Origin of the sequence: Paenibacillus sp. NRS-1760 (assembly GCF_050467785.1) — a bacterium.
Lineage (GTDB): Bacteria > Bacillota > Bacilli > Paenibacillales > Paenibacillaceae > Pristimantibacillus.
Map to the genome: position 1 here is coordinate 1 of NZ_JBITPK010000028.1, position 45,429 is coordinate 45,429.

General features: G+C 44.3%; 36 protein-coding genes. 35 read left to right on the plus strand and 1 reads right to left on the minus strand.

Going from position 1 to position 45,429, the window contains the following annotated elements; all coding sequences use genetic code 11:
* Nucleotides 1-142 precede the first annotated feature (142 nt).
* The 34 genes from ACIFSR_RS33705 (at nucleotide 143) to ACIFSR_RS33870 (ending at nucleotide 43,569) form a co-directional block, all read left to right on the plus strand.
* Nucleotides 143-7,453 (plus strand): endo-alpha-N-acetylgalactosaminidase family protein, encoded by a 7,311-nt coding sequence (locus ACIFSR_RS33705; RefSeq protein ID WP_430063572.1) that lies wholly within the window; start codon nucleotides 143-145, stop codon nucleotides 7,451-7,453.
* 1,513 nt (nucleotides 7,454-8,966) lie between these two features.
* Nucleotides 8,967-10,172 carry a DUF4367 domain-containing protein gene (locus ACIFSR_RS33710; RefSeq protein WP_430063574.1) on the plus strand — a complete coding sequence of 402 codons (1,206 nt, stop codon included), beginning with the start codon at nucleotides 8,967-8,969 and terminating at the stop codon, nucleotides 10,170-10,172.
* Between the two features lie 148 nt (nucleotides 10,173-10,320).
* Nucleotides 10,321-11,505 carry an alanine racemase gene (alr, locus tag ACIFSR_RS33715; RefSeq protein WP_339209523.1) on the plus strand — a complete coding sequence of 395 codons (1,185 nt, stop codon included), beginning with the start codon at nucleotides 10,321-10,323 and terminating at the stop codon, nucleotides 11,503-11,505.
* A 227-nt stretch (nucleotides 11,506-11,732) separates the two neighbouring features.
* Nucleotides 11,733-12,014: a CopG family ribbon-helix-helix protein gene (locus ACIFSR_RS33720; RefSeq protein WP_028609437.1), complete on the plus strand. Its 282-nt coding sequence runs from the start codon at nucleotides 11,733-11,735 to the stop codon at nucleotides 12,012-12,014.
* Between the two features lie 3 nt (nucleotides 12,015-12,017).
* A complete protein-coding gene (locus tag ACIFSR_RS33725) occupies nucleotides 12,018-12,368 on the plus strand; it encodes a type II toxin-antitoxin system PemK/MazF family toxin (protein WP_028609438.1) in 351 nt (116 codons plus the stop codon).
* 247 nt (nucleotides 12,369-12,615) lie between these two features.
* On the plus strand, nucleotides 12,616-13,335 hold the full coding sequence (locus ACIFSR_RS33730; protein WP_339207425.1) for an SAF domain-containing protein: 720 nt from the start codon (nucleotides 12,616-12,618) through the stop codon (nucleotides 13,333-13,335).
* Nucleotides 13,336-13,337: 2 nt separating this feature from the next.
* Nucleotides 13,338-14,186: a hypothetical protein gene (locus tag ACIFSR_RS33735; protein WP_339207426.1), complete on the plus strand. Its 849-nt coding sequence runs from the start codon at nucleotides 13,338-13,340 to the stop codon at nucleotides 14,184-14,186.
* The gene (locus ACIFSR_RS33740) at nucleotides 14,183-15,553 is read left to right on the plus strand and encodes an ATPase, T2SS/T4P/T4SS family (protein WP_430063577.1); all 1,371 of its coding nucleotides are present in this window, start codon (nucleotides 14,183-14,185) and stop codon (nucleotides 15,551-15,553) included. The genes ACIFSR_RS33735 and ACIFSR_RS33740 overlap by 4 nt, the downstream gene beginning before the upstream one ends.
* Entirely contained in the window at nucleotides 15,550-16,485 is a 936-nt protein-coding gene (locus tag ACIFSR_RS33745; RefSeq protein WP_339207428.1) for a type II secretion system F family protein, read from the plus strand. The genes ACIFSR_RS33740 and ACIFSR_RS33745 overlap by 4 nt, the downstream gene beginning before the upstream one ends.
* A 13-nt stretch (nucleotides 16,486-16,498) precedes the next feature.
* Nucleotides 16,499-17,389, plus strand: a complete 891-nt coding sequence (locus ACIFSR_RS33750; protein ID WP_339207429.1) for a hypothetical protein — start codon at nucleotides 16,499-16,501, stop codon at nucleotides 17,387-17,389.
* Between the two features lie 35 nt (nucleotides 17,390-17,424).
* A complete protein-coding gene (locus tag ACIFSR_RS33755) occupies nucleotides 17,425-17,574 on the plus strand; it encodes a hypothetical protein (protein ID WP_430063580.1) in 150 nt (49 codons plus the stop codon).
* A gap of 45 nt (nucleotides 17,575-17,619) precedes the next feature.
* On the plus strand, nucleotides 17,620-17,766 hold the full coding sequence (locus ACIFSR_RS33760) for a hypothetical protein (RefSeq protein ID WP_179089949.1): 147 nt from the start codon (nucleotides 17,620-17,622) through the stop codon (nucleotides 17,764-17,766).
* Complete coding sequence (locus tag ACIFSR_RS33765) at nucleotides 17,763-18,188, plus strand: hypothetical protein (protein ID WP_339207430.1); 426 nt, start codon at nucleotides 17,763-17,765, stop codon at nucleotides 18,186-18,188. The genes ACIFSR_RS33760 and ACIFSR_RS33765 overlap by 4 nt, the downstream gene beginning before the upstream one ends.
* A 21-nt stretch (nucleotides 18,189-18,209) precedes the next feature.
* Entirely contained in the window at nucleotides 18,210-18,695 is a 486-nt protein-coding gene (locus ACIFSR_RS33770; RefSeq protein WP_430063582.1) for a hypothetical protein, read from the plus strand.
* Nucleotides 18,696-18,758: 63 nt separating this feature from the next.
* Nucleotides 18,759-19,979 (plus strand): M24 family metallopeptidase, encoded by a 1,221-nt coding sequence (locus ACIFSR_RS33775; RefSeq protein ID WP_339209524.1) that lies wholly within the window; start codon nucleotides 18,759-18,761, stop codon nucleotides 19,977-19,979.
* Between the two features lie 24 nt (nucleotides 19,980-20,003).
* The gene (locus ACIFSR_RS33780; RefSeq protein ID WP_339207432.1) at nucleotides 20,004-20,483 is read left to right on the plus strand and encodes a PH domain-containing protein; all 480 of its coding nucleotides are present in this window, start codon (nucleotides 20,004-20,006) and stop codon (nucleotides 20,481-20,483) included.
* Nucleotides 20,476-22,008: a PH domain-containing protein gene (locus ACIFSR_RS33785; protein WP_339207433.1), complete on the plus strand. Its 1,533-nt coding sequence runs from the start codon at nucleotides 20,476-20,478 to the stop codon at nucleotides 22,006-22,008. The genes ACIFSR_RS33780 and ACIFSR_RS33785 overlap by 8 nt, the downstream gene beginning before the upstream one ends.
* A 147-nt stretch (nucleotides 22,009-22,155) precedes the next feature.
* Nucleotides 22,156-22,689, plus strand: coding sequence for an RNA polymerase sigma factor SigY (gene sigY / locus ACIFSR_RS33790; RefSeq protein ID WP_076271743.1), 534 nt, complete (start codon nucleotides 22,156-22,158; stop codon nucleotides 22,687-22,689).
* Nucleotides 22,676-23,014, plus strand: a complete 339-nt coding sequence (locus ACIFSR_RS33795) for a YxlC family protein (protein ID WP_339207434.1) — start codon at nucleotides 22,676-22,678, stop codon at nucleotides 23,012-23,014. Before sigY ends, ACIFSR_RS33795 begins: the two co-directional genes overlap by 14 nt.
* On the plus strand, nucleotides 23,002-23,223 hold the full coding sequence (locus ACIFSR_RS33800; RefSeq protein WP_430063585.1) for a sigmaY antisigma factor component: 222 nt from the start codon (nucleotides 23,002-23,004) through the stop codon (nucleotides 23,221-23,223). Before ACIFSR_RS33795 ends, ACIFSR_RS33800 begins: the two co-directional genes overlap by 13 nt.
* A gap of 37 nt (nucleotides 23,224-23,260) precedes the next feature.
* A complete protein-coding gene (locus tag ACIFSR_RS33805) occupies nucleotides 23,261-23,470 on the plus strand; it encodes a PLD nuclease N-terminal domain-containing protein (RefSeq protein ID WP_339207436.1) in 210 nt (69 codons plus the stop codon).
* Nucleotides 23,467-24,417, plus strand: coding sequence for an ABC transporter ATP-binding protein (locus ACIFSR_RS33810; RefSeq protein ID WP_339207437.1), 951 nt, complete (start codon nucleotides 23,467-23,469; stop codon nucleotides 24,415-24,417). Before ACIFSR_RS33805 ends, ACIFSR_RS33810 begins: the two co-directional genes overlap by 4 nt.
* Nucleotides 24,414-25,259 carry an ABC transporter permease gene (locus ACIFSR_RS33815; protein ID WP_430063588.1) on the plus strand — a complete coding sequence of 282 codons (846 nt, stop codon included), beginning with the start codon at nucleotides 24,414-24,416 and terminating at the stop codon, nucleotides 25,257-25,259. Before ACIFSR_RS33810 ends, ACIFSR_RS33815 begins: the two co-directional genes overlap by 4 nt.
* A 104-nt stretch (nucleotides 25,260-25,363) precedes the next feature.
* Nucleotides 25,364-25,747, plus strand: a complete 384-nt coding sequence (locus ACIFSR_RS33820) for an ATPase (protein ID WP_339207439.1) — start codon at nucleotides 25,364-25,366, stop codon at nucleotides 25,745-25,747.
* 172 nt (nucleotides 25,748-25,919) lie between these two features.
* The gene (locus tag ACIFSR_RS33825) at nucleotides 25,920-28,979 is read left to right on the plus strand and encodes an ATP-binding protein (protein ID WP_430063590.1); all 3,060 of its coding nucleotides are present in this window, start codon (nucleotides 25,920-25,922) and stop codon (nucleotides 28,977-28,979) included.
* Between the two features lie 59 nt (nucleotides 28,980-29,038).
* A complete protein-coding gene (locus tag ACIFSR_RS33830; RefSeq protein WP_430063592.1) occupies nucleotides 29,039-30,145 on the plus strand; it encodes a response regulator in 1,107 nt (368 codons plus the stop codon).
* Nucleotides 30,146-30,349: 204 nt separating this feature from the next.
* Nucleotides 30,350-34,927 (plus strand): Ig-like domain-containing protein, encoded by a 4,578-nt coding sequence (locus ACIFSR_RS33835; protein WP_430063593.1) that lies wholly within the window; start codon nucleotides 30,350-30,352, stop codon nucleotides 34,925-34,927.
* A 265-nt stretch (nucleotides 34,928-35,192) separates the two neighbouring features.
* Nucleotides 35,193-35,480 carry an Asp-tRNA(Asn)/Glu-tRNA(Gln) amidotransferase subunit GatC gene (gatC, locus tag ACIFSR_RS33840; RefSeq protein WP_076271888.1) on the plus strand — a complete coding sequence of 96 codons (288 nt, stop codon included), beginning with the start codon at nucleotides 35,193-35,195 and terminating at the stop codon, nucleotides 35,478-35,480.
* Between the two features lie 35 nt (nucleotides 35,481-35,515).
* Entirely contained in the window at nucleotides 35,516-36,973 is a 1,458-nt protein-coding gene (gene gatA / locus ACIFSR_RS33845; RefSeq protein ID WP_430063595.1) for an Asp-tRNA(Asn)/Glu-tRNA(Gln) amidotransferase subunit GatA, read from the plus strand.
* Nucleotides 36,974-37,009: 36 nt separating this feature from the next.
* Nucleotides 37,010-38,449, plus strand: a complete 1,440-nt coding sequence (gene gatB / locus ACIFSR_RS33850; RefSeq protein WP_339207443.1) for an Asp-tRNA(Asn)/Glu-tRNA(Gln) amidotransferase subunit GatB — start codon at nucleotides 37,010-37,012, stop codon at nucleotides 38,447-38,449.
* A 148-nt stretch (nucleotides 38,450-38,597) separates the two neighbouring features.
* A complete protein-coding gene (locus tag ACIFSR_RS33855; protein WP_076271891.1) occupies nucleotides 38,598-39,308 on the plus strand; it encodes an MgtC/SapB family protein in 711 nt (236 codons plus the stop codon).
* A complete protein-coding gene (locus ACIFSR_RS33860; RefSeq protein ID WP_430063597.1) occupies nucleotides 39,290-41,215 on the plus strand; it encodes a DUF4097 family beta strand repeat-containing protein in 1,926 nt (641 codons plus the stop codon). Before ACIFSR_RS33855 ends, ACIFSR_RS33860 begins: the two co-directional genes overlap by 19 nt.
* Nucleotides 41,216-41,292: 77 nt before the next feature.
* Complete coding sequence (gene perR / locus ACIFSR_RS33865) at nucleotides 41,293-41,727, plus strand: peroxide-responsive transcriptional repressor PerR (RefSeq protein WP_076271893.1); 435 nt, start codon at nucleotides 41,293-41,295, stop codon at nucleotides 41,725-41,727.
* 117 nt (nucleotides 41,728-41,844) lie between these two features.
* Entirely contained in the window at nucleotides 41,845-43,569 is a 1,725-nt protein-coding gene (locus ACIFSR_RS33870) for a glycosyl hydrolase family 18 protein (protein WP_430063601.1), read from the plus strand.
* Nucleotides 43,570-43,739: 170 nt separating this feature from the next.
* On the opposite strand, the gene ACIFSR_RS33875 is transcribed toward ACIFSR_RS33870, so the two are convergent.
* Nucleotides 43,740-44,099 (minus strand): YgzB family protein, encoded by a 360-nt coding sequence (locus ACIFSR_RS33875; protein WP_339207446.1) that lies wholly within the window; start codon nucleotides 44,097-44,099, stop codon nucleotides 43,740-43,742.
* 153 nt (nucleotides 44,100-44,252) lie between these two features.
* On the opposite strand from ACIFSR_RS33875, the gene ACIFSR_RS33880 reads away from it, so the two are divergent.
* Nucleotides 44,253-45,137, plus strand: a complete 885-nt coding sequence (locus ACIFSR_RS33880; RefSeq protein ID WP_076271896.1) for a nucleotidyltransferase-like protein — start codon at nucleotides 44,253-44,255, stop codon at nucleotides 45,135-45,137.
* Nucleotides 45,138-45,429 lie beyond the last annotated feature (292 nt).

Genomic DNA, 45,429 nt, shown 5'->3' on the forward strand with positions numbered 1-45,429 from the left:
ACCCCACCCCACCCCACCCCATACAGACTTTTTTCAAAAAAGATCAGACTTCTAACAAAAATGATCATTCTTAAGCGCTTTCATCTGTTCTATGCTAATAAAATCCGATTAGGATCAGATTACCATGGAGGATGGGTGAAAGATGATTAAGAGGAAAAAAAGCACGGTTTTCAAATTGTATGTTTGGATGATTTGTTTCGCAATTTTGAGTCAACTGGCTGTATGGCCAAGTGCGGTATCCTATGCAGAGGAAGTCGTTGAAGTAAAAACGATAGCGAGCATTCCCTCTATCGAGATGAACACAACAATAGGGAACCCGCCGATTCTTCCGCTGGAGGTACAAGCTGTATTTAGCGATGAATCCGTTGGACAAGTTCAGGTAAGCTGGGACGAAATTGATCCCTCGCAATATGCTGAGGCGGGAGCTTTTAAAGTAGAAGGCACCGTTCAAGGCACTCCCCTCAAGGCTTCCGCAGAAATTACAGTGAGGGAGAACGATTTTACAGTATTTCTGAATGAGATCACGAGCAATGTGCCAGATGGACAAAGCGTCGTTTCCTACAGCAACAACTATCAGTCCATGCAGCCCGAATTGATGACTTTTATGAAAGGAAACGGGACTACATCGGTTAACAATGGGCTTACAGTAGATATGAATTCGTTAGAAAAAAATATCGCTATTGCTGCTTGGGATAAAGGACCATGGCTGTCCGCCGGCACAATCGATGCAATGCTGCGTTACACCAGCGGGACGCAAGGCAATATCGGGTTTGTAATCGGTGCCTATAATTCTACCCAAGGATTGTCTATTCGTTATGATGCGGGTACGACTTGGGTCATTCAAAGCCCTGATGGTTCTGGCGCGTGGGAATCTTTTGAAGGACCTGAGTTGAAAATGGATACCGATTACCGGATCAAGATTGGTTATAACGGAAACAAGCTATTGGTTATCGTTGATGGCGTTACCTATTACAACAAGGAAACAAATTTATTAAATCTGAAGGCAGCAATAGGTCAGGTGGCCTTGTATAAACGTTTTGCGACAGGACAAGTCGTTTTGAAGGATATTAACATTCAAGGCGTTGGCCAAATCGAAAAACCGTCAGATATCATCAACTATGTACAAAATTACGAAGACCCGGCGTACACACCGCGTTGGTCCGGACTTAACGCTCAAGTGGTAACAGACATTACAGGCAACAAGGTATTATCGCTAAAAAAAGGCGCTAAAGAACGCGGAGCAGATTTGGATTCCCCGCAGCTACAATCGGGTACGCTTTCATTGGACTTTAAGCTAGTCAATCCTGTTAAGCTTTCTAGCGGCCAAGGTTTTGCATTTGGCTTCAGAATGAATGAGACAGCAAGCATCTTTAGCGAAATCGGAGTCGATCCAAATCGCTGGTTGCCTGAATCCAGCTCAGGTTGGGGCAGCAATTTAAATATTCCTTATCCGATTCAGGGGAAATGGAACAATCTATTGTTCAATTTTAATGGAAAAACAATTACGGTCTATATGAACAAAAAGCTAGTTGGCGATATTACATTTGCTGAATTTACAGATGCGGCTGGCTTGTTTGGACTTCGAATCAGAAGCACAGTAGAGCTGTACATCGACAACCTGCAGTATACGAATCAAATGATTACTCCAAAGGAATTGGTGCAATACAGCAACAACTTTCAGGATGGCATTACGGGAGGGTGGAGCAGCGGCTCTTCATCCATCATCAAAGAAGGCAGCAATCGCTTTTTGAAGTTGTCCGGCATCACGGGCACCGTATTGAATAACGACGCACCTCTCCTGCAGAGTGCAACTTATATGCTGGATGTAAAACCTACGACTGATGCGATTGGTTTTGCTATAGGCAGCAGCTATTTGGTGAAATTTGCGAATGAACACTGGATTTTGGAGAAGGATGGCAGCACTATTCCTTTTGTAGCAAGTGACGCTATTTCATCGAGTCCATTACTTATGAGTTGGAATAAGGTCGGATTACAATATAGCGACTCTTCGGTCACACTAAGTATAAATGGAGCTAAGTTGACTGCGAATTTACCGTCCGGACAACAATTCGGAGAAGGTTCATTCGGGGTATACGGGCAAGGCGACTTGTATGTGGACAACATTTTGTTCACGGAGGAATTTATCCAAATGGATACTTCCCCTGTCGCAGGCAAGATGTATTATGAACAATATTATGAAACAGCTTCAAGTATGAACTGGACAGGATTCGGCGGCAGTCAAGTCGTTGATGGTTATTTGAAGGGCAGTATCGCTTCGGGATCGGTTGCGATAAATGAAGATATCGTACCTGTGAAAAACGGCGTATACCAGGTCAAGATGAGGACAAATGCTTCGTCCGCAGGAGTTAAAATCGGCAATGCAGCCATTTATTACGATGGTCAAGGAAAATGGTTGTATCAACCTAACGGTGGAGAGAAAATAGCTATCGGAGACAACGTTGAAATTGTTCCTGGCAAAGATTTTATTTTGCGGGTGCGGTTGATCGAAAATGAGTTGAATCTTTATGTGAATGGCATTTTGGCGGGCACTGTCCAAACGAAAAACTTCACCCCGGGAGCATTTGGAATTTATAATTCCGGAAATGAAGTGATGCAAGTTGAGATGGATGCGATGACCGCAGAAGAAATCAGAATTTATGAGCCTGACTTCGCAACGCCTAACTGGAGCGCGATGGATTCGAGCAGTCCGGCCGTGCTGGAAAGCGGCGAAGGAAGCGTTAAATTAAGGCTGCCCGGCGTATCTCTCGTTACCGATAATAACAGTCCAGACGTTGTCGATCAGAAAGTGACCTTTGATTTCAAGACGAGTGTAGGCGCTGGGACAGACGGAGGGCGCTATGGATTTATTTTGAGAGGATATGACGATAACCGCTACGTATCTATCGTTCATGACATCAATGGAACTTGGAAGCTTTCTGCAAACGGCAACGATTCCAACTTCCCTACTGCGTATTCCATGGCGGCGGATACTGTGTATAAAATCGAATTGAATCTGATCGGTAACACAGTTACTTTCGCTATTACTGATGCTGATGGCAACAGAACGGATATGGGCGCGGTTACGGATAATACGGTGACCTCAGGGGCTGGGAAATTTGGAGTGCGTTCCTGGTATAGCGCCAAAGAAATGACGATTGCCAATCTCAAAGTGGTTGAACAGGAATCCATGCCAAGGCTCCAACTTGCGGCGGAGCTTTATTCGATCACCAAAGACGATTTGACTGTGACGCTGAATAAGGGTTTTCCGAGTATTTTTTCTTATCAGGTCGGCAATAAGACGATGAAAGCAGCAGACGAGCAAACCAATACATTACAAATTAACAATACGGAGTATACAGCTCAGACGGTTTCGGAAAAGGTTGGCGAAAGCAAATATGCCTATACGATGGCTTTTGACGAAATTGGCGTGGTGATTAAGGCTTTCATAGAAGCAAAAGAAAATAACGTTGTTCGATTCGAAGTGAGCGAAATTCAAGAAAAAAGTGATTTTGTTGTCAGATCTCTCGAGTTGAACAGTTCACTCTTCTATGTGGATAGCTCAATGAAAGGCGCGACGTATGCTTGGAACAAGTCTGACGGCAAGTGGCACGGGATTTCGGAAGAGCTGGTTGATGACATGTCCAAAATGAATCAAACCGGTTCATTCGGCGCAACGATGACGATGGTGAGCGTAGAAGGATTGGGCGCGTCTATGGAAAATAACGTGATGAGCGGCGGAAATAAGATACTCGTTAACGCCGAGAAAAAGTCCCTTGTAAACAAGCTTACCGTAAAACCAGGATCGTGGACTTATCGTCATACCCAGAGCAATGAAAAGGAAGCACTGCCGTGGTATAACGTTGTTCTTACCGAGGATCGCAATTCCGATGGGAAGGTAGACTGGCAGGATGCGGCTGTGGCTTATCGTAAAGAAATATACGTGCAGCCGTTCGGCGCCGAAGACATGAAAAACAATATGATGTACATTGCGTTCAACTTCGCTAGTCAGGCAAATGATCCGTTCCTGAACGCTTTGGACACCGGTAAAGTGCTGTACAATTATTCCGACGGCTTTGGTCAAATGATTTTGGAAAAAGGTTATCAGGCGGAAGGGCATGACGATGATATTCCTTCTTACTCCAACATTGGGGTGAGACAGGGCGGATTAGCCGATTTTAACTACTTGATTGACGAAGGGGCCAAATATAATCTTCGCGTCGGCGTTCATTTAAACGCCACAGAATACCATCTTGATGCAAACGAGCTGAACTATTCCAATCTGACAGGCGCTACGCCAAACGGATATAAACAGGATCGGCTAGCAAAAGGTTGGGATTGGATCGATACGAGCTACTATGTAGATCAGACAAAGGATGTTTTGAGTGGTGATCTGAAGTCACGATTTACAAACTTGTACAATCTCACCAAAGATCCAGCAAACCCGAATGACCCAGCTTTGGATTTTTATTATATCGATGTATACACAGGCAACGATTACAACGCTTATAAATTGCTGCAGTATGCAAATGGCTTGGGGTTGAAAGTAGGAACTGAATTTGCGGGGCCGATTGAGCCAGGATCGGTATTTGTCCATTGGGGAACGGATTTGGGTTATCCGAACCAAGGGAACAAAAGCATTCTTTACCGATTGGTTAAAAATGACCTCGATATTTTCGTCGGCAACGCGCTGTTTAAAGGCCAGAAAATCCCGGTCGTAGCGACTTGGGGGGATTCGAAGCCAGATATTCAACAGGGTGTAACCGTGTTTTTCAATGAAGTGCTTCCGACAAAATTTATGCAGCATTATGGCGTCATGAAATATGAGACGGATCAAGTGACCTTTGAACAAAATGTTGTATCCAAACGAAATAAAGCAAGCAACAAGATTGAGCTTTCCAAAGACGGGAAAGTCATCTCTTCTTGGAAAGATACCGGAACAACGACGGATACAGCCGAGCGTCATACGAGCGAAGCAGACTCCTTGATCCCGTGGCTGTGGGATGTGAAGACCAACCAGCCTCTAGGCATAAACGAAGGAGCTAAATTGTACCACTGGAATACGACCGGTAATACGACGACTTGGCAACTGACAAATGATTTTAAAGACGTTGCATCGTTTAACATGTATGAATTAACGCAGCAAGGCAAGGTACTTGTAGATACGATTGCTGCGGTGGATGGATCGCTAACGATTGCGAAGGCAAGCAAAAATACGCCTTATGTTCTTTACCCTGCAACAGCAGATGCTTTAAACCTGATTCCTTCTGCGGGTGAATGGGGAGAAGGCAGCCTGATTAAGGACTTTGCTTTCAATTCGGAGAAATTTAATGTTGAAGGATCATGGTCTGTTAATGATACGGCCAATGCTTCCATTAAGGTCGTTCAAGGCGATGTTGGATACGACACGACAAAAGAGATGGTAAGGTCCAACTGGAACCGCTATGCGGAAATTGGAAGCCGTGCTGGTGAGTTGTCTCAGCAAATCACTGGATTGATTCCGGGAGGAGAGTATACGGTTGGTGTATGGACTCAAACCGCTAAAGGAAGAAAATCCTCTTTACAGGTAACCATGAACGGCAAAACGTACAGCAATTATGTAACAGGCTTGGACGGTTCACATCAAAGCTCATTTAAATATGTGGACACAACTTGGCAGAGAATGAATGTGAAATTTAAGGTGCCAGAAGGCACGACAACGGCAACAATCAAGTTAATCGCAGATGCTGGAGCTGGCACTGTGCTATTCGATGATGTCCGAATTTGGAAGCATCTGACGTCGGGAAGCGGTGCTGAACAAGCTGGTTATGTCGTGAAGGAAGATTTTGAGAATGTGTATGAGGGCTGGGGGCCTTTCGAGTATGGAGGCGGCAGTCGAATGATTCATATTGCATCGGATCAGAGCAACCCGCATGACAACAATCCGATTGTTCAGGCAGCTGACCAAAAAATCGGTCCTGTCATGACTTGGGTATTGAATGGTCAGAATTCATTAAAGCTGAATGAAACTGACGTGGGCAGACTGATCAAATCAAATGAGTCCGACATTAAATTAAAAGCGAATAAGACGTATGAGCTGGGCTTTGCTTATACGATGGAAAATGGAGTTACCTACGAGGTCAGCGTGTTGTCTCGTTCGAACGGCGCTGCGGTGTTGAAGGAAACGCTGCAAAACAAGCCTAATTCGGGGATTAAGGCAGAGGATGGCTACATCCGCTATAGCCAAACCTTCACCACTGGAGCACAAGACGATTATCAGGTCGTGTTTAAAATGATTGCCAAAGGCGCAGGTAACGCGACTTCCGATTATGCTTTCATATTGGATGATTTCTATATCAAAACTACAGGCGTTGATTACGCCAAGGAGCTCCTGCTGCAAGCAATTAAAGATGCACAAGCGCTTAAAGAAGCGGAGTATACTCCTGTGACATGGGCGACTGTTGCGGCGGCTCTACAAAGCGCTATTGAAGTGAGCAGCAATGCTGAAGCAACAATAGAAAAGATTGAATCGGCGAGGACAGCTTTGGAGAAGGCTGTGAGTGAGCTGGAGACTCATGTCATCGCTATTGTAAGCTTGCAGGCAGTTTCGGTAACCACGACGGTTGGAACGGCGCCAGTGCTGCCTCAGACTGTGAGAGCTGTTTACAGTGACAAATCGGTTAAAGATCTTTTGGTCGTCTGGAATGCGATCAAAGCTTCCGATTATGCGCAAACTGGTACTTTTCAGGTAGAAGGCACGGTTGCAGGTACGACGCTTAAAGCGATCGCTACGGTGCAAGTGCAGGCGGACAACAGCGGGCCGGGTACAGATCCAGGAACAGGGACGAATCCTGGAACAGGAACAAATCCGGGAACGGGCACTGGTCCAGGCACAGGCACAGATCCGGGAGCGGGAACTAAAGTGACTTTCCAGGATACAGCCAGCCATTGGGCTAGAAAAGAGATTGAAGCTCTTGCAGCCAAAGGCATTCTAACAGGCGTATCAGAGAACAAGTTTAACCCTAATGCGTCCATTACTCGCGCTGAAATCGCGGCTATGTTCACTCGGGGATTCAATCTCCAAGCAAGCACTCCTCAATCGTTTGAAGATGTGCGTGGGGACAAGTGGTACAACAATGTGATATCGGCTGCATCGGAAGCCGGATTGCTGCAAGGAACAGGAGGCAAACGATTCGAGCCCGACCGTTCCCTTACCCGTGAGGAAATGGCTGTCATTATCACGCGAGTGCTGCAAATGAAAGGTAAGCTGCCGACTCTTGCGACTTCTGAAGAAGCCATTTTAGCGAGCTTTAAAGACGAAAATCAAGCAGCCGCTTGGTCCAGAAATGCGCTGGCTATTTGTATCCAAGCAGGCTTGTTGAAAGGCATGCCGGATCAAACGCTCAAAGCCAACAAAGAGCTGACTAGAGCGGAAGCAGCGATTGTATTGAGCAGATTGTTCGACTATTTGAAATAGATTTAAAGTTTTTAGAGGACTAGTGGAGTTCTCTGCATTACAGATCAGGCTATCCTAAGAAGTAGTATTTGAATTTGAAAAAATAGCGATATAGGGAGTTATTCCTGTATCGCTATTTTTCTATTCTGATGCATGGCTGCTTGTTTAAGTAGTTGACGTGTAAACAAACGCCGCTCGACCCGTTAGATGAGATTCTGGCAGCCGATAAGCAAGAGACGGAATCAGGGAACCCAGGGATTCTGTAGCCCCTGTAGCAGCCCCTCAAAGCCCTCAAAGCCCTCAAAGCCCTCAAAGCCCTCAAAGCCCTCAAAGCCCTCAAAGCCCTCAGAACACCCCGAACCCCCGAACCCCCGAAACCACAAAAAAACCGGAACCTTCGGAACCTTCGGAACCTTCGGAACCTTCGGAACCCCTGGAACCCCTCTACTATACTTTAGCTGTCTAAATACGCTTTCGAAAAGCGTGTTGGAGTGCGAATGAACTGTATATGAATTGTGAAGGTCGTGTGATTAGAGTGTGCGTGAACCAATCGTGGAGTGTAAATAAGCGCAGAAGTGCACTTGTTTTTAACAAAAGAGCTGGAAATGACGAGAATAGGTGCACAAGTGCATCTATTTGAGCAGTTATGAAAAGTAGCTGGTGGAATAAGTGTATTTATGCACTTAGACGCTTAGATACCGCGATGCTGTTGCTAATCGGAGTGTTTTCACTAAACTAGTTAGTTTTGAATCCTTGGATCTAGTAGGGTGTGGCGACTGCATGTGTGGGCGCGCATTTGTGAAGTGTGTAAGGAGTGCGATTGGACTGTATGTGAATTGTATAGGCAGAGTGTGTTGGTATTGTGATTAGAGTGTGCGTGAACCGATCGTGGAGTGTAAATAAGCGCAGAAGTGCACTTGTTTTAATAAATGAGGTGGAAATTACACAAATAGGTGCAGAAGTGCATCTATTTGAGCAGTTTTGAAAAGTAGTTGGCTGATTAGGTGTATTTATGCGCTTAGATGTCGCGATGCTGTTGCTAACAGGTGTGTGGTCACTAAACTAGCCAATGTTACATTCTTGAAATTTGTTGGAAACGGCGGCCAGTTACGTGAGAGAGCGTGCTTTTGTGAAGTGTGTGTAAGGAGTGCGATTGGACCGTATGTAAATTGTATAGGCAGAGTGTTGGTAGTGTGATTAGAATGTGCGTGAACCGATCATGGAGTGTAAATAAGCGCAGAAGTGCACCTGTTTACAATAAATATGATGGAAATGAAGTATATAGGTGCAGAAGTGCATCTATTTGAGCAGTTTTGAAAAGCAGTTGGCGGACTAAGTGTATTTATGCGCTTAGATGCCGCGATGCCGCTGCTAATCGGGATGTGCTCACTAAACTATCGCGTCAAAATGAGCTGAGATAGCCATATATTTTGATCCAAGCCCCTGCTTGTCAAACTAGTCCGCATAATTGGTCAAGTCCCCTCATAGACATGTTATCAGCCAGTAAAAAACAATGTGCAGAGGGGATGATTACATGCGTCGCATGACATGGACCGCGGCAATATTATTAATTTTTTCATTAGTATTAGCGGCTTGCGGAACGAAGGACGCCGAGTCCGTGGTTAAGGAGCTCGACAAGGTAGTAAACAGTATGGAGAGCTATCAAGGAAGCGGGACGATGACGCTGCGAACGGGACAGCAGCCACTCGAATACAAGGTGGAGGTTTCCTATCAAAAGCCGCAATTTTATCGGATCAAGCTGACAAATGAAGAGAAGGACATTACACAAATCGTGCTTCGCAATGACGACGGCGTATTCGTTCTCACACCGAAGCTGAATAAAGTATTCCGCTTCCAAAGCGATTGGCCGCAAAACCAAGGGCAAGTATATTTATATCAAACGCTCATTCAAAGCATCCTAGTTGATAACTCGCGGCAATTTGTAATTGATCAAGATGCTTATGTGTTTGATGTCATGGCTAATTACAACAATGGTTCATTGTCTCGTCAAAAGATTTGGCTTAATAAAGCAGACTACAAGCCGGTTCAGGTTGAGGTCAGCGATACGAATGCAACGGTAATGGTTGAAGTGAAATTTGACAAATTTGATTTTGGTCCAAAATTTGATAAAGCTGTATTTGAGACAGAAGCAAACATGAATGCTGCTCCTACTAATCAAGCGACGGAAGAGCCAACGATGACTACGCCGGAGCAACCCAGCAACAAGGGAACAAATACGAATACTGAAGTAGAAGCAGGAACCCCAGGCAATAAAGTGGACAAAGACGGGAATAAGTCAGGAACTGACAGTGCAGTAGACGGTAATAATGAAACGAATAATAGCGGCAATGCTGCGGAAAATGAAGATGATGGAGCTGCAACGGGTACTACTCCTGAAGCCACTAATTTCACAGCAATGGAACCTTCGTACATTCCAGATGGTGTGGGCGAGCCAGAATTAGTCGATATTAAGTTTGGCGGTAATCCTGGTCTGATGCTTCGTTACACTGGCGATTATAGCTATACGTTGATTCAGACGGAGCCAAAAGATCAAGCAGCCTCCCTAGTAGATGGGGTGATGGTCGATCTAGGCTTTACGTGGGGTCAGCTCAGCGGTGATGAACAACAGACGCTCACCTGGACTTACCAGGGTCATCAGTTCCGGCTTACCAGTGCAAATCTGCCTGAGTCGGAAATGCTTAAGGTCGCACAGTCGGTACAGGGAGAAATCGGGAAATAAAGCGGGGAAAAGAGCGAATTTCCAAGACGTACTAGCCAATTCCGAGGTTCGTTTCATTGACAGTCTTAGCAGCAAGGTTTAACATTATTGCTATTGATGTTTGCTGCTCGGACTGTTGTGGCTGAAAGATGAGGAGAAGGTGAAAGACTTGGATTCGTTTTATCGCCCGACTAGGGTTGAATTATCACTTGATGCATTACGACATAATTTACAAGCTTTTCGCAATGCCATGCCACAGGACTGCAAGCTAATGGCCTCCGTTAAGGCTAACGCTTACGGACATGGTGCGGTAGAAATAGCAAGGGAAGCAGAGCGCTTTGGCGTGGACTATTTAGGAGTCGCTTTTCTTGATGAAGCATTGCAATTGCGCAAGGCAGGCATCCTAACCCCGATTCTTGTACTTGGATTCGTGGCTGCGGATGCCTTGTCTGTCGCTAGAAGCAATGATATTACAATAAGCCTGTTCAGGGATGACATCATGGAAGCATCTGCAAAGCTGCCGCCTGACATAAGTGGACGAAAGCTTAAAGTTCACATCAAGATCGATTCCGGAATGGGACGGCTCGGCATAATCGGGAAAGACGCTGCGATATCTTTTATTGAAAAGGCGTTGCAGATACCTCAAGTTGAAGTTGAAGGGTTGTTTACGCATTATGCGCGTGCGGATGAAGCGGATAAGAGCTATACGATCATGCAATACGAGCGATTTCGAGAAGTGGCAGATTATGTCCAGCAGAATGGATTGCCTATACCGATTATTCATGCGGCAAACAGCGCTGCAGGCATTGACACTCCGCAATTTGCGGATGGTATGCTAAGATTAGGAATTAGTATGTTTGGTCTTTATCCTTCTGAAGAAGTTAATCAGCAGCGAGTGGAGCTGAAGCCGGTCTTGACGCTGAAAACAGAAGTGGTTATGGTCAAAAAAGTACCTGCCGGCTGGGGAATCAGCTATGGCACTCGTTATTTTTCAAAAAGCGAAGAAATCATCGGAACACTTCCGATTGGATATGCAGACGGCTTTAGTCGCATGCTAACGGGTAAAGCCCACGGACTTGTACGAGGTGTAAAAGTACCAATCCGAGGTACGATATGTATGGATCAATGTATGATAGCGCTTGATGCAGCTTCTGATGCGGGAGCGTTGCCAATTGAGCCAGGTGAAGAGGTTGTGCTCATTGGACGCCAGGGCAATGAGGCTATTACAGTGGAGGAAGTAGCTGAGCAGCTAGGAACGTTAAATTATGAATTAATCTGCATGCTTGCTACACGAGTACCTCGCGTATATGTCAGAGGTAACCAAATAATAGCTGTGCAAAACCCCCTAACTTAGACATCATTCGAATTGGTAATTGTTTCATCTTACAATTTTTCGTAAATGAAGAGGATTTTCGCCAAATATCTCGAATGTAGTAAGGCAGATCATCTATAATGGCTATACATGAAAACATACAGCATATTTGATATACGGCTATCATAGATATGTTGAAGTATAGCGACGGCAATATATTGTCATAATGTGTATTAAGGTTATGGAAAAGTTTTGGGGGTGCGAGTTCGGTGGCCAATGTACAAAATACCAAAAGAATCATGATTAGCCTGCCAGATCACTTGCTGGAGGAGGTTGACGGGATTGTAGCCAAGGAAAACTCCAACCGCAGCGAATTTATTCGGCAAGCCATGAAACTGTATTTGGTGGAGCGCAAAAAACGTCAAATTCGAGAATCCATGCAGCGCGGGTATATGGAAATGGCGAAAATAAACCTGAACATGGCCTCGGAAGCTTTTCAAGCGGAGGAAGAAGCAGATCATACGTTAGGCCGTCTCGTTAGCGGGGTGTAGAGGTTGATTGTAAAACGTGGAGATGTCTTTTTTGCGGATTTATCGCCTGTCGTCGGATCGGAACAGGGTGGTGTTCGCCCCGTCTTGGTCATTCAAAATGATATTGGAAACCGTTTTAGTCCAACGGTAATTGTGGCTGCAATCACAGCTCAAATTCAAAAGGCAAAGCTGCCTACCCATGTTGAAATGGATGCAGCCGCTCATGGGTTTGATCGTGATTCCGTCGTATTGCTTGAACAAATTCGGACGATCGACAAGCAAAGATTAACGGATAAGATTACGCATTTGGATGACGAAACGATGCGTAAAGTTGATGATGCTTTGTTAATCAGCGTTGGATTAATTGATTTTTAATGAGTGAGAGGGCTATTTGGCATAGGAAGGGGATTTCCCTTCTGCTGAATGGCTTTTTTTGTCGACTTTTACTGAATGTTGTTGAACTTGGAAAAATAATGATAGACAAATGAAAGTTCAATTTGCTATTATGAATTCAATTACTTATTGCAAACCTATATATGAGCTTTATTATGCGAAGAACGCACGTAGTACGCCTTAGTTGGCTGCTGCTGCGTTCTTTTTTTGTGCTCAGAGAGGAATGGGGATGAAAAAGAGACGAAATGCAATCATTAGTTTAACAGCTGCGGTGTTGTCGGCAAGCCTCGTGTATGGCATGTATGAGCTGCAACGAATTCAAATCCAGGGGGAGGAGACGGTAGCTGTTCTCGTACCCAAACGATTTATTGGGGCTGGCGAGCGGCTTAAGGAAAGTGATTTAGAGTATAAACTGGTTCCGCAATCCGCATATGTCTCCGACATGGTATTGAAGCTGGAGCAGGCTGCTGGGAAGGAAACGATGATCCCCCTTGGCAAAGGGGAGCCGCTCTTGATCTGGAAGGTCGATGATTATTATTTGCAGCCTAGAAGAAGCGAGTCGACATTTCAAATTCCGAAGGAGTATATACGCTCGATTTCGAATGGGATCAGAGCAGGTGATAAGGTGCTTCTATACGCATCAGGTGATGCGTCTCCATCGATGAGGATTTTCTCTGAGGCAGTTACTGTAGCCTCGGTCAAGACATCTGGCAACGTCGAAATAGATAATATTGAGAACCCGAATTTATTTTCGCTGGCTGAGGGAAATAAAGAGCAAATGTATGCGTCTAGGCGGGAAGCTAACGGAATGATTGATTATTTGAATTTAAATTTGTCGGAGGAACAATGGCTTAAGCTCGACAGCTTATGCAAGGGAGGCTCTTTGAAGCTAGTTGTCGCTTATAGTCCGACATCGCTTGATATGGTTGCTGGAGAGGAGGCTGAGTAATTGTGAATGGAACGCCAGCGCCTCTTGCAGTATTTATTGGCACGACTCCCAATATCGGAACGACAACCGCGGCGTTTGCAACCGCATATCGTATGGCGGAAGCATGCGGCAAGCCAATCGGCTACTTATGCCTTAATCTCAAAAGTGCGAAGATTCATCGGTATATCGGTGTAGACGAGCCGCTTGTAACGCTGGATAAGCTTCGTCCAGAGCTTCGTTCCTATACGTTGACGCCGGATAAGCTTCGCAGGGCTGTATATTCAGTGCCAGGTCAGCCGAATTTGCAGGTGCTGTTCGGCAATCTCATGAGAGATCAGGCCGAATATTTCACCCCAGAAGAAGCGGAGCATTTGCTTTCGATTGCGGAACAAACCTTTGCATTTGTCATTATGGATGTGGGTGCCTATTGGGACAACGCAGCGACTATTTGCTCTATCCGCAGCGCGGGCTCGCGCATACTCGTTACAACTCCTGCATTATCGCATTTTCAAGAGGATGGAAGACGCTGGATAGGACAAGTATCGCCTTTATTTGAAGTCACACCTGAACAATACGATTCGGTCATTATCAACGGTCCATGGAGAAACGGAGGTTATCAGATGAAGCATATTTGCAAAGAGCTGGGAACAAAGGCACTTGGCCAGCTTCAATTAAGCGAGCCAGTTTTTAGTCAGTTGGATAGTGGAACGTATGCACAGTGGCTAAAGGTAGATACGGAGGGCAAGCAGGTTATGCTGGAGCCCGCCAAAGCGATGATGAAGAGGCATAATATACGCAGTATGAGCACTTCTGTTACAGTACAGCCTTGGTATCGCAAACTGTTAGCGCATCGCAATGGTACGAGTTCGTGACAGCGGGGCAAAATCGATTTTCGCCTTCCCAATTCGCAGCTCAAATGCAATCAGAGAAAGAAAAACGTGAGCATGATGCAGTTGGTTCTTATTTACCATCGGACGCACAAGAGGAAATGGGCAAGCTTGCCGATGATATTCGAACTTATTTAAGCGCCCCGCACGGGCTTGGCGAGGAAGAGCGCAGGCAATACAGCGAGACATTGAATCGTGCAGTGCTTGGCTATGCGCAGGAGCGTGAGCAAATTCTTGCGGTTATCACGGATCGTTTAATTAGGCTTCGAATACATGGAGCAGCTAATATGCAGCATTCGTTTCAATCGCTCGCAGAGGCGTTATTTGCGGAAGTGATAGGATTGAATGTTTTGGAGCTGGTGCTTGCTGACAAGGAAGGCTTGGAGGAAATACAAGTCGTTGGCGAGAGGATTTTTACGGTAAAGAATGGGGTTACAAATGCATCATGCTACCGCTTTAACGACATTCGAGAGGTGGAGCGCATCCAGCAAAATTTAGTGCTCTACAATAATGACCGCATCAATCCGCGTAAACGATGGGCAGAGGTGATGCTGCGAGATGGATCGCGTGTTACGATGACAGGTTTTGGCTTCACGGCAAACCCGACCTTAACAATTCGATTCTACACGGTACGAAGCTTCAGCCTTGAGACATTAAGTAAACAGGAATACCAGACGATTAATGCGCGAGTAGAGAGCTTGCTTAAAGCCATCTTAGCTGCACGATTCAATATGGTCATTATTGGACCAACGAACTCAGGAAAAACCAATTTAATGAAAGCTTTAATTGCTGAGCTGCCTGATGAAGAACGAATCATTACGATTGAGAGTCGATTTGAGATGATGCTGGGGCGTGATTTTCCAAATAAAAACGTTGTGGAATATATGACGGATGAAGAGGATTCCTATCATCGCTCTGATCAAGCTTTTAAGCTCGCGCTCAGGCAATCGCCGCAGCGCATTATCCACGCCGAAATTCGCGACATGGATGCGAATATTTATGTCCGTGCTTGCACACGTGGACATACCGGAAGCATGACGACCGTTCATGCGAACAGGCTGGAGGATGTGCCAGAGGCGATAACCGATATGTGCATGCTCGATGGAAGAGGCATGAACGCTGAACGGCTCGCAAAACGAATTACACAGTATGTAACCGAAATCGGCATTGAAATGAGTTACTTGGGCGGACGGCGAGTCGTTAGTCGGATAGGAGAGCTATGCTGGGAGAATGGGCAGACAATCGTTCGAGACTGGGCAAGATTTGATGAGCTACTGAATGATTGGCGATTTCCAATGGAGCCAACTGTGAGGTCGGCTAGCAGGCTAATCACAGGGGGGGCACAACGATGAATAAACTTTCCACAGCAGCAGCGGCATGTTTGTTATTTTGCTTAATGTTTATCGCTTTGTATCACCTGTTCAAGCTGTGGTCGGCTGAGCAGCAGCTCAGAAGCAAGCTGGCTTACCGGGCAAATAACGGCTGGCGCAAGAAGCTGGCTGAAGGGTTCAGACGATATAGCTGGCTGCATGATCATTTGAATGAACTGATCGAGACGCTCCGATTGAAAATAACGCCTGCTTCCTTTGCTTGTGGATCAGGATTGCTGCTGCTTGCGGGGATTGCTTCTGGGGGCATATTTTTTCAAAGCGTCAAAGGAACCTTGTTGTTCGGCGCGTTGCTAGGGTTTTTCCCTTATACAATATTAAGAGCACTGCTGGTACACCGTAGAATGCAGACGCAGATGGATTTTTTACCTGCGGTGGAGCTTTTTTATCAATGTTATCTCGTAACAGGTGAGCGGCATGTCAGGGTTGCCCTGCAGCGCACGGTGGAGGAGAGAAGGCTGCTTGGACCGATGCAGCTTGTTTTTGAACAGCTGTATCGTAATTTATCGGTTCGAGGCGATGATGAAGCGAGCCTGAGGCTGCTCTCCGTTTCACTCGGCCATTTGTGGGCGGATTATTTCGTTCATATTTTGCGAGTGGCGCTTGTTGAGGGAGCTCCTATAACAGATAGCTTAAAAGAGCTTTTAACCGATATGCGCAAGGCAAGAAGAGCGGGCGAGCAGGAACGAAATCGATTGCTAGAGATTCGTGTAGCTAACTTCACGCCAATATTGTTCCTAGCTTTATTTGTAGGCATTAATCTCAGATACAACAAAGATAACTCTTATTATTACTACATCGTTGACCCGATGGGAAGAGATATGCTGCTAAATGCAATGGTGCTCATCTTTGCATCGTTCCTTATGGGTTTGTGGCTTTCACGCAAAAAGATGTGAAAGGAGGCAGTAAATGCCTGAATGGACAGGAGTATCAATACGGTTAGCGCTGTTAATAAGTCAGTGCATAGGCGGCGCGGCTGCGATTTATATGCTTTTGCAGTTGTGGCCGGAGCGGCCATCGAGATGGAAGCACCTCGCTGTATTCGGGTGGCGAACGAGGCAAGCACCTGATAAGTGGCTGCGGCTTTTGCTTATTTCAAGACAGCACCAATCGTTTATAGAGCGTGAGCTGCTGCTCGCAGGCTGTGGTGTAACCATCGATACAGCTTGGTATGTTTTTGCAAGGCGATCGTTATTAATTGGTGTAAGCGGGATGATTATTTTGGCTGCTGCATGGTATGAGCGTATAAACGCCTATATCCCCATGTCGTATGCGGGTCCAGGCTTACTCATTGTGATGCTTGTTTTATATGTCGACCTAATATGGCTGCGTTCTATTCGCAAGGTGCGCACCCTGCAAATTACGAAAGAAATATTCATTATTAGCAGGCAGCTTCTTTATTTATCCGATTCCTCTCTGCATGTCCATGCGAAGCTTCTAAGATGTGTACCATTTACGAGAGCGATGCGCTACGATCTTGAACGGCTTCTGGCTGAATGGTATCACGATGCGGGCGGCGCGCTTCAACGGTTTAAGCAAAGGCTCGGAACGGAAGAAGCTTTGAGCTTTGTAGAAACGATTGATGCGCTTCGACTCCATGAGAGTCCGCAATATTACGAATTGCTGCGTGTACGTATAGAGGATTATAAAGAGAAGCTGGAGCTGGCTAAAGAAAGCCGTAAGGAATCAACCTCTTATTTTTTGTTTGTCATCGCGGGAATCCCCATCTTGTATACCTTTCAAGTGTTTATATATCCATGGGTGAGAGAAGGACAGAAGCTGTTTGAATCGCTAGGCTAATCATTAATCGTTTATTTTGGAAAGGAGGTGGTAGCATGCGTAATATTTTGATGACAGTCATGATGCTTGTTGTTGTTATCGTTTTGTTTAACTCAATCATAGCTGAGGACAAGACTGGAACTAGCAGTCAGATCGAATCGCAAGGAACAGCAGCCAATACAAAAATTGACGCTCTGCTTCCTTAAGCTCAGCTGCATAAATTTATAAAGTAGAGCGGAGGTGTTCCATTATTGCGCTCAATACTTGTATCAATGCTGCTGCTTGTTGCCGTAATTATTTGCTATCAAGCAGTTGCTGATGGTGATAAGGGAATGAAGAAGCAAATCGACGGGGCAGGCAGCTCGATAAGCAGCCATATTAGGGAAATGAGCCCATGAAGCAAATATTGGTTTTCGTTTTGTTTGCGGGGCTTTTATGCTGGCTTATGTTTTCACCCATTTATAAGCATGTTCTCATTGTTAGACAAGCTGTTTTGCAGCAGGAGGTTGATTATTTACTGGAAATAGGGGCGAGCGGTACCTACGGCTACATTAGCGAGGAAATGCAAGAGCAGTCTAGGCAGCGTATGGCTCGCTTTGGCATGCAGGCTGACAAGATCGAATATAAACTAGCCACAACGAGCGGTGTCGCAGCTTCAAACCCTAGCGCCCCTGTTGTAAGAGGGACCGGCATTTCGTTGACACTTAGCTACCCGTATGAGGATTTATTTGAAATAGATCGATTAATTGGTCTGGCACCTCCGCTGCCAGGCGAGCGAATGCGGGCATTTGGAATGAAAATGAGTGAATATTTGCCATAAGGGAAAGAGGTGAATGAATCGATGTACAAGCTATTGCTTATCGTGTTGATGATGACGGTCTGGATATCGATTCATTTGCTTCAGGTTGAAGAGGAGCTTGCGATGCGCACCTTGTTCCAAAGCAAGCGAGCGATTAATCGAGCTGCGCATGCAGCTGCACAACAGATTGATCCAGCGGCGCTTGGCAATGGCGTGCTTCGATTATCTCCGGGTGAAGCGGCAGCGGCAGCTACTTTATATTTACGGGAAAATTTAAGGCTGGATGAACAAGGCATGCCGCTGCCGGAATCATTTCTGAAAGAGCGAGTTGAGGTGCTCGTATTTGAGATCGTAAATGATGAAAAAACCTTTCCATACCTTTATCGAAATGAAACCTTTGATTATGAGGTAACGCTTAATCGTCCAGGAGTTGTGTTGATTATACATATCGTATATCCGCGAGCGTTTCAAGTGATGGATGCTATTGAATGGGATATTAAGGGGGCGGCGGAGCTGGTAGCAGGTTGACGAAAATTTGGAAAATTGGTGTAATAAGAGGAGGGAAATAAATAGGAGTTGATTAACGAAGTGATGGATATTAAAGCAGATGTTCCTGCTGAGCTTATCAAACAACGAATAGAGCGATTGCAGGACGTTATGAAAGCAGAAAGTATTAATGGTTTTCTTATTACTCAAAATGTAGATCTATATTATTTTTGCGGATCTATGCAAACGGGTTATTTATTTATTCCAAGCATTGGGGAACCTACCTTTTATGTACGTCGCAGCGTTCAACGCGCTAAGCTGGAGACGGTCATTCAGGTAGAGGAGCTCGGTGCTTTTCGTGTTTTTGGAGAAACGCTGGCAAAGAATTATGCGTATTTGTTTAACAAAGGAGAGGAGCTGCGGATAGCCGCCGATCTAGATGTGCTCCCAGCGCAGCTTTACATCAAGCTGACGGAGCTGCTTGGCACATCGGGACGTTGCGAGCTGATGGATGGCTCAGCTCACATTCGGAGATTGCGAATGATTAAATCTCCATGGGAAGTAAGCCGAATCGAGGCAGCTGCCGAAGTAGTGGCACAAGCATTAAGCGAGGCGCTGAATGACCTTAAGGAAGGAATCAGCGAGCTTGAATGGATGGCGCGTGTTGAATATGAGCTTCGCATTCGCGGACATATTGGTTTGATGCGCATGCGCGGCTATAACCAAGAGATAACGACCGGTATGGTTATTTCGGGAGCTGCAGCAGCGGTACCATCGTATTTTGACGGACCTGCGGGCGGACTTGGTCTTGGCGGGGCATCGCCGCAAAGCGTAAGCAGATCGATCATCAAACGCAATGAACCTATTTTAATTGATATTGGCTGCTGTGTAGATGGATATGTTATCGATCAGACACGTACAGCCGTAATAGGGAAGCTTTCAGAAACCCTTCACCATGCCTACAAGGTGTCGGAGTCAGTAATTGCTGATTCTGAGAAACTTATGATTCCTGGCACGCCTTGCGCAAGGCTTTACGAGGCTGCGCTTGAGAGCTGTGCAGCGGCTAAGCTAACGGATCATTTTATGGGTTATGGTGCGGATCAAGCCAAGTTTCTAGGGCATGGCATTGGGCTTGAAATCGATGAGTGGCCTGTACTGGCAAAAGGTTTTCAAATGCCTCTGCAGCCCGGCATGGTTATCGCAGTTGAACCGAAATTCACGTTTCCGGGAGAAGGCGTGGTCGGTATTGAGAATAGCTATTTAATTACGGAGCAAGGCGCTAGGGCGCTGACTCGTTCCAAGGCGGAGCTCATAATTTTGCCTTAACAAATAGAGGGGGAAACGATAGAAATGAATCGAAAGTTAACGAATCGGCTTCATCGTGATTATATTACGGTTTATCGCATTAGTGAGCTAATTACGAACGGTATTTTTCTCGCTTTAATCATCGCCTATTTTTCTTGTGCAACGATTTGGGATTGGACGCTAATACCAGGATGGATCGCATTATCCATTTTTGCCATCTCTTTTATTATGTTCACTTGGGTTATTCCAGAAATGAAGTATACGCGATTTTCATATGAGCTATTTGACGATGAGCTTGAAATTCAATCAGGTCTTATCTTTTTGAGCAATGTTCTTGTTCCGATGGTACGCGTACAGCATGTCGAGCTTGAGAGCGGTCCTCTGATGCGGAAGTATGATCTGGCAAGCGTATCGATAGTTACAGCTGCTACAACCCACCGAATTAGTGGTTTGAAGCAATCGGAAGCAGAGCAGTTGAAACGTAAAATTGGAATTTTGGCTAAGGTGGATGATCAGGATGAATGATCGCCGTACGCTTCATCCAATTTATATATTGTTCGGACTGCTGAACACGATTAAAGGTTTTATTCCTGTTATTTTGATCGGCGTATTGAAAGGCACCAGTTGGACTAATTTGAATTGGTACTGGTATACCGGGGCAGCCGTGTTATCTGTCGTATTATTAGTCTTTAGTTTTTTTGAATGGAAGCGTTTCGGTTTCTGGCTGGAAGAGGATCGTATTATCATTCGAAAAGGCTTGCTGTTCAGGGATGAGAAAACGATCTACTATACACGTATCCACTCCGTTAACGTCGAACAGCCGCTTATACAGCGGATACTCGGGGTTGCTCAAGTGAAGATCGAGACGCCTGGCGGCAATAAGAAGGCAGATGGGATATTGCCGGCACTCTCTATAAAAGAAGCAAATGACATCCAGTATATGCTTAGAAAACAAGCATCGTCGATCGTTGTACCGACTGATCTGGCTGCTGAACATATCGCGGTCAATGAACAGGCTGATGAGCAGGTTGTTGTAAAAATAAACAATAAGCCGCTTACACCGCAAGCTCCGACTGTCGAGGCCAGCACCAAAAAATCGGAGATAACGTTATCGGCTGCGCAGCTTCTTCAAGCAGCTGCGACATCGACTAATTTTGGTCTCGTAGCGGCGTTTTTGGCGGGTTTGTTTTCTTTTGCAGATGATATTATCAATCAGCTTCTCCCGGATCACTTTTTTGAAACGGTTGTCGAAGATTCAACTAGTTTAATGCCAAGCTACATACTCATCGTAATTGTTGTCGTTATTGGAATTGTGCTGGCATGGCTTCTGTCTATTGTTTTGTACGTGCTGAAGTATAGCGGCTTCTCCATTAAAAGAGATGGCAGGCAAATTGCAGTTTCTTATGGTTTACTTGAGAAAAAATCGTTTGTTTTTGACCCGAAGAAGGTTCAGGCGGTTATCGTCAACGAAGGACCGCTCCGGCAGGCGATTGGTTATGCGGAAATCCAGCTTCAAATCGTATCATCTGACAAAAAGGAACAGCTTATGCTGCATCCTTTTCTGAAGTTTTCCGATATTCAAAAAGTACTCGATGAATTTGTTCCTCAAATGAACATTCCTTCGAGAGCTAAGCTGATCGGTGCGCCAAAACGTGCTTTCATTTATTACGTTAGAATCGAATTATTGATTACTCTGCTTTTATGTACCGCATTGATCGTATTATTTAAAGCAGATGGGTTATGGTCGCTAATACTGTTGCCGCTAGTTATTTTGTGGAGAAAAAGCTGCTATAACGCTGCGGGGGTTCATTTGGGAGAAGGCCAGTTAACGCTTCGCAATCGTTTTTTATCACGATCTACTTATATGGTTAGGCGCCCGCAAATTGTAACGATGAGAGTAAGCCGCTCCATTTGGCAGCAGAAAAAAAATCTGTTTGCAATAGCGGTTCGGGTTCTGGGCAGCCCTTACGAATATCGTGTGAAATCACTCGATCGTGCGGACTTGCAGCCTGTATGGAATTGGTACAGCCGCAGTCATAACAAACAATAGAATATGGTTTCCATTCAACAGCTGCGGAAGAGCTAGTATTTCCGCAGTTGTTTTATTTTAAAAAAATAAATTTAAAAGCAAATGAACGAAATGTGATAGTGAACCGTCTAAGCTACAAGTGAATGAAAAAGAGGAGGTTGCGCGCTCGTGCATGACGAGACGAAGCTAATTAAGCAAGCAGTTCGCGGCGATTCGCGAGCGCTCTCGGAACTGCTGCGACAAAATTATTCATTTCTGTATCAATACGCACTTAAAGTAACGATGAACAAAACACGTGCGGAGGATGTCACACAGGAAACGATGCTGAAAGCGATTGAAAAAATAGCGACCTTTCAGAATAAAGCCAAATTTTCTACTTGGCTTATAACGATAGCATCGAGGCTCGTTGTTGATCGAATTCGGCGAAACGAGCTTGAAAAGCATTGGGTGCAAGAGGAGCAGTCGCTCAGGTCCATTCGCTACAATACTTTGCAGCGAGGAGATGAATGGCCCGAGGCGCTTCAAGCATTAGGTGATCTGAATAGCGATACTCGAATACCGGTATTGTTAAAATATTATTACGGCTACTCACAAGAGGAAATCTCCTCGATGCTGGATATCCCAGTAGGGACAGTAAAATCAAGGCTGCATAATGGGTTAAAGCAGCTGCGGAAGGAGCTAACGGAGCATGAAGAAGCTTAAAGAGGAAACAGAGGATCAGAAGTGGTTCGATGATCAACTGCAAGAGACATTAAATCGATTTGATGCTATTCATGCACCGCATGTTCCAGAGCTGCAAAGATTCGAGGACATGGTGGATGCGCATAAGCAGCAAATGAAAAGAAAGCTATGGAAGGATCTTTTGATTTTTTGGCTGTTAGCTTGTTTAATTTTTGGAATGATGATGTGGATGTTGGATCGTAACTTGGTATGGTTCGCTGTGCTTCAAGTGGTCATTGCCGTTGGAAGCATAGGTTTTGTTGGCATAACGTTTGGTCGAAGGAAGGTGCGAACATGGAAGAGCTGAAGATCATACCGATTTGGGGATGGATTTTGCTTATCTTTGTCTTGATCGCACAATCAACGTGGCTATTCATCGATGCTCGTAAAAGGGACAGTATGCCTTGGTTTTGGGGGTTATGGGGTTTGATTCAGGCGCCGATGCCGCTTCTCTTTTATTTTATTTTTGTGCGGAGCGGATGGTTTCCACGTCGCCGTGGAAAAGGAAAAGAATAGCTTGATCATTTTTAAATCGAACTAGGGGGGCTTTATAATGAATAATCAAATCGAATTATCGGATATATTACCTATCATTGCACCAATAATCGTTATTCAATTGATCTTAATGGTGATTGCATTGGTATTGTGCGCTAAGGCGGAGAGTACACGCGGTCCTAAGCTGATGTGGGTTTTAATTATTATATTTGTAAATATTTTTGGCCCGATCGCCTTCTTTATTGCTGGAAGGAGGAATGAAAGATGAGCGCATTGCTTCAGGTGAAGGGACTCACAAAAACGTTCGGTACAGTTGATGCAGTAGCTGGAATCGATTTTTCGATTGCTACAGGCCACTGTGTTGCCCTTCTAGGACCGAACGGAGCAGGGAAAACGACAACAATTAAGATGATTACAGGGCTGCTTAAGCAGACGGCAGGACAAATGGATTTTATGGGATCTGCTCAAGCAGGCAATCATCGTGAATTGATTGGATACTTGCCGCAATCACCGTCGTTCTATAATTGGATGACTGGAATGGAATATGTGATATATGCAGGTAGATTATGCGGTCTCAGCGCTGCAGAGGCCAAAAAACGAGCCAAAGAGTTGCTCGAGCGTGTCGGGATTTCCTCTGCTGCGAAGCGGAGAATAGGCTCCTATTCCGGAGGGATGAAGCAGCGCTTAGGTCTGGCTCAAGCGCTTGTCCATCAGCCTAAGCTGCTTGTTATGGATGAGCCGGTTTCAGCGCTTGATCCGATTGGACGCAGAGAGGTGCTTGAATTGCTGCGTGAGCTGAAGCGGGAGACGACGGTGCTTTTCTCGACTCATGTTCTGCATGATGCCGAGGAACTGTGTGATGATGTCATTATTATTCGGAATGGGAAAGTTGCGCTGCAAGGAGCGATTGAGAAGATTCGCAATGAGCATCGCAAACCGATCATTGAGCTTCAGATTGAACGTGATGAAAATTCAGAACGCTGGTTATCTTCTTATGTAGAGCGTATCCACCCAGCCCTTACGAATAGCAGCAAAACTAGTCTCTTTCAAGATGTTCAATTGCACAATGGAATTGCACGATTTACTGTAAACGAAGTGGATGCAGCTAGACGGAGTTTGCTTGAAGAATTGACGAGAGAACAAGTTAAGGTAAGCAAATTGGAGATTGGTCATTCATCATTGGAGGATTTATTTATGAGGGTGGTGACTGCATGAGTACAAAAGAAATGAGTCGTTTACAGACAGTTACTGTTCCATCAGCTGGAACTTCAAGCTTTACTCGATACATGGTTATGGTTCAAAAGGAGCTTCTCGAACTTATGCGAAGCTTTAAGCTTCTATGGGTGCCATTAGTATTTATATTGCTCGGTATTATGCAGCCGGTATCAACCTATTTCATGCCGGTCATATTGGAGAAGGCAGGAAGTTTGCCGGAGGGAACGGTTATCGAAATTCCTACGCCGCTCGGTACTGAGGTTCTTGCACAAACACTGCAGCAATTTGGCACACTAGGGGTTCTTGTTCTCGTGCTCGTTTGTATGGGGACGGTGTCTGGTGAGCGTATCAACGGCTCAGCATCACTTATTCTTGTAAAGCCGATTTCAGTATTATCCTACATCTGCTCCAAATGGACAGCTATCGTTTTGCTTACCTGGGGCTCATTTATAGCGGGATATCTTGCTTCTTGGTATTATACAGACTTGTTGATCGGCGATGCTCCAATGGATAAGGTGTTTAACAGCTTGCTTATCTACGGTTTGTGGCTCACCTTTGTAGCAACGATTACTCTCCTTTTCAGCTCGCTGCTTCGGAGTCCGGCGGCTGCGGCGTTCTCGGCATTAGGGGGAGCTGTCATTTTATCCATTTTGACGGGGCTGTTTCCTAAGGCACTGGGGTGGAGTCCAGGCGCATTAAGCGGTTTTGCCTATCAAGCCGCGGTATCAGGTATAGAAAATAATAGTCGATTCGGGTGGTCGATTATAATTACGATATTATGTATTGCAGCGTCTATTAGCTTATCAGCAACGGTTCTTCGCAAAAGTTCAGCTGTTGAATAATGTAATTATTCCGTCTATCAACTCTCTTCGATTGGACACCGCTATCATTTTTTAGTAGGATAGTAGTGAAAGAATCAGCGGCGAAGAAACAGGAGTTGAGGACGATGCTACAGCTAGGCACAAAGGTCGTCATTGTGGCTGACCAATATGAACAAAACCTGCCCATCGGGGAACATGGTTATATTATAGCTTACGACCGCAATGCGGATAATGTATTTGATTACGTGCTCAGAGTACCCTCTGCGAATCGTAATTTCCTTATTCCTGATGAAGATGTAGAACTTGAAGAGGTACTCATTCAAGATGAGGTTGACCGCATTGAACGTGAGGCTTTAATTGATTTTGCTCTTGCTACACATAATGAAGAATTGTTTAAACGAATTATGAACGGCGAAGAAGAAACGGAAGCGGAGCCAGAGAGTACGGCTACGGAGACGCTTAGCCCAGCGGACTTTATTCGTCAGGTTAATTTAAAGGCTTGGATTTAAAAGAATAGCTTGAGCTTTGGACTGTCCTGCAAGTCACTTTGGTGACCGCGGAACAGTCTTTTTTTTGTGCCTAGAATTATAGAGATTTATGTGAGCTTGTGGTGATAAAATGGACGAAATGTTATGAACCGTGGAAGGGGCTGCTGCATTGCACATAGAGAGCGTTAAAAGATTGATCAAAATAGCAGTATTTCTACTAATTACAATTGTATTTACAGCCAGCCTGCAGGCATTAACGCAATCTAACCGAGACTTGCCGCAAGCAAAGCGGGGAGTGCTGGATTTGTCTAATTGGAGCCTTGAGCAGGATGGCCCGGTTTTTCTTGATGGTGAATGGGAATTTTACGAAGGACAGCTGCTTACGCCTGCCGATTTTCACCAAAACAATTCGGGAATTTCTTATTTATCTGTACCTGCTACTTGGACAGGGAAAAACGCTGAAGGAGGTATGGCTCGAAAAGGCTTTGGGACATATCGACTAAAGGTTCTTCTCCAAGATGAAAAGGAAGGTTTGGGTCTGAAAACAAGAAGTATCCGAATGGCTCATCGGTTATTTATTAATGGCAAATTGGAAAGCGAAAGTGGACAACCATCCTCGAGCAAAAAATTGAATATACCTGGAAATACGCCTTCTAGCGCTTTTTTTCAAACAGAAACGAGGGAAGTTGAGCTTGTTATTCAGGTATCCAATTATGTGTTTGTCACCGGGGGGATCGTTAATTCGATTTCTTTTGGATTGGATTACGATATTAGCAAGATGAATGGCAGACAGCTAGGTATAGGAATTGGACTTGTTTTGATTATGGGTATGTTCGGGGCGTATCATCTTATCTTTTATTATCTTGGACGGAGGAATAAAGCTTACTTGCTTAGCGGATTGTACCTGCTAATCTTGTCTTTAGAGCGTTCACTGAATGGTGAGAAAATATTTCAACAGCTGCTTCCTAACATTCCATTCGACATCACTTATAAGCTGCTTGATTTGAGCCAAGTTTTAAGTGCTATGGTCATTATTATATTTTTTTGTTCATTTGATGCAAGGTTATTGTCGCCGAGAAACTTAAAGCTGTTTCAAACGCCATTTATCCTTTATATTGCTGCTGTTTTGCTGCTGCCGTACAGCATTCACATAAATGTAAAAGGTTTAACTTTATATTATTTAGGGCTGTTGGTGTCGTATATCATTTTGAAAATGGCTGTATTTTACATACGCAGTGAGAGTACTTCGTCTGAAGGGAAAGAATGGCTTCTGTTCATTGGTAGCGGCGTTTCTTTGATGGTTTTTCTCATATACGATGGTCTCTACTCGACGAACGCCGTAGACACTAATTTAGTGGGAACATTCGGTATTATCGGATTTATTGTCATTATAAATATTTTGCTCGCTGTAAGATTCTCGAATGCCTATGAGAAAACTGAAATACTCTCCCGTCAATTGCTCGTTTCCAATCAACTGAAGGATGAGTTTTTGATGAGTACCTCTCATGAAATCAAAACACCTCTGCACGGTATTATGAACATGACGTCTCATTTGCTTGAGGATGAGGATCATAATTTGCAGCCAAAGCAAAAACAAAATCTTTGGTTAATCAAGGATACTTCCACTAAACTGTCTATGTTAATTCATGACTTAATTGATGTAAGCCGCTTGAAGCATGGAGAATTAAGGCTGCATATGACAGTGGTGGATTTGCGAGTAGCCGTCCAGATCGTATTTGATGTGCTGCAATTCGAGCTAGCTGGGAAGTCGGTGCGATTAGACAATCAGGTGGAAGTGGATATATGGGTAGTTGCAGACGAAAGCAGACTTAGACAGGTGCTCTATAATCTGATTTATAACGCAATTAGGCATACAGAGAACGGCTGGATAAGGGTTAATTCGAGGTTGTTGGACAATAGGGTAGCTATCACTGTTGAGGATACGGGAAAAGGAATTCCAAGCAATAAATTTTTGAAGGTTTTCGAATATTTTGAGCAGCTGGAAGATACGCTTCCGACGGATGGTTATATGGGAATGGGCGTTGGTCTGTACATTAGCCGCAAGCTGGTTGAGCGAATGGACGGCGAAATTCGAGTGGATTGGTCCGAGATCGGTGAAGGAACTCGTATGCTCTTTACACTGCCCAGGGCTTTAGACATTCAAGGCTATCGGGAAGCTTCGGCATCCTCAGAAAATGAAATGGTGCAGCGAGTGACAGCTGATCACGCCTCGCTCGACGTTATAGGCTATCATGATCATACCATTTTAATAGTGGATGACGAGGCCTCCAATATTTATAGCTTATTGCATATATTAAAGCAGCATCGATACAATGTGATTACAGCATTTTCGGCTAAAGAAGCGATGTTCAAGATGGACGTGCATCCTCATGTGGACCTTGTTATTTTAGATGTCATGATGCCGGGTACTTCTGGTATTGAGCTATGCCGTACACTGCGAGGCCGCTATTCTATTCTAGATTTGCCCATTCTCTTCGCGACTGTTAAGGACACACCTGCAGATATTGCGTTAGGTTTCAGGGCAGGTGCTAATGACTATATAACGAAGCCATTTGATGGTGAGACGCTGCTTGCTAGAATCCAAACATTGATTGCAATGAAAACCTCCATTCAGGAGGCCATTCAAAATGAGCTGGCTTTTCATCAGGCTCAAATTAAGCCTCATTTTTTGTTCAACGCGTTAAGCAGCGTTATTTCCTTCTGTTATACAGATGGAGAAAAAGCAGCCTATTTATTGTCTATGCTTAGTCAATATATTCGCTACATTTTGGATACGGATCGATCTAATTTAGTCGTTCCTCTAGACCGTGAGCTTGAATTGATTCATGCCTATGTTGAGATCGAAAAGGCTAGGTTTGGAGAGCGGTTTACTTTTATCTCTCATGTAGATGAAGGTCTTCAAGATGTAGAGATTCCTTCTTTATGCATACAGCCCTTTGTTGAGAATGCGATCCGTCACGGGTTGTTTGATAAAGAGGGAGAGGGCACTGTTTCATTAAAGATTAATGAAGGACATGGCTATATACAAGTAACCGTTGAGGACGATGGTGTTGGAATGTCGGATATTCTGCTTAGTCAAATAACGAGCGGAGAGAAGCGGGATGGGGGCATTGCTATCGCTAATATTCGAAAGCGGCTAGAGGCCATTTCTGGTGCTGCATTCACCGTTCATTCAGAGCAAGGGAGTGGAACAAAGATAACGATGTATTTGCCTTATGGTATCGTAGGGTGAATAATCATGACGCAACACTTGGACGATATTTTGGATGAAGGATTAAAGGGGGGAAGATTATGTTTCGGGCTGTCATTATAGAAGATGAGAAGCCGATATTGGAATTGATGAAGGTTATTTTAGGACGGAATACTAATTACACCATTGTGGGAGCTTTCACTAATCCTATTGAAGCACTAGAGAAGATGGAAGACATTAAGCCCGACGTAGCTTTCATAGATGTGGAGATGCCTAAGATGAATGGGCTTGAGCTTGCACGGAAAGTACGGGCGTTAACGATACAGACAGAAATTGTTTTTACAACTGCTTACAAGAACTATGCTCTGGACGCGTTTGGAGTAGAAGCGATTGATTATATTTTAAAGCCAGTAACACCTTCAACAATTGAACGGGTGACAGAACGTTTAGTTAATCGGCAGCGCGTAACTACAATGGTCATCCCTCAAAAGGATTTATCGATGATCCAATGTTTTGGTGGGTTCGAGGTTCGCAATTCGGAAGGGGTTCCTGTACATTTTCGGACACGCAGGGCTGAGGAGCTGTTTGCCTATTTTCTGTGTCATTCGGGACGCAATATTAGCAAATGGCAGGTAATGGATTTGTTGTGGCCGGATATGCCGGAGGAGAGAAGCTCTTCCAATTTATACAATACAATTTATCTTATGAAGAAAATATTGAAAGAAAATGAACTCGGCATGAGCATTCGTAAAATGAATGATGGTTATATGATGGAAACAGGAAACCAAATGTATGATGCGCTAGCGTTCCAACGCTCAAATGTCTCTTTTGCCGAGGGGAAGCTGGATAGGGAGCAAATGGAGTATTTATGTGCGCTGTATCAAGGGCCGCTGTTGGATGGGAAAACCTATCTATGGAAAATACCACTGGAGGAAGCTTATTTTAAACAATACTCCACGATGACCAAAAAGCTAGTCGAAGATGATTTATTATCGAATGACTGGAATCAAGCGGAGCATCGCCTCGACAAATATTTGGCTGTTTATCCGCTTCATGAAGAGATGAATCAGCTTATGATCGATATTTATGAGAGACAAGGGAACAGAGAGAAGATGCTTCGACTATATACGAAATATGAGAGGGCTTGCCGCGAAGAGCTTGGAATAGAGCCGTCTTTGGATATGAAGAGTAGGTTATCTACGTTCTAGATTCATTAAAAATATAGTTATAAACCATTAGAGCAGAGGAATGTCCTCTGTTCTTTTTTGTTTTTTCGACATGTTGTGACGAATTGTGAGATTTTGTTGAGTTCTAATTGATAAGATTCTTCCAAACATGGTAATAGCCAATCACACGGTGGGAGAGAGGTCAAAAATATGCTTAGTTTAGTAAGGTCCAAGAAGATAATCAGTATGATTCTATTCGCGCTGATGGTCAACCTATGCTCGTCATTGTTTATTGAGGATGGGAGAAAGGTAAATGCGGCTGGAGCTGGAGAAGTTTCTGTATTTAAAAAAGCGTATATTACAAGCTTTAACAATGGTACTGTCGATGTTGTTAATCTATCGGATCTGACTGTAGAAAAGGCTAAAATCACGGTAGGAAATCAACCGAACAGCGCTGCGATCAACCCCAATCAGAAGCAGGTGTTCATAACCAACAGAGCAAGCAATACGGTCTCGGTTATTGATCCGGCGAAGGATGAGGTAATCGCGACCATACCGGTTGGAGTTCAGCCTCATGGCGTTGCCTTTAATAAGGATGGAAGTAAAGCCTATGTGGCAAATGACTCAGGAAGCTCGATTTCAGTTATAAATACAGCCTCACTCGTTGAGGAAAAAAAAATATCCGTAGCTACGCCTATTGCGATGGCATTGGTTGGGAATGATCTTTATGTTACTAGTAGAACCGGAAAACTCACGATTATTGATATAATAAGCGAAACAGTTGTGAAGGAAATTACCATTGAGGGGGAACTTTACGGACTCTCGGTTAATCCCTCGGGTACAAAGATTTATGTGGCTAACTTAGTAACTAATTTCGTAAATATAATTGATACGAATTCAAAAACCCACGAAGCGGATATACCGGTTGGCAGCATGACAACTGCAACAGAAGTTAGTCCTGATGGCAGTAAGATATTTGCAGCACATGGCTATAATGACTCTGTGTCAGTAATCAATGCGGCAACCCTTAAAGTGGATGCTACCATAAATGTTGATGCTAACCCTTACGTCATCGGCGTTTCCAAAGATGGTCTTCAAGCGTACACGATCAATTATGGCTCGAGCAATATGAGTGTTATTAATACAACGACAAATACGGTCGACAAAACAATTGAGCTCAGTGTGGGACCTTTTATGGTCGGAACCTTTATGATTCCTGTTGCTGTTGCATTGGATGCTGAACCGTCTGAACCATCCGAGCCAGCTGATAATCAAGCTCCTGTTGTGACAGCACTAACTCCAGTTAAGGGTGCACAAAATGTTGGTGTGGATGCTAATCTTAAATTAACGTTTGATGAAAAAGTAAAGGCACTGACGGGTAAAAAGATAACGCTTTGGAAACCTCGGGAATTATCAATGATTAACGGACCAGATTACCCGATCTTAATAAGCGATGCAACGTTAGTAGAAACAATTGATGCAGGTGATTCGACAAAGGTAACAGTCTTGGATAATGTAGCAACGATTAATCCAGCAGCGGATCTGGAATATCAGACGAATTATTTTGTGAAGATTGAACGATCTGCTTTTACGGATATTGCAGGGAACGGCTATGCTGGATTATCCGCTGATGTTGAAATCCATGATGGTCAAGTACAGGATACTTATACCGAATCATGGCATTTTAAAACGGGTAAGGCAGCAGATACAACCGGCCCGGTGGCGACAACATTTGTACCCGCGAAAGCAGCTGTGGATGTTTCCATCAGTGCGGACATGACATTAACGTTCAACGAAAATGTGAAGGCTGGAACAGGCAAGAAAATAAAGATTTTTGAACCGGGCAGAGCCACACCGGATGGAACAAATCCAAGTGCTCCAATTTTACTTGAAGAAATAACTTCATCAGATACGAGCAAAATAACGATTTCTGGGAACAAAGTTACCATTAATCCAACGAAAAACATGAAAAACAATACCTATTATTATATCCTCATGGATAAAGGTGCGTTTCAGGACATATACAATAATGATTTTGACGGCATGTTCCAATTCATTCAGTTGATGAACGAAAACGTCATGTATATGGGTGAGCCGGGGAAGATATGGTTCTTCAAAACAGAAGCTGCACCAGACACAACAGCGCCGACAGCTACTGGATATACACCAGCGAATAATGCGCTTGATGTGGCGGTTGATGCGAGCTTACAGCTCACTTTCAGCGAGATCGTGGAAGCGATGGCAGGCAAAAATATTAGCATCCGCAAAGCAAGTGATGATAGTGTTGTTGAAACCATTGCAGCTAACGATACTGCAAAATTGACACTAGCAGGAACTAAGGCGACCATTAAATTGTCAACTAGTTTAGCTAACGATACGGGCTATTACGTTCTGATTGATGATGGAGCCTTTAAGGACAAGGCTGGCAATACATTTAAGGGCATTACAGGAAAGACGATCTGGAGCTTCAAGACAGCAAAGAGTGTTTCGCCACTAACTGTTACGACATTATCTCCTATTGATGATGCTTCAGCGGTGGCTACTAACTCCGATTTGTTGCTAACTTTTAGCGAGAATGTACAAGTGATTCCGGGTAAAAAGATTTTTATCAAGAAGCAATCTGATGACAGCATTGCTCATACTTTTGAAATTAGCAGCATAAGCGATGTAAGTGTATCGGGTAATAAAGTAAAGATAAATCCTTACCTAATGGTACCGGATGCTCCAGGGAATTATTTGGAATACAATACTGCTTACTATGTTCAAATAGAAGCGGGAGCACTGAAAAGCACGACCAGCAGTGCACAATACGCAGGTATTGCAGACAAGACAACTTGGAATTTTACTACAGGTGCTGCACCAGAAAAAAATGATCTGAAGGTTATAGCATACTCACCTGCCGGAGGGGCAAATGGTGTATCTCAGAGCACGGCTCTAAAGCTGACGTTCAGCACAAATGTTCAGGGAGTAAACGGCAAGAGCTTTGAAATTAGAAAGAAATCTGACAATAGCGTTGTGCACAAAGTGAATTTCGGAGAAATGGGAGTCGAGATATCGGGAAATACGGTAACGATTAATCCTCCAATCCTCCCGCAACCTGGCAATGGGCCTAAGGTCGAATATTTGGAGCCAGGTACAGAATATTACGTCCTAATTGCAGCTGGAGCTTTGAAGGATAAAGACGGAAACAGCTATGCGGGTATTTCTGATAAATTAGTATGGACCTTTACCACGGAGCCAGATTTGGAACTGGATACAGACGGAGATGGTATTCCAGACTCCATTGATCCAGATGATGACAACGACGGTTTATCGGATGAGCAAGAAGCGAAAATAGGTACAAATCCAAAAGATCCAGACACCGACAAGGATGGAATCAACGATAAGGACGATCCATTTCCAACGGATGCAGCTAAGCCGGGTACAGTCAACGGTGAGCTTGACACAGACGGAGATGGCATTCCAGATTCGACTGATCCAGACGACGATAACGACGGTTTGACGGATGAGCAAGAACTTAAACTAGGTACAAATCCAAAAGATCCAGACACCGACAAGGATGGAATCAATGATAAAGATGATCCATTCCCAACGGATGCAGCTAAGCCGGGTACAGTAAACGGTGAGCTGGATACAGACGGAGATGGTATTCCAGATTCGACTGATCCAGACGACGACAACGACGGTTTGACGGACGAGCAAGAAATTAAACTAGGTACAAATCCAAAAGATCCAGACACCGACAAGGATGGAATCAATGATAAAGATGATCCATTCCCAACAGATGCGGCTAAGCCGGGTACAGTAAACGGTGAGCTGGATACAGACGGAGATGGCATTCCAGATTCGACTGATCCAGACGATGACAACGACGGTTTGACGGACGAGCAAGAAATTAAACTAGGTACAAATCCAAAAGATCCAGACACCGACAAGGATGGAATCAATGATAAAGATGATCCATTCCCAACAGATGCGGCTAAGCCGGGTACAGTCAACGGTGAGCTTGACACAGACGGAGATGGCATTCCAGATTCGACTGATCCAGACGACGACAACGACAGTTTGACGGATGAGCATGAAAAAGCAATTGGAACGAATCCAAAAGATCCTGACACCGACAAAGATGGAATCAACGATAAGGATGATTATTATCCGTTGGATCCAACGAGATCCAGTTATTCAGGCAACAACTCGGGTGGCAACGTGACTCCAAAGCCTGATAAGCCTGATCCGGTTGAAGTTCCAGAACACAAAGAAGTCAAAGCTTATATTATTGGTCATCAGGACGGAAGCTTTAAACCAGAGAAGGGGATTACACGTGCTGAAATGGCAGCGATACTTGTTCGCATACTGGGCAAGGAAGCTGAATTATCTTCCGTGAGCAGCACGGGCGTTGATGCTGAGCATTGGGCTGCAAAATACATTGCAATTATAACCGAATTGGGTTTAATGGTTGGTTATCCAGATGGCAGCTTCAAACCAAATCAGACGATCACTCGTGCGGAAATGGCTGTTATTATTAATCGATTGATGGAGCATATTGAAACCGGCGGCAAAAGTTTCTCTGACATTAATGGGCACTGGGCACAAACGGCCATTGATCAGGGGACTGCAGCAGGAATTTTCAACGGATATAAGGATGGTACATTTGCGCCAAACCGCGTTCTTACGAGAGCAGAGGCTGTTGTCATATTCAATAGACAGCAGGGCAGATCTCCTCTAGCAGGAGCAGATCAACAATGGAGTGACGTTTCGCAGAAGCACTGGGCGTATGAAGATATTCAGACTGCGAGCATCGACCATGAGATTAAAGAGCAATAATGCTAACGGTCATCTAGAGCATTTCAGTAAGAACCTGATTCTCTAAAACTAAAAAGCAGCCTGCCTCACAACAGCTTAAGTTGTGAGAGTGGGCTGCTTTTGTTTGTTTGATAAACGATTGCTTTTACGCCCAACTCTTCTGCTTTAGATCCAGTTCCTTTTATGTGGAAATTAAGAAGTGATTTGCCGTTTACATTGATGTTCTCCCTGTATGTGCGATATAATAGGAAGAATGATTACAGGAATAGGAAAGGAAGAATACCTGATGAGCATTTCACCTAAGGATGTAGACCATGTAGCAAGACTTGCGCGGTTAGAGCTATCCGATTCGGAGAAGGATCAGTTTACGGAGCAGCTCAATGCGATTTTGAAATATGCGGAAAAGCTAGAAGGCTTGGACACGGAAAATGTTGAGCCAACCAGCCATGTGCTCCCTATAACGAATGTAACGCGCGCGGATGAGAAACGCCCGTCGCTGCCGATCGAGAAGGTTTTGCTGAATGCGCCTGATGAAGAAGATGGACAATTTAAAGTACCTGCGGTGCTTGAATAATACGAATGGGTTTAATTTGAAGGGAGGAACTACTGTTGGCACTGTTTGATTTGCGCCTGCAGGATGTACATAACAAGCTTAACAATAAGGAACTGTCTGTTTCTGAGCTGGTTAGCGCATCATTTGCGAGAATTGCGGAAACTGAGCCTGCTATTAAGGCTTTTATTACATTAAATGAAGAGAATGCACGCTTGCAGGCTTCCGAGCTGGACAAGCAATTGCAAGAAGGCGGCGACCAAGGTTTATTGTTTGGATTGCCGGCGGGTGTTAAGGATAATATTGTGACGGAAGGTCTACTGACCACTTGTGCGAGTCAGTTCTTAAGCAATTACAATCCTATCTATGATGCCACTGTTGTTCGCAAGCTGAAAGCAGCTCAGTCGGTAACGATTGGCAAGCTGAACATGGATGAATTTGCAATGGGCGGTTCCAACGAGAACTCCAGCTTCTATCCAACTCGCAATCCATGGAATACGGATTATGTTCCAGGCGGCTCAAGCGGCGGATCGGCAGCTGCAGTTGCTGCTGGACAAGTTTATTTCTCGCTTGGCTCCGACACTGGCGGCTCGATTCGTCAGCCAGCTGCTTATTGCGGTATCGTTGGCCTCAAACCAACATATGGCCTAGTATCACGCTTTGGACTTGTTGCTTTTGCATCTTCTTTGGACCAAATCGGTCCGCTTACCAAAAATGTTGAAGATTCCGCATTTGTGCTGCAAGCCATTGCTGGTTACGACACAAGCGACTCTACATCAGCGAATGTGGATATTCCAGATTACACAGCAGCTCTTACAGGTGATGTAAAAGGTCTGCGTATCGGTGTGCCTAAAGAATACCTAGGAGCTGGTATTGATCCGCGTGTGAAAGAAGCGGTACTTAAAGCGCTGGCAGTATACGAATCACTGGGCGCGACATGGGAAGAGGTTTCACTTCCGCATACGGAGTATGCAATCGCTACTTACTATTTGCTTGCTTCCTCGGAAGCATCGTCAAATCTAGCTCGTTTCGACGGCGTACGTTACGGTGTACGTGCGGAAGATCCTGCAAATCTCATTGATTTGTATAAGAAATCCCGCAGCGAAGGATTTGGCGCTGAAGTAAAACGCCGGATTATGCTTGGAACATATGCTCTAAGCTCTGGCTATTATGACGCATATTATTTGAAAGCTCAGAAGGTACGTACACTTATCAAGCAGGACTTTGACCAAGTGTTCAGCCAATATGATCTCATCATCGGACCTACGGCTCCGACACCTGCGTTCCGAATCGGAGAGCAAGTTGGAGATCCATTAACGATGTATTTAAACGATATCTGTACGATACCGGTAAGCTTGGCTGGCGTTCCTGCCATTAGCGTTCCTTGTGGAACGGCAGATGGCTTGCCGATTGGCTTGCAAATTATCGGGAAAGCGTTCGACGAATCGACGGTGCTGCGCGCCGCTCATGCGTTCGAGCAGCATACAGAGCATCATAAACAACGTCCGCAGCTATAAGCGGACCTATATACGTTTACGAAGGGATCGATACGAATGTCTGAACCGAACAAATACGAGACGGTTGTCGGGCTGGAAGTCCATGTGGAGCTGCATACGAACAGTAAAATCTTTTGCGGCTGCTCTACGGCTTTCGGCGCGCCGCCGAATACCCATACCTGTCCAGTATGCCTTGGACATCCCGGCGTTTTGCCGGTATTGAATCGCCAAGCCGTTGAATATGCAATGAAAGCGGCAATGGCTTTGAACTGTCAAATTGCAGATATCAGCAAGTTTGACCGTAAAAACTATTTTTACCCCGATTCGCCAAAAGCGTATCAGATTTCGCAATTTGATCAACCGATCGGTGAACATGGCTGGATTGATATTGAAGTGGGTGGCGAGACCAAACGAATTGGGATCACAAGGCTGCACCTTGAAGAGGATGCAGGCAAATTGACTCACGTCGATGGCGGTTATGCATCACTTGTCGATTTCAACCGTGTAGGTACGCCGCTAATTGAGATCGTATCAGAGCCTGATATTCGTACACCTGAGGAAGCGAAAGCATACCTCGAGAAAATCAAAGCCATCATGCAGTATTGCGATGTTTCTGATGTGAAGATGGAAGAGGGCAGCTTGCGCTGTGATGCAAACATAAGCCTTCGTCCATACGGACAAAAGGAATTTGGTACACGTGCGGAGCTTAAGAACATGAACTCCTTCCGCGGCGTTCAGCGCGGCCTTGAGTATGAGCAGTTCCGCCAAGCGGAAATTCTCGACAGCGGTGGTGAGGTCATTCAGGAGACTCGTCGTTTTGACGATGCACTTGGTAAGTCCTTCTCTATGCGCGGCAAAGAAGAAGCACATGATTACCGCTACTTCCCGGACCCGGATCTAGTACAGCTTCATATTAGTGAAGACTGGAAGCAAAGCATTCGTGCGACAATTCCAGAATTGCCTGATGCGCGCAAAGCGAGATATACGGCTGATTACAGCTTGCCTTCCTATGATGCTGAAGTCATTACTTCATCTAAGAAGCTTGCTGATTTCTTCGAGGAGAGCCTTTCTTACACGAAGGATGCCAAATCCGTATCAAACTGGATCATGGGTGATTTGCTTGGTTATTTGAATGCCAACGGTCAAGAAATTACCGATGTGAAGATTACTGGACAAGGCCTAGGTGAAATGATTGGTTTGCTTGAGAAAGGCACAATCAACGGTAAAATTGCCAAAACGGTATTTAAAGCGATGCTGGATTCAGGCAAGCTGCCACAGCAGATTGTAGAGGAACAAGGTCTCGTTCAAATCAGTGACGAAGGCGCTATTCAAGCCATCGTTAACCAGATCGTTGAAGCAAATCCGCAATCTGTTGAAGATTACAGAGCAGGTAAAGATAAAGCAATTGGCTTCCTTGTTGGTCAGGTTATGAAGGAATCAAGAGGGAAAGCAAATCCCGCACTCGTGAATAAGCTGCTTGTAGAGCGCTTGAAATAAAAGCAGTTGCACGCAAAAAGACGCGGTTCATCAACATGATGAACCGTGTCTTTCTTTTTGAACATCACTCTGGACAGAAGACCTGTAAGCTCCATACGCTGCATACAATTATGTTACAATAGCGAATATAGAAAGGTCGGGATTGTTTATGCTGCTAAGTACACTTCATAATCCTTGGTATATTAGTGAACTTCATATTTTATTAAGGCTGCTGCTTGCCTTGCTATTGGGCGGACTTATTGGCTTCGAGCGAGAACAGTCGAATCATGCTGCTGGACTTCGAACGAATATTCTAGTTTGTTTAGGTTCTTGCTTGTTGATGCTGCTATCCATGTACGGTTTCTCAGCATTTGTCGACGAGCCTAACGTACGGGTTGACCCAGCGCGACTTGCAGCCGCAGTTATTACAGGCATTGGATTTCTAGGTGCAGGTACTATTTTATTTACCGGAAAATCAATAACTGGTTTAACGACAGCGGCGTCCCTATGGGTCGTTTCTGCAATTGGATTAGCAGTCGGAGCAGGCTTTTATTTTGCATCAGCTACCGCAACGATCATGGTTCTTGTAACATTATGGGCGTTTAATAAGCTGGAAAAAAGGTATATTAGTGCAAAGAAAGAGCACTTGCTCAAAATAAAAGCTAATAATTTATCTCAAGCCATGCTTGAATTAAATAGCCTACTGACTGATCGGAAAATCATCATGAGAAAAATGCTGCTGGAAGAATGCGAGGGTGAAGAGGAAGGCGAGCAGATTTTGCTGCAGGTGTATATTACACTGCCTAAATCAGAAGCATTGTTAGTGCTCCTCGATAATATAAAGCACTTGGAGGGTGTACGTTGGGTCAGCTCAGAATAAAACGAATAAAAAATAGGCTTCTCACCGTATTATTCGCATTTGCTATGCCAGGAGCAGGACATATGTATACTGGACAGCATCCGAAAGGCTTACTGTTAATTGCGGCCTTTTGGCTGGATTTGACGGCGATTGTAAGGTTAGCCGATTCAGATGGCGGCAGACATTTGCTGTTGATCGTTTATTTAGGTATTATGCTTCCTATTTTTTATTTTATTAGCGTGTTTGATTCCTTGCAAAGCGCGGATGCCGATAATAACAACCCCGTTGCACTGAATCGCACACATGGTATTTTACTTTTAGCGGCGGGAAGCGTCATGCTTATTTTAGTGAAGCCTCCACAAGCGATTTTACCCTGGATGAATGAACTAGCGGAGTTATGTGTTGGCCCGATTATTATAATCGCTTCAATATTGCTGCTGTCACGTTCAAGGAAAGGAAGAGTTACTATGTTTAAGCTCGGACGCTTTACAGCAGCGGCACTGGTATTGGTCGTGGGAGGATTGCTTCTCTGGGATCAAATTCAAGGACGGAATGATATTTCATTGCTTGGTCAATGGTGGCCGGTTATTTTTATATTGTTAGGTTTAGAAATCATTCTATACAGCATAAAGTTTAAAGACATAGAAAAAAAGCTTCGATTTGATGTTGGAGGCGCGATGATTGCTGTTGCGATTTCGTTGACCGCTTACGTTGTGACCCAATACGCGGATATTCCTTATCGTTGGCTGGATCAATTTAATGTTGATTTGAACGGGGCAGCAGAATTTGGAGAAGAGAAAGGATTTCATTATGAGAAGACCATCATTAAGGTTCCTTTAGATGAAGCGATTTCTCTCATTCGTGTTGTTAATCCCAATGGGCAAGTAACCATTCGATCGGGTGACGTACAGGAAATAGAGCTTTTGACTGCTGTATGGGTTGATGTGCCAGGCAAAACGGAGGCTGATGCGATCGCAGAGCAATCAACCGTCAAAATTAATCCAGGCGCTGAAGTAACGTTGGAGGCGAAGGGTCAAACCTATGGCGCTAACGGAAGCAGAAAACCGAGAATGAATATGATCATTACCGTACCAATGTCTTTGTCTGATCAGGTTGAGGTTAATCAGCAGCCTACAGAAACACCGTTATCCTTGGGTTCGGAAAGTATTGATACGATTGGCGAAGAAGTTGATGCGGGAGCATCTGATATTGATTTGAACGATCAGTCCGCAACTGAAAAGCCTACGGATACAGATGTAGGTTTAAATGGTCAATCTGAACAACCGCCTCAGAATGCTGAGGAACAGAAGCCTGTATTAAAGATGAAAGTTGAATCAGGCAATGGTTCAATTGAAGTCATGAATTTGACGCTGCCAGGCGGCCTTGAGCTCCGAAGCAATAGCGGAATTGTTTCAGTAAGCAACATTAAAGGTCCTATCTCCGTCAAAGGTAATAATGGCGGAATTAATGTGAAAAGCATAACCGGTGATACCAGTCTTGAAACAAAAAATGGTACGGTTACTGCAGATTCTATTGAAGGTAAGCTTTATGCGAATACACTCAATGGCAGTTTGGAGATCAAGCAGATTGATGGAAACATTGAAGCAGAAACAAAAAACGGGAAAATCAAAATGGACGGTGCAGGCGGTTCTGTTAAAGCGGATACGCTGAATGGGAACATTGAACTAAGCAGTGCTGAAGTTAGCGGAGATTGGGATCTCGATAGCTCCGTCGGAGAGGTAAAGCTTGCAATACCGGGGGATGCTCATTTTACGATTTATGGATCGGTAACTTTCGGTAATATTGTGTCCGATTTGCCGCTTGAAGTAAGTAAGAAAACGATAAGAGGCACTATAGGCGACGGCACTTTCAGGATTCAGATTAATGCTACGAACAGCATTGCAATTAAGCAATTTGGACTATCCTAAAAAGGCGCTTTCATTGACAAACTCTTAAATAAGAACGTACAATAGCTTTAATAACTTTAAGGAAGGGCGTGAGGGGAATGGGAGCCAGCGTTAACTTAGCACTTGAGCAACTGAAGATGAATGGCGTCCGAATGACCCCGCAACGTCACGCCATATTAAGCTACTTGATGGACTCGATGTCGCATCCGACTGCAGATGAAATTTATAAAGCGCTCTCACCAGTTTACCCGAGCATGAGCGTAGCTACCATATATAACAATCTGCGTTTATTTGTAGAAGCTGGATTAGTGCGTGAGCTGACTTATGGCGATGATTCAAGCCGGTTTGATTCGGATTTATCCGATCATTACCATGCCATTTGCAAAAATTGCGGTTCAATCGTCGATTTTAATTATCCACCGCTGCTTGAGGTAGAACGTGCAGCGTCACGTGTAACAGGTTTTGTGGTTGAAGGACATCGGATGGAAATTTACGGTGTTTGCTCGACTTGCAACACTAAATCAGCGAAATAATTGGCGTTATGCCTACAAGAACGTGCCGGGAAGCGATACAACGCTAATCTGCACGTTTTTTAATAGTCGAATAGAATTTTGAAGTTAACATTACAGGAGAGTGATGACTTGGAAACGATGTACAACCGAGCGCCACGCCGAAAAGGCAACCGAGGTGTTCGGAGCATAATATTGTTGTTTTTGTTAGGAGTAATAGCTGTCTTTTGTTGGTATGGATATATGCGCTTTATTCCTAACAATGAAAAGGTAGATCCAAATTATAAGACAGAGCATCCTATATTTATTCAAGGCGTTGAAGCGGAGCAAGGAGCTATTATCGAAAATGATGAAGTCAAGCTGCCGCTTTCGGTGCTGGAGCAGGTATTAGGAGCGGACAAGCCTATAAGATATGAGCCTGATTCAGGTTCAATCATCTTGACAACTGCCAATAAGGTACTTCACCTTAAGACGGATTCTTTAACGGCGACTATCAACCAAAAGCCATATGATCTAACGATTACTGCAGAAACGTCTAATGATACGGTCTATATTCCTGCAGAACCTTTGGAGGAGTTATATGGGCTGAAAGTAGAATTCGTAAAAGAGACAGGCACAGTAACACTGCTGAATGCAGGAGACATGGTTCAGCTTGCTGAGGCTACTCCTGAGAAAGGGGCAGCTATTCGAACCGAAGCGACTATTCGAGCGCCTTTTGTTCAAAAAGTTCCTCAATCACAGTCAATAAGAATTTGGAAAGAGCAGGAAGGTTGGCTGCTTGTCCAAAACAGCGAAGGCATCATCGGTTTTATGAATAAAAAAGATGTGAAGCTTACTTCTATTGAAAAAATGCCCGAGCAGGCGGCAGAGCCTCCATTTATTGCGTGGAAGGTGCTCGGCAACAAAATTAATATGACATGGGAAGCTGTTTATCAACGGAAAATCGATACTGCCAAAATAGCGCCGATGCAGGGAGTAAATGTCGTTAGTCCTACCTGGTTTGAACTTGCCGACGACAAAGGAACAATAAAAGGCAAGGCTGATCCCGCATATGTGAAATGGGCACATCAGCAAGGGATGCAGATTTGGGCGCTGTTCAGCAATAGCTTCGAGCCTGATCGAACGACAAAGGCATTAGCGTCAGTGGAAACGCGATTCTCGATGATACAGCAGCTGATCGGCTTTGCTCAAGTATATGGATTGCAAGGGATTAATTTAGATTTTGAAAATGTACACACGTCGGATAAAGCTAATTTTGTACAATTTGTTCGGGAGCTGACTCCGCTTTTACATGAGCAGGGCTTGGTTGTCTCCGTGGATGTAACGCCCAAGTCGAATAGTGAGATGTGGTCGCTGTTTCTTGATCGTGCAGCGCTTGGCAATGTTGTAGATTATATGATGGTCATGGCTTACGATGAGCATTGGGCTGCGAGTCCAAAATCAGGTTCGGTAGCATCGCTGCCTTGGACAGAGAGTTCTCTTGTTCGTATCATGCAGGAGGATGCCGTACCAGCAAGTAAAATTATTTTAAGCATGCCTCTGTATACCCGGATATGGACTGAGAAAAAAGGGGAAGACGGTAAAATAGACGTTTCCTCAAAGGCAGTAGGCATGAAGAAGGTTAATGAGATTATTACGACTAAGAAACTTAAGCCGGTGTTTGATGCAAAAGCAGGTCAGAATTACGTGGAATATACGGAAGACGGAAATTTGATGCGAATATGGATTGAGGATGAAGTATCCATTAAAGCTCGAGTAGCGCTTGCACGTAAATATGATTTAGCGGGTGTAGCAACATGGCAGCGTGCGTTCCAAACGGAAGCTATTTGGAAATCGATCGACGATTCTCTCAAGATTAGGCCATAATTCATTTATAAATGTTAAATAAGAAACGCCTCCTCACATGTGAAGACATGGAGGAGGCGTTTCTTATTTATGTAATGCTGCGATCAAAAGTTGGTTTTCTTAGCTTTTTACCTTCTTAGTAGAATAAAGGTTGTTTCCTAAGAAAGAATCAACCGTATATTCACTATAGGTTAAACTTGCTGTTCAGAAGGAGTAGTTGTTGCTTGTGCAGGATCAAGCGTAAGTATCGTTTTGCAATACATACAACGATCTGTTTTTCCAAGCATCTTGGTTGGACGCGAGCATTCTGGACATTGAAGCATTGTGGCACTTGTTGACATCATGCCAGCCCAGAAATAAACGGCTACGCTGATTAACAAGGAGATCATGCCGATTACCATGAAGATAGCAGCAATGATTTTGCCTGCTTGTCCCAAAAAAACAATGCCGGCTGTTCCGAGTATCATGACTCCCATGCCAACAAGGGTGAAAACGAGTCCCCATAGACGGAATTCGTTGATTTTGGCTGACTTGAAAAAGAACTTATTCATGTATTCATACCCTTCCTATGACCAATGACTTATGATTTTGAAACAGTTTCTGAGTTAGTAAGCAGGAATGTGCCTCCAACCTGTCGAAAAAGAATAAAACTGTAGAATATTATTATAGCGTAATAAAATGTGATTAGCTATATGGAGGAACCAGTGGAACATATAAAAGCGTACTTCTCGGACAGCTATCGAGATGAACCTCATTTAATCGGTTTGGCTGTTATTGAAAACCCATATCCTTATAATCCTTTAGCTGATGGATTAGATTCATTAGTACTTGTTGTAATGAACGAAGAGATTGAGCGGAATGATACGGAGCATGTCCAAATCGAGGGTCAACGGGTATTGATTCGAACCATTGATTCGAATGGATTGAGTGAATGGTTGTCTGGTGGCGAAAACCGCAATATTATCGAGTGGCTAGTTCGGGGGGAGATCTTGGTGGATCGCGACGGCTATCTGAGCAGTGTTCGTGAACGTCTGCTTCAGTTTCCTGCTTCAATGCGGGAGCAAAAGCAGTTTGCTGAATTTACGGGTTTCTTAAGAACGTATTTACAAGCAAAGCAGGATCTATTGGATGGTAATTTGTTGGATGCATACAGTCATGTGCTGACAGCGTTGCATCATTGGGCTCATATCGTTCTTATAGAAGAAGGAAGGCATCCTGAGCTAACCGTGTGGAAACAGCTGAAGCGAGTTCACCCAGGAATATATAAGCTCTACGAGGAGCTAACGGTAAGCCCAGAAACATTGGAGCAACGAGTACAATTAGTTATGCTTGGCTGCGAGTTTTCCGTAATGAGCAAAATGAAAACAAGCTGCGCGTTATTATTTAATATACTTGGCAGTCGCGAAGAGCCTTGGAGTATTGCGGAGCTGCAATCACACTCTACATTAAATATATTGCATGGTGATTTGTCACTTGTTCTCCAAAAGCTTGTGAAGCGGGAGTACATTCGTGAGGTTGCTGTTATGAATGAAGCAGGAGATATAGGTGCGCTTGAACTTCGATATATGAACAACGTGAAAACAAGCTAATGATTCAACCGTTTATAATAGTAGAAGCGCATGTCATGGCCTATGTTTATAGAGGCAGGCATGCGCTTCTTTTATTTAAAATAAAAAGTGGAAAACATGCTTGACTTATATTAGTATCAGATGATATATTAGTACTCGCCGCTTTTACAGGATACATAATCGCGAAAACGACATTTTAAAAAAAATGTCGAAAAACGAAAAAAAGTACTTGCAAAGAGATAGGCAAACGTGATATATTATAAAAGTCGCCGATACGAAATACGCGGTTGACACGAAAGAAAAGATTGCTCTT

What these genes read in the sequence shown, in the direction of transcription:
- ACIFSR_RS33705 (WP_430063572.1), top strand. Translation starts at nt 143, where the DNA reads ATGATTAAGAGGAAAAAAAGCACGGTTTTCAAATTGTATGTTTGGATG.
- ACIFSR_RS33710 (WP_430063574.1), top strand. Translation starts at nt 8,967, where the DNA reads ATGCGTCGCATGACATGGACCGCGGCAATATTATTAATTTTTTCATTA.
- ACIFSR_RS33730 (WP_339207425.1), top strand. Translation starts at nt 12,616, where the DNA reads ATGAAAAAGAGACGAAATGCAATCATTAGTTTAACAGCTGCGGTGTTG.
- ACIFSR_RS33745 (WP_339207428.1), top strand. Translation starts at nt 15,550, where the DNA reads ATGAATAAACTTTCCACAGCAGCAGCGGCATGTTTGTTATTTTGCTTA.
- ACIFSR_RS33750 (WP_339207429.1), top strand. Translation starts at nt 16,499, where the DNA reads ATGCCTGAATGGACAGGAGTATCAATACGGTTAGCGCTGTTAATAAGT.
- ACIFSR_RS33755 (WP_430063580.1), top strand. Translation starts at nt 17,425, where the DNA reads ATGCGTAATATTTTGATGACAGTCATGATGCTTGTTGTTGTTATCGTT.
- ACIFSR_RS33765 (WP_339207430.1), top strand. Translation starts at nt 17,763, where the DNA reads ATGAAGCAAATATTGGTTTTCGTTTTGTTTGCGGGGCTTTTATGCTGG.
- ACIFSR_RS33770 (WP_430063582.1), top strand. Translation starts at nt 18,210, where the DNA reads ATGTACAAGCTATTGCTTATCGTGTTGATGATGACGGTCTGGATATCG.
- ACIFSR_RS33775 (WP_339209524.1), top strand. Translation starts at nt 18,759, where the DNA reads ATGGATATTAAAGCAGATGTTCCTGCTGAGCTTATCAAACAACGAATA.
- ACIFSR_RS33780 (WP_339207432.1), top strand. Translation starts at nt 20,004, where the DNA reads ATGAATCGAAAGTTAACGAATCGGCTTCATCGTGATTATATTACGGTT.
- ACIFSR_RS33785 (WP_339207433.1), top strand. Translation starts at nt 20,476, where the DNA reads ATGAATGATCGCCGTACGCTTCATCCAATTTATATATTGTTCGGACTG.
- ACIFSR_RS33795 (WP_339207434.1), top strand. Translation starts at nt 22,676, where the DNA reads ATGAAGAAGCTTAAAGAGGAAACAGAGGATCAGAAGTGGTTCGATGAT.
- ACIFSR_RS33800 (WP_430063585.1), top strand. Translation starts at nt 23,002, where the DNA reads ATGGAAGAGCTGAAGATCATACCGATTTGGGGATGGATTTTGCTTATC.
- ACIFSR_RS33805 (WP_339207436.1), top strand. Translation starts at nt 23,261, where the DNA reads ATGAATAATCAAATCGAATTATCGGATATATTACCTATCATTGCACCA.
- ACIFSR_RS33810 (WP_339207437.1), top strand. Translation starts at nt 23,467, where the DNA reads ATGAGCGCATTGCTTCAGGTGAAGGGACTCACAAAAACGTTCGGTACA.
- ACIFSR_RS33815 (WP_430063588.1), top strand. Translation starts at nt 24,414, where the DNA reads ATGAGTACAAAAGAAATGAGTCGTTTACAGACAGTTACTGTTCCATCA.
- ACIFSR_RS33820 (WP_339207439.1), top strand. Translation starts at nt 25,364, where the DNA reads ATGCTACAGCTAGGCACAAAGGTCGTCATTGTGGCTGACCAATATGAA.
- ACIFSR_RS33830 (WP_430063592.1), top strand. Translation starts at nt 29,039, where the DNA reads ATGTTTCGGGCTGTCATTATAGAAGATGAGAAGCCGATATTGGAATTG.
- ACIFSR_RS33835 (WP_430063593.1), top strand. Translation starts at nt 30,350, where the DNA reads ATGATTCTATTCGCGCTGATGGTCAACCTATGCTCGTCATTGTTTATT.
- gatC (WP_076271888.1), top strand. Translation starts at nt 35,193, where the DNA reads ATGAGCATTTCACCTAAGGATGTAGACCATGTAGCAAGACTTGCGCGG.
- gatB (WP_339207443.1), top strand. Translation starts at nt 37,010, where the DNA reads ATGTCTGAACCGAACAAATACGAGACGGTTGTCGGGCTGGAAGTCCAT.
- ACIFSR_RS33855 (WP_076271891.1), top strand. Translation starts at nt 38,598, where the DNA reads ATGCTGCTAAGTACACTTCATAATCCTTGGTATATTAGTGAACTTCAT.
- perR (WP_076271893.1), top strand. Translation starts at nt 41,293, where the DNA reads ATGGGAGCCAGCGTTAACTTAGCACTTGAGCAACTGAAGATGAATGGC.
- ACIFSR_RS33870 (WP_430063601.1), top strand. Translation starts at nt 41,845, where the DNA reads ATGTACAACCGAGCGCCACGCCGAAAAGGCAACCGAGGTGTTCGGAGC.
- ACIFSR_RS33875 (WP_339207446.1), bottom strand. Translation starts at nt 44,099, where the DNA reads ATGAATAAGTTCTTTTTCAAGTCAGCCAAAATCAACGAATTCCGTCTA.